Annotated in this window: 45 protein-coding genes and 1 pseudogene (2 of these 46 only partly in view); 28 read left to right on the forward strand and 18 right to left on the reverse strand. The window is 69.8% G+C overall.

Going from position 1 to position 57671, the window contains the following annotated elements; genetic code table 11:
- From CXH06_RS05600 to CXH06_RS05640, 9 genes are all read left to right on the forward strand, one after another.
- Positions 1-273 carry the 3' portion of a sugar-binding domain-containing protein gene (locus CXH06_RS05600; RefSeq protein WP_232820212.1) on the forward strand. It extends 789 nt beyond the left edge of the window, so only the last 273 of its 1062 coding nucleotides appear in the window; its start codon lies off the left edge, out of view; it ends in the stop codon at positions 271-273.
- 109 nt (positions 274-382) lie between these two features.
- Positions 383-1966 (forward strand): mannitol dehydrogenase family protein, encoded by a 1584-nt coding sequence (locus CXH06_RS05605; protein ID WP_114854176.1) that lies wholly within the window; start codon positions 383-385, stop codon positions 1964-1966.
- A gap of 543 nt (positions 1967-2509) precedes the next feature.
- Positions 2510-3877: an aspartate kinase gene (locus CXH06_RS05610; protein WP_114854177.1), complete on the forward strand. Its 1368-nt coding sequence runs from the start codon at positions 2510-2512 to the stop codon at positions 3875-3877.
- Positions 3874-4965: an aspartate-semialdehyde dehydrogenase gene (locus CXH06_RS05615; RefSeq protein ID WP_114854178.1), complete on the forward strand. Its 1092-nt coding sequence runs from the start codon at positions 3874-3876 to the stop codon at positions 4963-4965. Before CXH06_RS05610 ends, CXH06_RS05615 begins: the two co-directional genes overlap by 4 nt.
- A 37-nt stretch (positions 4966-5002) precedes the next feature.
- Entirely contained in the window at positions 5003-5821 is an 819-nt protein-coding gene (locus CXH06_RS05620) for a TetR/AcrR family transcriptional regulator (protein WP_114854179.1), read from the forward strand.
- Positions 5822-6056: 235 nt separating this feature from the next.
- The gene (locus CXH06_RS05625) at positions 6057-6614 is read left to right on the forward strand and encodes a PRC-barrel domain-containing protein (RefSeq protein ID WP_198684015.1); all 558 of its coding nucleotides are present in this window, start codon (positions 6057-6059) and stop codon (positions 6612-6614) included.
- Positions 6611-7897 (forward strand): glycosyltransferase family 4 protein, encoded by a 1287-nt coding sequence (locus CXH06_RS05630; protein WP_114854288.1) that lies wholly within the window; start codon positions 6611-6613, stop codon positions 7895-7897. Before CXH06_RS05625 ends, CXH06_RS05630 begins: the two co-directional genes overlap by 4 nt.
- Positions 7898-8399: 502 nt before the next feature.
- The gene (locus tag CXH06_RS05635; protein WP_114854181.1) at positions 8400-10760 is read left to right on the forward strand and encodes a UvrD-helicase domain-containing protein; all 2361 of its coding nucleotides are present in this window, start codon (positions 8400-8402) and stop codon (positions 10758-10760) included.
- A gap of 448 nt (positions 10761-11208) precedes the next feature.
- A complete protein-coding gene (locus CXH06_RS05640; protein WP_232820213.1) occupies positions 11209-12003 on the forward strand; it encodes a hypothetical protein in 795 nt (264 codons plus the stop codon).
- Between the two features lie 121 nt (positions 12004-12124).
- Here CXH06_RS05640 and add read toward each other — a convergent pair whose 3' ends face one another.
- Positions 12125-13237, reverse strand: a complete 1113-nt coding sequence (add, locus tag CXH06_RS05645; RefSeq protein ID WP_114854182.1) for an adenosine deaminase — start codon at positions 13235-13237, stop codon at positions 12125-12127.
- Between the two features lie 114 nt (positions 13238-13351).
- On the opposite strand from add, the gene rfbA reads away from it, so the two are divergent.
- The 5 genes from rfbA to CXH06_RS05670 all read left to right on the forward strand — a co-directional run bounded on the left by rfbA (position 13352) and on the right by CXH06_RS05670 (position 18627).
- Positions 13352-14230, forward strand: coding sequence for a glucose-1-phosphate thymidylyltransferase RfbA (gene rfbA, locus CXH06_RS05650; RefSeq protein WP_114854183.1), 879 nt, complete (start codon positions 13352-13354; stop codon positions 14228-14230).
- Positions 14231-14420: 190 nt separating this feature from the next.
- Positions 14421-15425 carry a dTDP-glucose 4,6-dehydratase gene (rfbB, locus tag CXH06_RS05655; protein ID WP_114854184.1) on the forward strand — a complete coding sequence of 335 codons (1005 nt, stop codon included), beginning with the start codon at positions 14421-14423 and terminating at the stop codon, positions 15423-15425.
- Positions 15422-16813: a bifunctional dTDP-4-dehydrorhamnose 3,5-epimerase family protein/NAD(P)-dependent oxidoreductase gene (locus CXH06_RS05660; protein WP_114854185.1), complete on the forward strand. Its 1392-nt coding sequence runs from the start codon at positions 15422-15424 to the stop codon at positions 16811-16813. The genes rfbB and CXH06_RS05660 overlap by 4 nt, the downstream gene beginning before the upstream one ends.
- A gap of 41 nt (positions 16814-16854) precedes the next feature.
- Positions 16855-17271: an NAD(+)--rifampin ADP-ribosyltransferase gene (gene arr / locus CXH06_RS05665; protein WP_114854186.1), complete on the forward strand. Its 417-nt coding sequence runs from the start codon at positions 16855-16857 to the stop codon at positions 17269-17271.
- Between the two features lie 126 nt (positions 17272-17397).
- Entirely contained in the window at positions 17398-18627 is a 1230-nt protein-coding gene (locus CXH06_RS05670) for a sugar MFS transporter (protein WP_114854187.1), read from the forward strand.
- Here the strand turns inward: CXH06_RS05670 and CXH06_RS05675 are convergent.
- Both CXH06_RS05675 and CXH06_RS05680 read right to left on the reverse strand, forming a co-directional pair.
- Positions 18615-20243, reverse strand: coding sequence for an amidohydrolase (locus CXH06_RS05675; RefSeq protein WP_114854188.1), 1629 nt, complete (start codon positions 20241-20243; stop codon positions 18615-18617). The two genes, CXH06_RS05670 and CXH06_RS05675, sit on opposite strands and share 13 nt — an antisense overlap.
- A 119-nt stretch (positions 20244-20362) precedes the next feature.
- Positions 20363-21784: a sodium:glutamate symporter gene (locus CXH06_RS05680; protein WP_157975620.1), complete on the reverse strand. Its 1422-nt coding sequence runs from the start codon at positions 21782-21784 to the stop codon at positions 20363-20365.
- Positions 21785-22056: 272 nt separating this feature from the next.
- Here CXH06_RS05680 and CXH06_RS05685 point away from each other — a divergent pair, with 272 nt between their 5' ends.
- From CXH06_RS05685 to CXH06_RS05720, 8 genes are all read left to right on the forward strand, one after another.
- The gene (locus CXH06_RS05685; RefSeq protein ID WP_114854190.1) at positions 22057-22971 is read left to right on the forward strand and encodes an ABC transporter permease; all 915 of its coding nucleotides are present in this window, start codon (positions 22057-22059) and stop codon (positions 22969-22971) included.
- A 5-nt stretch (positions 22972-22976) separates the two neighbouring features.
- Entirely contained in the window at positions 22977-24065 is a 1089-nt protein-coding gene (locus CXH06_RS05690) for a glycine betaine ABC transporter substrate-binding protein (RefSeq protein WP_198684016.1), read from the forward strand.
- Positions 24062-24850, forward strand: coding sequence for an ABC transporter ATP-binding protein (locus tag CXH06_RS05695; RefSeq protein WP_114854191.1), 789 nt, complete (start codon positions 24062-24064; stop codon positions 24848-24850). The genes CXH06_RS05690 and CXH06_RS05695 overlap by 4 nt, the downstream gene beginning before the upstream one ends.
- A 155-nt stretch (positions 24851-25005) precedes the next feature.
- Positions 25006-26532, forward strand: a complete 1527-nt coding sequence (locus tag CXH06_RS05700; protein WP_114854192.1) for a hypothetical protein — start codon at positions 25006-25008, stop codon at positions 26530-26532.
- A 275-nt stretch (positions 26533-26807) separates the two neighbouring features.
- Positions 26808-28367 carry a glycosyltransferase gene (locus CXH06_RS05705; RefSeq protein ID WP_198684017.1) on the forward strand — a complete coding sequence of 520 codons (1560 nt, stop codon included), beginning with the start codon at positions 26808-26810 and terminating at the stop codon, positions 28365-28367.
- Positions 28368-28379: 12 nt separating this feature from the next.
- Positions 28380-29273, forward strand: coding sequence for an ABC transporter permease (locus CXH06_RS05710; RefSeq protein WP_114854193.1), 894 nt, complete (start codon positions 28380-28382; stop codon positions 29271-29273).
- Positions 29257-30300, forward strand: a complete 1044-nt coding sequence (locus tag CXH06_RS05715) for an ABC transporter ATP-binding protein (protein ID WP_114854194.1) — start codon at positions 29257-29259, stop codon at positions 30298-30300. The genes CXH06_RS05710 and CXH06_RS05715 overlap by 17 nt, the downstream gene beginning before the upstream one ends.
- A gap of 83 nt (positions 30301-30383) precedes the next feature.
- Positions 30384-31250, forward strand: a complete 867-nt coding sequence (locus CXH06_RS05720; protein ID WP_114854195.1) for a polysaccharide deacetylase family protein — start codon at positions 30384-30386, stop codon at positions 31248-31250.
- 81 nt (positions 31251-31331) lie between these two features.
- Here CXH06_RS05720 and CXH06_RS05725 read toward each other — a convergent pair whose 3' ends face one another.
- The 8 genes from CXH06_RS05725 to wecC all read right to left on the reverse strand — a co-directional run bounded on the left by CXH06_RS05725 (position 31332) and on the right by wecC (position 42543).
- Positions 31332-32168 (reverse strand): hypothetical protein, encoded by an 837-nt coding sequence (locus CXH06_RS05725; protein WP_114854196.1) that lies wholly within the window; start codon positions 32166-32168, stop codon positions 31332-31334.
- A 2-nt stretch (positions 32169-32170) separates the two neighbouring features.
- Positions 32171-33550 carry a polysaccharide pyruvyl transferase family protein gene (locus CXH06_RS05730; protein WP_157975622.1) on the reverse strand — a complete coding sequence of 460 codons (1380 nt, stop codon included), beginning with the start codon at positions 33548-33550 and terminating at the stop codon, positions 32171-32173.
- A gap of 31 nt (positions 33551-33581) precedes the next feature.
- Entirely contained in the window at positions 33582-36044 is a 2463-nt protein-coding gene (locus CXH06_RS05735) for a glycosyltransferase (RefSeq protein WP_114854198.1), read from the reverse strand.
- 3 nt (positions 36045-36047) lie between these two features.
- The gene (locus CXH06_RS05740) at positions 36048-36908 is read right to left on the reverse strand and encodes a hypothetical protein (protein ID WP_114854199.1); all 861 of its coding nucleotides are present in this window, start codon (positions 36906-36908) and stop codon (positions 36048-36050) included.
- A gap of 4 nt (positions 36909-36912) precedes the next feature.
- Entirely contained in the window at positions 36913-39567 is a 2655-nt protein-coding gene (locus CXH06_RS05745; protein WP_114854200.1) for a glycosyltransferase, read from the reverse strand.
- 15 nt (positions 39568-39582) lie between these two features.
- Complete coding sequence (locus tag CXH06_RS05750) at positions 39583-39939, reverse strand: hypothetical protein (RefSeq protein WP_114854201.1); 357 nt, start codon at positions 39937-39939, stop codon at positions 39583-39585.
- Positions 39940-39964: 25 nt separating this feature from the next.
- The gene (gene wecB, locus CXH06_RS05755) at positions 39965-41137 is read right to left on the reverse strand and encodes a non-hydrolyzing UDP-N-acetylglucosamine 2-epimerase (protein WP_114854202.1); all 1173 of its coding nucleotides are present in this window, start codon (positions 41135-41137) and stop codon (positions 39965-39967) included.
- A gap of 152 nt (positions 41138-41289) precedes the next feature.
- Positions 41290-42543 carry a UDP-N-acetyl-D-mannosamine dehydrogenase gene (gene wecC, locus CXH06_RS05760; protein WP_114854203.1) on the reverse strand — a complete coding sequence of 418 codons (1254 nt, stop codon included), beginning with the start codon at positions 42541-42543 and terminating at the stop codon, positions 41290-41292.
- A 371-nt stretch (positions 42544-42914) separates the two neighbouring features.
- Here wecC and CXH06_RS05765 point away from each other — a divergent pair, with 371 nt between their 5' ends.
- Positions 42915-43949 carry a hypothetical protein gene (locus CXH06_RS05765; protein ID WP_232820214.1) on the forward strand — a complete coding sequence of 345 codons (1035 nt, stop codon included), beginning with the start codon at positions 42915-42917 and terminating at the stop codon, positions 43947-43949.
- Between the two features lie 452 nt (positions 43950-44401).
- On the opposite strand, the gene CXH06_RS05770 is transcribed toward CXH06_RS05765, so the two are convergent.
- From CXH06_RS05770 to CXH06_RS05785, 4 genes are all read right to left on the reverse strand, one after another.
- Positions 44402-45835, reverse strand: a complete 1434-nt coding sequence (locus CXH06_RS05770; RefSeq protein ID WP_114854205.1) for a sulfatase-like hydrolase/transferase — start codon at positions 45833-45835, stop codon at positions 44402-44404.
- A gap of 74 nt (positions 45836-45909) precedes the next feature.
- A complete protein-coding gene (locus CXH06_RS05775) occupies positions 45910-46800 on the reverse strand; it encodes a carbohydrate ABC transporter permease (RefSeq protein ID WP_114854206.1) in 891 nt (296 codons plus the stop codon).
- Positions 46797-47642, reverse strand: a complete 846-nt coding sequence (locus CXH06_RS05780; RefSeq protein WP_232820215.1) for a carbohydrate ABC transporter permease — start codon at positions 47640-47642, stop codon at positions 46797-46799. The genes CXH06_RS05775 and CXH06_RS05780 overlap by 4 nt, the downstream gene beginning before the upstream one ends.
- 147 nt (positions 47643-47789) lie before the next feature.
- A complete protein-coding gene (locus tag CXH06_RS05785) occupies positions 47790-49250 on the reverse strand; it encodes an ABC transporter substrate-binding protein (RefSeq protein ID WP_114854208.1) in 1461 nt (486 codons plus the stop codon).
- 202 nt (positions 49251-49452) lie between these two features.
- Between CXH06_RS05785 and CXH06_RS18790 the strand changes: the two are divergent.
- Positions 49453-49830: pseudogene (locus CXH06_RS18790) on the forward strand (helix-turn-helix domain-containing protein); the annotation flags it as partial.
- A 24-nt stretch (positions 49831-49854) separates the two neighbouring features.
- Positions 49855-51387, forward strand: a complete 1533-nt coding sequence (locus CXH06_RS05790) for a LacI family DNA-binding transcriptional regulator (RefSeq protein ID WP_232820216.1) — start codon at positions 49855-49857, stop codon at positions 51385-51387.
- 76 nt (positions 51388-51463) lie between these two features.
- On the opposite strand, the gene CXH06_RS05795 is transcribed toward CXH06_RS05790, so the two are convergent.
- Positions 51464-53116, reverse strand: a complete 1653-nt coding sequence (locus CXH06_RS05795) for a hypothetical protein (RefSeq protein WP_114854210.1) — start codon at positions 53114-53116, stop codon at positions 51464-51466.
- A gap of 103 nt (positions 53117-53219) precedes the next feature.
- Between CXH06_RS05795 and CXH06_RS05800 the strand changes: the two genes are divergently transcribed.
- Both CXH06_RS05800 and CXH06_RS05805 read left to right on the forward strand, forming a co-directional pair.
- A complete protein-coding gene (locus CXH06_RS05800; protein ID WP_232820217.1) occupies positions 53220-54404 on the forward strand; it encodes an ATP/GTP-binding protein in 1185 nt (394 codons plus the stop codon).
- On the forward strand, positions 54401-54736 hold the full coding sequence (locus tag CXH06_RS05805; protein ID WP_114854212.1) for a hypothetical protein: 336 nt from the start codon (positions 54401-54403) through the stop codon (positions 54734-54736). Before CXH06_RS05800 ends, CXH06_RS05805 begins: the two co-directional genes overlap by 4 nt.
- Positions 54737-54744: 8 nt before the next feature.
- Here CXH06_RS05805 and CXH06_RS05810 read toward each other — a convergent pair whose 3' ends face one another.
- Positions 54745-55821, reverse strand: a complete 1077-nt coding sequence (locus tag CXH06_RS05810) for a Gfo/Idh/MocA family oxidoreductase (protein WP_114854213.1) — start codon at positions 55819-55821, stop codon at positions 54745-54747.
- Positions 55822-55857: 36 nt separating this feature from the next.
- The gene (locus tag CXH06_RS05815; protein WP_114854214.1) at positions 55858-56868 is read right to left on the reverse strand and encodes a LacI family DNA-binding transcriptional regulator; all 1011 of its coding nucleotides are present in this window, start codon (positions 56866-56868) and stop codon (positions 55858-55860) included.
- Between the two features lie 143 nt (positions 56869-57011).
- On the opposite strand from CXH06_RS05815, the gene CXH06_RS05820 reads away from it, so the two are divergent.
- Positions 57012-57671: the 5' portion of a phytanoyl-CoA dioxygenase family protein gene (locus CXH06_RS05820; RefSeq protein WP_198684019.1), read on the forward strand. The gene runs 195 nt beyond the window's last position; only the first 660 of its 855 coding nucleotides appear in the window; it begins with the start codon at positions 57012-57014; its stop codon lies off the right edge, out of view.

A 57671-nucleotide genomic window follows, 5' to 3' on the forward strand; every position in this document is an offset into this window, starting at 1 on the left:
GGGGCGGAGGAGCAGCGCCGCGCCCAGGAGGCCGGGGTAGTCGCCGAGATCTGCGGCATCCTGCTCGACGGCACGGGTGCCGTGTGGCACTCGGCGCTCGAGGATCGGGTGATCGGGGTGCGGCCCGATCAGCTGCGGCGCGCCCGAGTGGTCGCCGCCGCCCCGGCGGCCGGTCGTCCGGAGGCGGTGCTCGCCGCGGCCCGCTCCGGGCTGGTGGACGACCTCGTCCTGCCCCCCGAACTCGCCGAGCAGGTCCTCACACTGCTCGGGTGAGGGGCCCGAGGGAGCACTCAAGGATCACAGATGAGCGCACACCCCTGCTCGTCTGGCGCGAGGTTGTGTATCGTCGACGGCAGCATCACTCGCCGACGAAGGATGAGCCATGACCGCGCTGACCGCCTCCTCCCTGCCCGACCTCGCCGTGAGCGGCCGCGTCGCCGTGCCCGAGTACCCGCTCGACGAGCGGACCGTCGGCATCGTCCACTTCGGCGTGGGCGGCTTCCATCGTGCCCACCAGGCGATGTACCTGGATCGTCTGATGGCCGCGGGCCGGGACCGCGACTGGGCGATCTGCGGGGTGGGGCTGCTGCCCGGCGACGTGCGCATGCGCGACGCCCTCGACGGCCAGGACGGCCTGTACACCCTGGTCACGAAGGCGCCCGACGGCTCGCGCGAGGCGCGGGTGATCGGCTCCCTCGCCTCCTACCTCTTCGCGCCCGACGATCCCGAGGCCGTGCTCGCGCAGATGAGCGACCCGGCCGTGCGCATCGTCTCCCTCACCGTCACCGAGGGCGGCTACAACTACAACCCCTCCACCGGCGAGTTCCAGTACGGGACCGAGGACGTCGCCGCGGACCTGGCCACGCGCTTCGATCCCGAGGGCGCCCAGGCCGCGGGGCTCGCGGGCTCCGACGACGGCGGGGCGAACACCTCCCGGCGCGCCGGACATCCGCGCACCATGTTCGGCTACGTGGTCGAGGCGCTGCGCCGGCGTCGCGCGGCCGGAATCGCGCCGTTCACCGTGATGTCCTGCGACAACGTGCGCGGCAACGGCGACCTCGCCCGCCGCATGATCCTCGCCTACGCGCGCCGGCGCGACGAGGACGGCCTGCACGGCGAGGACCCGATCGCCGACTGGATCGCCGCCGAGGTCGCCTTCCCGAACTCCATGGTGGACCGCATCACCCCGGTCACCGCGCCCGAGGACGTGGCCATGGTCCGCGAGGAGTACGGGATCGAGGACGCCTGGCCGGTGGTGAGCGAGGACTTCGTGCAGTGGGTGCTCGAGGACCGCTTCCCCGCCGGACGCCCCGCCTACGAGCAGGCCGGGGTGCAGGTGGTCGAGGACGTCGAGCCCTACGAGCTCATGAAGCTGCGCCTGCTGAACTGCTCCCACCAGGCCATCGCCTACTTCGGCCTGCTGCTGGGGCTGACCTACGCCGACGAGGCCGCGGTGGACGAGCACCTCGCCCCCTTCACGCGGGTGCTGTACATGGAGCGCGAGGGCGCCCCCACCGTCCCCGCGGTGCCGGGCATGGATCTGGAGGCCTACCAGGACGAGCTCATGGCGCGCTTCGCCAACACCAGCGTCAAGGACACCCTCGCCCGGCTCGCCGCCGAGTCCTCCGACCGCATCCCCACCTGGCTGGTGCCCGTGATCCGGGAGAACCTCGCGGCCGGTCGTGACGTGACCGCCTCCGCCGCGATCGTCGCCTCCTGGGCCCGTTACGCCGAGGGCATCGGCGAGAGGGGCGAGGAGTGGCCGGTGGTGGACCGCCTGCGGGATCGCGTCATGGCCGCGGCCGCCCGGCACGACGAGAACCCCCTGGCCTTCCTCCGCGACGAGGAGCTGTTCGGGGACCTCGCCGCGGTCGAGGCTTTCACCGCGCCGTACCTGCACGCCCTGACGGTGCTGCGGACCGACGGCGCCCGCGCGCTGCTCGCGGAGCTGGTCGCGGAGGCCTGAGGGCGGGGTGCGGGCAGAGGGCGAGGCGCGCGGGCTCGGCGGGGTGGATCGCGCAGGCTCGGCCTTGGCAGGGAGGGGCGCGCAGGCTCGGCAGAGCAGGGCGTGCGAGCTCGGCACGGCGCGGGTCCGGTGGTGCGGAGTGGAGGCGTGACGATCACTGTCGGAATGCGGCCAGGCTGCGCCATATATACGGAGGTTGGCCGTATGTCGACACTGATCGGCATCTCCTCGCCTCGACTCGGTCCTGACACCTCCGCTGACCCGGACGCGCCGCTCCGCCGACCCGGACGCACCGTCCCACCGCCCCGGTCGCCGCAGGCCCGACGCGCGGCGCCGCGCCCGGGCCGATGTTGTGTGGGACACGTCCGGAAATCGCTCTGACCTGGTGTCATGTCTCGTATCGCGGGGCCACGGGCTTCTGGCGAAGGGTCCTCGTAGACTGACTGGCGGTTCTGTGTGCCGCGCCGCGGGGTGCTCTCGCGCCCCGGGTCGGCGGCAGGTCCGACCGACCCGATGCCCGCCAACGCGAAGGAAACCGCCCCCATGAGCCTGGTCGTCCAGAAGTTCGGAGGATCCTCCGTGGCTGACGCCGACTCCATCAAGCGCGTCGCCCGCCGGATCTCCCTCTACGCGAAGGCGGGCCACCAGGTGGTGGTCGTCGTCTCCGCGATGGGGGACACCACCGATGACCTGATCGACCTGGCCGAGCAGGTGAGCGACGACCCGCCCGCGCGTGAGCTGGACATGCTGGTCACGGCCGGCGAGCGGATCTCGATGGCGGTGCTGTCGATGGCGCTGAACGACACCGGGATTCAGGCCCGCGCCTACACCGGTTCGCAGGCGGGCCTGATCACCGACGAGGTGCACGGCCGGGCGCACATCCTGCGCGTCACCCCGGGTCGCATCCAGGAGGCGCTCCAGGAGGGATCGGTGGCGATCGTCGCCGGCTTCCAGGGCGTCTCGCAGACCACGAAGGACATCACGACGCTGGGCCGCGGCGGCTCGGACACCACGGCGGTCGCGCTCGCGGCGGCGCTGAACGCGGACGTGTGCGAGATCTACTCGGACGTCGACGGCGTGTTCACCGCGGACCCGCGGATCGCCCCCGCGGCGCGGCGCGTGCCGCTGATCTCCAGCGAGGAGATGCTGGAGATGGCCGCGAACGGATCGAAGATCCTCATGGCCCGCAGCGTGGAGTACTCCCGCCGCTACGGGGTGCCGCTGCACGTGCGCTCCTCGTACTCGGGCCGGCTCGGCACCATCGTGGCCGACGATGCCGAGCGCGTGATCCCCATCGACCCCGACGTCACCCTCCGCACCGCGGACGTCGTCCGACGCGACGCCGCCGACCCGACCAAGGAGCTCCCCATGGACGACATCGCAGCACCGGGCCTCGAGGCGCCGCTCATCGCGGGCGTCGCGCACGACCGCAGCGAAGGCAAGATCACCGTCGTCGAGGTCCCGGACGTCCCCGGCCGCGCCGCGCTGCTGTTCGACGTCGTGGCCGGCACCGGCGCGAACATCGACATGATCGTGCAGAACTCCTCGACCGTCGACGACACGGTCGCGATCTCCCTGACCCTCCCGGAGTCCGACGCCCCCGCGGCGCTGCGGGCCATCGAGGAGGCGCAGGGGGAGATCGGCTACCGCGAGGTCCGGTACAACGACCAGATCGGCAAGGTCAGCATCGTCGGCGCCGGCATGCGCTCGCACCCGGGCGTCTCCGCGACGCTGTTCCGCTGCCTGGGCGAGGCCGGCATCAATATCGACATGATCTCCACTTCGGAGATCCGCATCTCGGTGGTCACCGAGCAGGGCCGGCTCGACGACGCCGTGCGCGCGATCCACACGGCGTTCGGCCTCGACGCCGAGCAGACCGAGGCCGTGGTCTACGGAGGGACCGGACGATGAGCACCGCGATCGACTTCACCACCACCCCCGGCTACGCGGCCGACGGGCCCGTCATCGGCGTGGTCGGCGCCACCGGCCAGGTGGGCCGCGTGATGCTGGCCCTGCTGGCCGAGCGCGCCGTCGCCCACCGCGCGATCCGTGTCTTCGCCTCCGCGCGCAGCGCCGGCACCACCGTCTCCTACGCCGGTGCGGATCTGACCGTCGAGGACGCCGAGACCGCGGACATCACCTCCGAGGGGTCCGGCGTCGACATCGCGATCTTCTCCGCCGGCGGCTCCACCTCGAAGGCCCTCGCCCCGCGCTTCGCCGCGGCCGGCGCCGTGGTCGTGGACAACTCCTCGGCCTGGCGCCGCGACGACGAGGTGCCGCTGGTGGTCTCCGAGGTGAACCCCGGGGACATCGAGAACACCCCGCGCGGCATCATCGCGAACCCGAACTGCACCACCATGGCCGCCATGCCGGCGCTGAAGGTCCTCCACGACGAGGCGGGCCTGGCCCGGCTGAAGGTCGCGACCTACCAGGCCGTCTCCGGGTCCGGCGTGGCCGGCGTCGCGGAGCTCGCGGACCAGGTCCGCGCCGGCGTCGAGGACATGGAGCAGCTCGCGCTGGACGGCTCCTCGGTGGATCTGGGCGAGCCGTCGGTGTACCAGCTGCCGATCGCCTACAACGTCGTGGCCCTCGCGGGGAACCTCGTGGACGACGGCTCCGGCGAGACCGACGAGGAGCAGAAGCTCCGCAACGAGTCCCGCAAGATCCTCGGGCTGCCGGACCTCCCCGTCGCGGGGACCTGCGTGCGGGTGCCGGTGATGAGCGGGCACGCGCTCGCGATCCACGCGGAGTTCGACCGGCCGCTGACCGTGGAGCGTGCCACCGAGCTGCTCGAGGCCGCCCCCGGGGTCACCGTCGTCGAGGTGCCCAACCCGCTGGAGGCCGCCGGCAAGGACGGAACCTACGTCGGCCGGATCCGCGAGGACCGGTCCGTCCCCGAGGGCAAGGGCCTGGTACTGTTCGCCGCGGCCGACAACCTTCGCAAGGGTGCGGCCCTGAACGCTATCCAGATCGCCGAGCTCATCGCCCAGCAGCGGTGACCACGATTACCGCATAACACTCCCGAGGAGGACGGCGATGGCTCTGGACATCCCGGACGGACTGCACGGCGCAGGGGCGGGACCCTCGCCCCTCTCGACCGTGTTCTCGGATCGCGCGGGCGACGAGTCCTTCGAGCCGCCGATGGAATCGCCGAGCGGCAAGACGATGGTCCGCGCCCTGCGCTCCCTCGACGCCCTCTCCCTCTCGGAGGCGGAGTCGGGCGTGCCGGGGCGCGCCGCCGCCGAGGTCGACAGCTTCCTCGACGGCGCCGAGGCCGCCGTGGCGAAGCCGCGTCGCGAGGAGATCCTCGACGGCGCCTCGGAGCTCTTCGCCGAGCGCGGCTACCACGGCGCGTCCCTCCGGGACATCTCGCGCCGGGTGGGCATCTCGCATCCGGGGATGCTGCATCACTTCGCCTCGAAGCAGGCTCTGCTCGCCGCGGTGGTCGATCGGCTGGAGGCGCACGCGCAGGGGCTCCTGCAGTCGGTGGATTCTCTGACCTCCGCGCCCCGACTGACCGCGGCGCTCGCCGGGCCCTGGGATCCGCGAGAGCACTCGATGGCACTGCTGGCGACGCTCTCGGCCGAGGTCGTGAACCCGGACCATCCGGGCCGCTACCGCATCGCCCGCCTGCGCCTGGTCCACGAGCACGTGCTGGAGCAGGCGCTGTCCGGGATCGGCGAGACCGGTGGCCTGGTCACGGGGGTGGACGCGGCGCACGCCGCACGCTCCCTGTTCTCCCTGCTCCTGAGCGTGACCGTGCGTGAGCACACGGTCCGCGAGCTGCAGAGCTGCCGGAGCGCCGATCCCGTCGACGACGTCCGCGACTTCCTGCGCCTGTGCCTCGTGGACTGATCCGTCCACGGACCCTGGCGGGGCAGTCGCTAGGATGCGTGGACGTGACCACCTCCTGCGGCAGTCGACGAGCCGCTGCTCGACGTCCCCGTCCCCGCTCCGCGGTGTCGTCGGACGATGTCGCCGAACCGCGCGACGGCGCTCGGGCACCGCTGCCGACGGGCGGGGCGCTGACCCGGCGGACGACGCCGAGCGGGGCGACGGTGTGACCACGGGCGACACGTCAGGAGGGCATGTGAAGGACCGCGATTCCTCGCGCGCCGCGGAGGCCGGGAGCGGGGAACCGTCCTCCGACGGCGAGCTGTCCCGGCAGCGACGTGACGCCCGGCTGCGGGCGCTCGCGGGGGCGACCGTGCTGGGCCGGGACGGCGAGCACGTCGGCCTGGTGCGCGACATCTACCAGCACGACGCCTCCGGGGAGCTGGCCGCGATCACCGTGGTGCGCCGACAGCTCAGCTCCCGCAGCGTGCTGATCCCCGCCTCCGCGATCGACGAGCTCCCGCCCGCGAACATCAGCGACGTGATCGAGGCCGCGAGCACCGAGGCCGCGAACACGGGGGAGGTGAGCGCGGGGGCGGAGAGCGCTGAGGCGGCGAGTGAGGCGCCCGCCGGCCGCCGTCCGGGCGAGGAGCACCCGCACCCGCAGGCCGTCCGGCTCCGGGTGGACGCCGAGACCGTCCGCGGCGGGCACCGCCCCCCGGACATCAGCCATGCCACGCCGCAGGACCTGCGCGCGGCCGCCTCCGCGCTGGGGCTCGCGGCGGTGTCGGGCGAGGAGCCGCCGTGCGCATGAGGCTCCTGCTGCTGACGCACTACTACGCCCCGGAGTTCGGGGCACCGCAGCGCCGCTGGTCCGCGCTCGTGCAGCGCTTCGTGGCCGCCGGGCACCGGGTCACGGTCGCCGCACCCGTCCCGCACTACCCCAGCGGCGCGCCCACTACCGCGCAGCGCCGTGCGCACCGCGTGGGCGCGGTCGAGACCGGCCGGCACGGCGAGACCGTGCTGCGCACCGCCTACCTCCCGCACCGCGCGGACATCGGCACCCGCACCGCCGATCACGTCGTCGCGGCGGCCGATGCGCTGCGCCGGCTGCGCCGCCGCTTCTCCCGGCCCGGCACCAGGCCCGACGTCATCATCGCCACCGCCCCCGCGATCCCGACGCTGCTGGTGGGTCGCACCCTGTCGCGGCTGTGGGGCGTGCCGCTGGTGGTCGAGATGCGGGACGCCTGGCCGGACCTGGTCACGCACGTGGGCACCATCGGCGCGCTGCCGCCGGAGACCGCCCACGCTCCGCAGCGCCGCATGGCCCGTCGGACCCTGGACTGGGCGATCGCCCTGGCCAAGGGGGGCGTGCACCAGCAGGTGACGGACTGGCAGAGCGGGGCCCGCGCCGTGGTCACCACCACCTCCCGTTTCGCCAACGTGCTGCGCGAGCGCGGGGTGCGGATCGTCCACGTGGTCCGCAACGGCACGGACCTGCGCCGGGTCCCCGCGCAGCAGGATCACCCGCCCGGTGACCACCCGGCGCTGCGCTGCCTCTACCTGGGCAACATGGGCCGGTCCCAGGGGCTTGACACGGTGATCCGGGCCGCCGCGGCGCTGCGCCGCGAGGGCGTGGACCTCCAGGTGCGCCTGGTGGGCCACGGCGTGGACGCCCCGGCGCTCGCGGCGCTGGCCTACGAGCTCGACGCCCCGGTGCAGGTGCTGCCGCGCATCCCCCACCACCAGGTGGGGGAGCAGTACGCCTGGGCGGACACCGTGATCGTCTCCCTGCGCGACTGGGCCCCCTTCACCTGGACCGTCCCCTCGAAGCTCTACGAGATCCTCGCGACCGGCCGCCACATCACGGCTCTGCTGAACGGCGAGGCGGCCGACGTCGTCCGCGAGGCCGATGCCGGCGACGTGCTGCCCCCGGAGGACCTCCCCGCGCTCGTCGCCCTGTGGCGCGAGCTCGCCGCCGATCGCTCCCGCGCGGCCGTGCGCCCCACCGGCCGCACCTGGGTCGCCGAGCACGCCGACGACGACGCCCTGGCCCGCCGCTACCTGGAGATCCTCCGGCAGGTCATGCCGGGCTGACGTGTGGAACTGGGCGCGTGCCACCGTGGCGTGGTGCATACCGCCCGCGCCCGTGCCCGTGCCCGTGCCCGCGCCTCGCCCCCATCCTCGCCGCGCCCGCATCCGCGCCGCGCCCTCGCCTCACTCGTGCCTCTGAAGCCAGGTGTGCCGTTGAGGGGCGGCATAGCGGCGCATCTGACCTCCACGGTTCGCCCAGGCCGCGGGATCAGCGTCGGAGCCGCCCGTCGGCTGGAGGCGAGGCGGGGGATGAGCGGCGAGGGTCCGCTGTCGCCCGTCGCCCGTCGCCTGTCGCCTGTCGCCTGTCGCCTGTCGCCTGTCGCCTGTCGCCTGTCGCCTGTCGCCCGTCGCCTCCGCCCGCGTGCTGGCACCGCGTCGACCTCTTGTCCTCCGCGCCGCGTCGGCATAGACTCCCGCGTTCCCTCCCCTCACTCCCTGCCCGTCGGCACGCCCGCGCGTGCCAGGAACGCGGCGCGCCCGAGCGCGCCAGGAACGGAGCGCCCCTGTGACCGCAGCAGAGCAGATCGCCGCCGAACAGCACCACCTCGATCGCGCCCATCGGCGGCGCGACGCCGAGCTCGCCGAGCTCGAGCAGCGACGCACCGCGGCCCTCGCCCGGGACGCCCGCAGCGCGACCGACCTCGACGAGCGCGATGCGGAGGTGCGCCGCCTCGGGGCGCGGCTGACCGCCCTGATGCACGCGGAGTCGACGCTGTGCTTCGGCCGGCTGGACCGGGAGGACGGGCTGAGGGTGCACATCGGGCCCGTCGGGCTCCGCGATGGGGACGAGCGCCTGGTCATCGACTGGCGCGCCCCGGCCGCCGCCGCGTTCTACGCGGCCACCGCGCGGTCCCCGCAGGGGCTCCTGCGTCGCCGGCACATCACTCTCGAGGGTCGGCGCGTGATCCGGGTCGACGACGACCTGCTCGGCGGGACCGACGGCTCCGAGCGGCCGGGCGGCGACGCGGCGGCCGGGGCCGGCGAGTCCGAGCTGGTGGGCGAGGGGGCCCTGCTGCGCGCCCTGGGCAGCTCCCGCGACGGGAGGATGCACCAGGCGGTCGCGACCCTCCAGGCGGAGCAGGACGCGATCATCCGCGCTCCGCGGCGCGGCACCCTCGTGGTCCAGGGCGCTCCCGGCACGGGGAAGACCGTCGTCGCCCTGCACCGCGCGGCCTATCTCCTGTACTCCGCGCTCGAGGTGGTGCGCCGGGGCGTGCTCATCATCGGCCCGAACTCCCGCTTCCTGGGCTACATCGGGGACGTGCTGCCGGCGCTGGGCGAGACCAACGTCGTCACCAGCACGATCGAGGGCTTGCTGCCGGACCTCGGCCCCACCCGACCCGCCGACCGCACGCTGCAGCGGCTGCTCGGCGACGAGGCCCTGGCCGGGGCGCTGGACGCCTTCCTCACCGGTCTGCAGGGGGCGAGCGCGGCGACGGGGCACCCTGTGCGCTGGGACGGCGAGGAGCACCTCCTGGACCCGGAGGTGGTCGCGCGCTGCGCCGACCGGGCCCAGAAGCACAGCCGCCACCACAACATCGCCCGCGAGCACTTCCGGGAGCTGATCCTCGAGGAGCTGACCGACCGCGTGGCCGCTGCGGACGCGGCGATGCTGGAGGACGTCGAGGAGGGGTTCGAGGACGTGCTGCGGGGCGTGGACGCCGCGCTGGATCGGGGGTCCGACGCGCTGATGCCCGTCCAGGAGGGCCGTGACGCGGAGGCCGAGCAGGCGCTCGCGCGCCGGCAGCTGCGCACCGAGCTCGAGGCCGACGCCTCCGTGACCGCCGATCTCGAGGAGCTGTGGCCGCACCTCTCGCCCGAGGAGGCCGTCACCCGCTTCCTCCGGGAGGGCCTCGACCGGGACGCCCCGCCCCGACCGGGGACCGCGGAGCCGACGGCGCCCCGGTGGAGCGCCGACGAGCGCGCACAGCTGGCGGCGAGCGTGGAGGCGGGCTGGACCGACGCCCACGTGCCGCTGCTGGACGAGGCCGCCGAGCTGCTGGGCCTGGACGAGTCCGAGGAGCGCGAGGCGGCGGCGCGGGCGCAGAGCCGCGAGATCGCCCACGCGCAGCGGGTCATCGCCGCCACGCCGGGGCTCGCCGGGCTGGTCAGCGCCGAGGATCTCGCCGAACGCAGCGCCGCTACGGACTCCCGCGACCTCGCCACCCGCGCCCTCGCGGACCGCAGCTGGACCTACGGGCACATCATCGTCGACGAGGCCCAGGAGCTCACGCCGATGCAGTGGCGCATGCTCGCCCGCCGCTGCCCGACCCGATCGCTGACCGTGGTCGGCGACATCGCCCAGACCGCGGCGCCCCTGGAGACGGCCACCTGGGCGGATCGCCTCTCCGCGCTGCGCACCGAGCCGCGCCTGACCGAGCTGACCATCTGCTACCGGTCCCCGCGGGAGCTGGTGGAGGCCGTCGCACCGCTGCTGCACGAGCTGCGCCCCGACGCCCGGGAGATCGACGCCGTGCGCAGCACCGGGAGGCCCGCCCACCTGGTCGACGGCGCGATCGACGAGGAGGAGCAGGTGATCTCCTGGGCCCGCTCCGCGCTCGGCGCCGGGCAGCGCGCGATCATCACCCCGGAGCCGTCGTGGGTGCTCGAGGCGCTCGCGGGGCAGGGCATCGCCGCCTCGGACGACGACCTGCGCGAGAGCCTCGTGGTGCTGCCGGTGCCGGCCGCGAAGGGACTCGAGTTCGACCACGTCCTGGTCCACGCCCCGGACCGGATCGAGGCGGAGCACGGCACCGCGATGCTGTACGTCGCCCTCACGCGCGCGACCAGCACCCTGGTCGCCGTGCAGCAGGGGAGCGTGCAGCGGGACCTCGGGCCTGGGTGGGAGCGGGGGCCGCTGGCCTGAGCGGCGGAGCGGCCTCCGTATCGCCGAGCTGGTGATCTGGTCCGGAATGGGCGCTCATACCCGACCGGATCACCAGCTCGATCTGCGGGGCGCTCCGGGGTCGGTGCTCGGAACGGTGAGGGCGGGCGCTGGGGCGGACTGGGACGGGCCTCCCGTCCGAGTGGGGGCGTAGGTCGCGCTGACCTGGGCGTTGTGGGCAACTCTGATCGGCACTCGGCGACTCGTCCATCCTGTGGCGATGCCGAGACGACCGGATCCGCTTCCCGAGGGGTTCACGTCGCGCGTGTTCACGCGGAAGGAGGCGGTCGAGGCCGGGATCGCGCCCCGGCGGCTGCTTCGCTCGGACCTCGAGCGGATTCGTGTCGGCCTGTACAGGCGGACGTCGACGGAGATCACCGAACTGGACGTGGCGTCCGCGTACTGCCGCAGCAACGCGAGGGTCGCGGTGATGGGTCTGTCCGCAGCGCGGCTGCTGCACGTGCCGCTGCCCAGAAGGCTCGAGACCTGGACTTCGGGGACGCCGGTGCATCTGGCTGTCCCCGGTGGGTACAAGGGGTCGGACACCACGGTGCGCTGGCACAACATCACCCTCGCCCCCGCGGACCTCCGATCGGTGGTCATCGTGCACCCGGGGTCCCTGGCCATCGTCAATGGGTCGGAGAATGCCTCGATCCGCGATCTCGAGAAGCTGCCGGTGCGGATCACCTCGTACTCTCGGACCTGGCGGGACCTCGCCGGGCATCTGAGCCACGACGCCCTCGTGGCGGTAGGAGATCACCTGGTCAGGACGCCGCGCCCCCGCTTTGAGAGCGGGCGCAGGGCGCCGCGATGCACGGTGGAGGAGCTGGCTGCTCAGTGCACGGGACGTCACGCATCGGCCCTGCGGAGCGCCCTGGCCGATGTGCGAGTCGGTGCCGACTCACCGCGCGAGACCTTCGCCCGCCTGGCCTTCCTCCGCGCCGGCCTGCCGGAGCCGCAGATCAACGTCCCCCTGATCGGTGAGGACGGCGTGGCGCGGCACGCCCCGGACTTCCAATGGGCTCGCTACCGTGTCGCGGCCGAGTACGACGGTCGGACCCACAGCGACGACGACCAGGTGGCACGGGATATCGCGCGCGCTCGGCGGGTCCGGGAGGCGGGGTGGACCGAGGTGCGCCTCCATGCCGCAGATGCGCGGAACTCCTTTGCGCGCGCTGTCCAGCTCGTGAGGGCAGAGCTCCGTGCGCAGGGGTGGACGCCCTGACCTCGTCACGGGGCGACCGGTGAGGCATCTGGCGAGCTGGTGATGTGGTCGCGTATGAAGGCCTATACCCGACCACATCACCAGGTCGATGGGGCAGGTCGTGGCGCCCACCCGGGCCCCGTCAGGCTCCCCGGGCGGCGCGGAAGGCGGGGAGGACGACCTCGTCGCGCAGCGCGGTGCGCTCGGCCTCCGGGATGAAGCTCGCGGCGAGCCCGGTGAGGACAACGGCCTCGACCTCCTCGAGGGTCCAGCCGCCCGCCTCCGCGGCGAGAGCGAGCTCGCGCGAGGTGGAGGTGCGGCTCATGAGGCGGTTGTCCGAGCTGATGGCCAGGGGGAGGCCCAGCTCCTGCAGACGCAGCACCGGATGGCCGGCCAGGAGGGCCGCCGACGGGGAGTGCTCCGCATCCGTGCCGGTCGAGGTCGCCCCCGCCGCCGCCCCAGTCTGCAGGTTCGAGCTGGGGCACACCTCGAGGCACGCCTGCTCGCGCAGCACGCGGGCCGCGACGGGCCCCAACTCCTGGCCACGGACGTCCTCGAGCAGGCGCACCCCGTGCCCGATCCGCTCGGCCCCGCAGTCCAGGGCGGAGGCGATGGAGGAGGGGCCGTCGGCCTCCCCGGCGTGGATCGTGACGTGCAGACCCTCGGCGCGGGCCCGCTCGAACTGCGCCCGGAAGCGCTCCGCCGGGAAGCCGGCCTCGGGTCCGGCCAGGTCCAGGCCCACCACCCCGGTGCCGCGGCGGGCCAGCGCGATCTCGACCAGGTCGTCCGTCGGCTCGAGGTGGCGGAGGTGGCACAGCAGCTGGCCCACGACGATCGGCGCGCCCGCCTCGCGCGCGGCGGCCACCCCCTCGTCGAGGCCGTCCTGAACGGCCTGCACGGCCTGGTCGAGGGTGAGTCCGCCGGCGGTGTGCTGGTGGGGAGCCCAGCGGGTCTCGGCGCAGACGACGCCGTCGGCCACCATGTCCTCGACGAACTCGCGGGCGACGCGGCGCAGCGCGGGAGCGGTCTGCAGCAGCGCGACCGTGCGCTCGAAGGTCTCCAGGTAGGCGGGCAGGGAGCCGGAGTCCGCGGCGTCGTGGAACCAGCGGGCGACCTCCTCCGCGCTGCTCCCGGGCGGGGTGAGGCCCTGCTCGCGGGAGAGCTCTAGCACCGTGGCCGGGCGCAGCCCGCCGTCGAGGTGGTCGTGCAGGGCGACGGTCGGCAGCGAGCGCAGGACGGCGGGGGAGAGGCTCATGGCGCCAGGGTACGCCGCCGCGCCACCCGATGAACTCCGCGATGACCTGCGGAGGTGCCGCCACGAACCGGCGCTCCCACCCGCCGCGCCGTGAGACCTGAGAAACTGCGGAGCATGCGTGGCATCATTCTGGCCGGCGGCACGGGGTCGCGGCTGCATCCCCTGACGCACGGCGTCTCCAAGCAGCTCATGCCGGTCTACGACAAGCCGATGATCTACTACCCGCTGAGCACCCTGATGCTCGCCGGGATCCAGGACATCCTGGTCATCACCACCCCGGAGGATCAGGCGGCGTTCCAGCGCCTGCTGGGCGACGGCAGCCGCTTCGGCATCACGCTGCGCTACACCGCCCAGCCCTCCCCGGACGGCCTCGCGCAGGCCCTCACCCTGGGCGAGGACTTCCTGGACGGCGGCCGCTGCGCGCTGATCCTGGGCGACAACCTGTTCCACGGGCCGGGCATGGGCACGCAGCTGCGCCGCTACCGGGAGCTGGAGGGGGCGGCGGTCTTCGGATACCGGGTGCGGGACCCCAGCGCCTACGGCGTGGTGGAGATGGGGGAGGGCGGACGGGCGCTGTCCCTCGAGGAGAAGCCGGCCGCGCCCCGCTCGAACCTCGCCGTGCCGGGCCTGTACTTCTACGACGAGACGGCGGTGGAGCGGGCGCGGGCGCTGCGGCCCTCGGCCCGCGGGGAGCTCGAGATCACCGATCTGCACCGCAGCTATCTCGAGGACGGGATGCTGAGCGTGGAGGTGCTGCCGCGCGGCACCGCGTGGCTGGACACCGGGACGGTCGACGACCTGGCGGCCGCCGCGGAGTTCGTCCGCACCGTGCAGTCGCGGCAGGGCCTGTCCATCGGCGCGCCCGAGGAGGTGGCATGGCGGATGGGTCTGCTCAGCGACGAGGAGCTGCGCCGACGGGCGGAGCCGCTGCTCGCCTCCGGGTACGGGCGGTACCTGCTGGACGTGCTGGACCGATCCGACGGGCCGCGGTGAGGCCCGTCCGCCCCGGCGCCGCACCCTCCATGGCCACCCCGTCGGCCGCGTCGGCGCACCCGCCACATCGGCCCCGCCGGCCCGTCGTCCACAACCGGCCCCGCCCCGCCTCCTGCGGTGTCGCCGCCGCGGTAGCCTTCCCGCGTCCGAGCCCCTCGGCCGCCCCTCGCCTCGTCAGGAGAATCTCGCTGTGACCTCTCGCCATCTCGTGGTCACCGGCGGTGCCGGATTCATCGGCTCCGCCCTCGTCCACCACATCATCGAGCACACGGACGACATCGTCACCGTGGTCGACTCCCTCACCTATGCCGGGAACCGTGCCTCGCTCGAGGGCCTGCCCCGCACCCGGGTCCGGCTCGAGGTCCAGGACATCACCGATGCGCTCGAGATGGACGACATCATCCGCGACGCCGATGCGGTGATCCACTGCGCCGCGGAGTCCCACAACGACAACTCCCTGGCGGACCCGTCCCCGTTCGTGCAGACCAACCTGGTGGGCACGTACACGCTGCTGGAGTCGGTACGGCGCCACGGGGTGCGCCTCCACCACGTCTCGACCGACGAGGTGTTCGGCGACCTCGCGCTCGACGACCCGCAGCGCTTCACGGAGACCACCCCGTACCACCCCTCGAGCCCGTACTCGGCCACCAAGGCCGGCAGCGACCTGCTGGTGGGGGCGTGGGTGCGCTCCTTCGGGGTCCGGGCCACGCTGTCGATCTGCTCGAACAACTACGGGCCGCGCCAGCACGTGGAGAAGTTCATCCCGCGCCAGATCACGAACCTCCTGGACGGGGTGCGCCCGCGCCTCTACGGCACCGGCGCCAACGTGCGCGACTGGATCCACGCCGACGACCACGCCGCGGCGGTGCTGCGGATCTTGGACGCGGGGGAGATCGGGGAGACCTACCTGGTGGGGGCCGACGGGGAGCGCAGCAATCGCGAGGTGGTCCGCGCGATCCTGCGCCACATGGGCCGGGCGGAGGACGACTACGAGCTGGTCGCCGACCGTCCCGGGCACGACCTGCGCTACGCCATCGACGCCTCCCGCCTGTGCGACGAGCTGGGCTGGACGCCGCGCTACGGGGACTTCGAGGCAGGGCTGGAGGACACGATCCGGTGGTACCGCGAGAACGAGGACCGGTGGCGGCCGCAGAAGGCGGCGACCGAGGCGATGTACCGGGCGGCGGGCCAGTGAGCGGGCCGCGCGTCCGCCCCACGCCGATCCCCGGTCTGCTGGTGGTGGAGCTGCCGCTGCCCGGGGACGCGCGCGGCTGGTTCAAGGAGAACTGGCAGCGGGAGAAGCTGGTCGAGGCCGGGCTGCCGGACTTCGGCCCGGTGCAGAACAACATCTCCTCCAACCAGGCCACGGGCGTCACCCGCGGCCTGCACGCCGAACCCTGGGACAAGTACGTCTCGGTCGCGAGCGGTCGGGTGTTCGGGGCCTGGGTGGATCTGCGCGAGGGGCCCACCTTCGGCACCGCCCACTGGCTCGAGATCACCCCCGAGGTGGCGGTGTTCGTGCCCCGCGGGGTGGCCAACGGCTTCCAGACCCTCGAGGCCCCGGCCGCCTACACCTACCTGGTCAACGAGCACTGGTCGCCGGAGGCGGAGTACACCTTCGTCCACCTCGCCGACGAGACCGCCGCGATCCCCTGGCCGATCCCGCTGGCGCAGGCGGAGCTGTCCGCGAAGGACCGCGCCCATCCGCGCCTGGACGAGGTCACCCCCGTGCCGCCGCGGCGCACCCTGGTGCTGGGCGGGAACGGGCAGCTGGGGCGCGCGCTCGCGGCGCGCTGGGAGGATCGGGCCGACGTCGACGTGATGAGCCGCGACCAGGTGGATCTCGCGGACCCCGCGAGCCTCGCGGCGCTGGACCTCTCCGGGTACGGCACGATCGTCAACGCCGCCGCGTACACCGCGGTCGACGCCGCGGAGACCCCGGAGGGCCGGCGCGCCGCCTGGGCCGTGAACGTCACCGGCGTGGCGCACCTGGTGGAGCAGGCCCGCGCGCACCGGGCGACCCTCGTGCAGGTCTCGAGCGACTACGTCTTCGACGGCCTCGCCGCGGTGCACGACGAGGACGAGCCGGTGAGCCCGCTGGGCGTGTACGGGCAGACCAAGGCCGCTGGTGATCAGCTGGTGGCGACCCTGCCCGATCACTACATCGTGCGCACCAGCTGGGTGCTCGGGGCGGGGAGCAACTTCGTGGACACCATGGCGGGCCTCGCCGCGCGCGGCGTGGACCCGTCGGTGGTCGCGGACCAGATCGGCCGGCTCACCGCGGCCGACGATCTCGCCGCCGCCATCGAGCACCTGCTGACCGCCCGCCCGGCCGCCGGGATCTACAACGTCACCGGCGACGGGGAGCCGCTGAGCTGGGCGCAGATCGCCGCCGAGGTGTTCGCCCTCACCGGCCACGACCCGGCCCGGGTGCGCCCTGTGAGCACTGCCGAGTACATGGCGGGACGGGAGCACGTCGCGCCCCGGCCCCGGCACTCCACGCTGGACCTGACCAGGATCCGCGCGACGGGCTTCGCGCCGCGGGACCATCGGGAGACGCTGCGAGAGCGGCTGGAGAGCTGACCAGGGCGGACGGGAGCCGTCCGCGGGAAGGAGAGATCGCCATGACCGAACCTGTCCCCTTCGAGGTCTTCGCGGAGGGCGTCTACCTCCACGGCACGAAGGCCGAGCTCGCCCCGGGGGAGCTGCTGCGGCCGGCGCAGCCCTCCAACTATCGCGAGGACCTGGCGATGCGCCACGTCTACCTCACGCAGACCCTGGCTGCCGCCGCCTGGGGAGCCCAGCTCGCCCGCGGCGCGGGGGAGCCGCGGATCTACGTCGTGGAGCCGACGGGCGCGCTCGAGGACGATCCGAACGTCACCGACCAGCGCTTCCCCGGGAATCCCACCCGCTCGTATCGCACCCTGGAGCCGGTGCGGGTGGTCCGCGAGCTGGAGGACTGGCCCCGCCACAGCCCGGAGAGCGTCCGGGCCATGCAGGAGGGGATCGCCGGGACGGAGCCGGGGCAGATCATCGACTGAGATGCCGGGAGGCAGCAGCCTCCCGGACGCGCAGGGAACGACTCCCCGGGCTCTGTAGGATCTCCCGGTCCCTGCGGCCCGTGGTCGCTGCGCCGTCCGTCGTCCCAGAGAGTGTCGTTCGCACCCGTGTACTCCCTCCTCCTCGCGATCATCTATGTCGCCTTCATCAGCCTCGGCCTCCCGGATTCCCTCGTGGGCGCCGGCTGGCCGGCCATGCATGAGGACCTCGGGGTCCCCGTCGCCTTCGCCGGCTTCATCACGATGATCATCGCGAGCGGCACCATCGTCTCGAGCCTGGCCTCGGAGCGGGTGACCCGTCGCTTCGGCGCCGGTACGGTCACGGCCGTCAGCGTCGGGATCACCGCGACCGCCCTGCTGGGCTTCTCCGTCTCCGACTCCTTCTGGATGCTGTGCCTGTGGGCCGTCCCGTACGGGCTGGGGGCGGGAGCCGTCGATGCGGCGCTGAACAACTACGTGGCCCTCCACTACGCGGCGCGGCACATGAACTGGCTGCATTCCTTCTGGGGCGTGGGCGCCTCGATCAGCCCGTTCATCATGAGCTACGCGCTCACCTCCGGCCTGGAGTGGACCGGTGCGTACCGGATCGTCGGCCTCGTCCAGGTCGTGCTGACGGCCGCGCTGCTGTTCAGCATCCCGCTGTGGGGGAAGGTCGACCGTGTCGGTGCGCGCCGCAGCGTCCCCGGGGCGAGCACCGAGCAGGAGACCGGGGCCGGCGCCACCGGGGAGGAGACCGGCCACGTCCCGCTCGGGAAGGTGCTCCGCCTGCCCGGCGTCGTGCTCATCCTGGCCGCCTTCTGCGCCTACTGCGCGCTCGAGAGCACCGCGATCCTGTGGTCCGCGACCTACCTGGTCACCGACCGCGGGGTCGCCGCCGGGACGGCCGCGGCCTTCGCCTCGCTCTTCCTGCTGGGCATCACCGCCGGGCGGTTCCTGGCCGGGTTCGTCGCCGACCGGTTCGGGGACCGGCACCTGATCCGCGGTGGCTTCGCGGCCGTGGGCCTCGGCGCCGTGCTGATGGCGCTGCCGCTGGAGACGACGACCCTCGCGCTGGCCGGGCTCGTGATCGCGGGGCTCGGCTCGGCCCCGATCTATCCGGCCATCATCCACTCCACGCCGGGGAACTTCGGCGCCCGCAACTCCCAGGCCATTATCGGCATCCAGATGGCCGCGGCATACACGGGCTCGACCCTGGCGCCGCCGCTGTTCGGCGCGCTCTCCGCGGCCGTGGGGATGTGGATCCTCCCGGTCTTCCTCCTCGCCCTCGTCGCCCTGGGACTGGTCAGCTCCGAGCGGCTCAACCGGCTCATCCCGCACCCGGGAGCTCAGGCCTCGTAGGCGACCTCGCCGTCCTTGATCGTGGCCAGCACCTCGATGTCGCGCAGGTCCTGCGGGGCGGTGGCCAGGGGGTCCGCGGAGATGATCACGAGATCCGCCCGCATCCCCTCGCGCAGCTGCCCCTTGGAGTCCTCCTCGCCGTACTGGTAGGCCGCCTCGGTGGTGACCGCACGCAGCGCCTCCCAGGTGGAGATCCGCTCCTCGAGGCCCACGGGCGCGCCGCTGCGGCTGACGCGGTTCACGGCGGCCCACAGGGTCAGGATCATGTCCGGCGGCGTGACCGGGGAGTCCTGGTGCAGGGTGACGCGCACGCCGCGGTCCAGGGCGGAGCGGGCCGGGCTGACGCGCCGGCCGCGCACCGGGCCGAAGTTGCGCAGGTGCACATCGCCCCAGAACCAGGTGTGGACGGAGAAGATCGAGGCGATCATCCCGAGCTGCGCCATGCGGTCCAGCTGGTCGTCGCGCACGGTCTGGGCGTGGATCATGACGGGGCGCCGTTCGAGCAGGGCGGGCAGCTCGGCGCCCACGCGCTGGGCGGTGTCGATCCACAGCTCGGCGGCGGCGTCGCCGTTGCAGTGCACGATGAGCTGGCGGCCCTCCTCGGCGATGGCCCGCACGAAGCCCTCGACCTCCTCGGGGGAGTGGATCGGGTAGGCGCAACCGGGGCAGCCGTCGCCCTCGATCGGCTCGTAGGGGGCGCTCATCCAGGCCGAGCGGGCCTGCGGGGAGCCGTCGAGGATGAGCTTGTACCCGCCCAGACGCATCCGGCCCCGGTAGTCGCCCGCGAACTCCGCGTGCGTCGTGTACGCGCCGGTGTTCAGGTGGCCCACGGGGTAGACCACCACGTCCAGGCCCAGCGCGCCCGCGTCCGCCGCGGCGGCGAGGCCGGCGATGGTGGCGGGGTCCGCGGCGCCCTCCTGCGCGGTGGTGATGCCGTGGCGCAGGTAGTCCTCCGCCGCGAGGCGGACGGCACGGGCGGGGTCGGGGGAGGAGCCGGGCAGGAGGCCGCCGGCCCCCTCGGGGTCCAGCAGGGAGGCGAAGACGAACATCGCCGGGTGCTCCTCGACGTAGCCGTCCGGGGTGCCGTCCTCGGCGCGACCGAAGCGCCCGCCCTCGGGGTCCGGGGTCTGCGCGGTGAGGCCGGCGCCCTCGACGAGGAAGGAGTTGCCCACGGCGACGTGCATGCTGCGGTGCAGGGCGAACACGGGCAGCTCGGCGGAGACCCGGTCGAGGTCGTCGCGCGTGGGGTGGCGGCCCTCGGCGAGGAGGTCCGGATCGTACTTCGCGCCGATCAGGGCGCTGCGGTCGTCGGGATCGCGCTGTGCGAGGCGGGTGCGGAAGGCCTCGACGACCTCGTCGATGCTGCGGGCGTGCTCGAGGTCCACCAGGGCCGCGAGCGCCCCGTGGTGCATGAGGTGGCCGTGGGAGTCGATGAAGGAGGGCATGAGGGTGCGCCCCTCGAGGTCCACCTCGGTGATGGGGGCGTCGGCGGCCGCGCGCACCTCCTCGAGGCCGCCGACGGCCGCGATCAGCCCCTGCCGCACCAGCACCGCCTCGGGCGCATCGTCCTGGTCGACCATCGTGAGGATGCGGCCGGAGTGGTAGATCGTGTCCATGGGGGAAGCTCCTGGGGTTCTCGGATCGGGGGTCGGGGCAGGGCGCACAGTGGGGTGGCCGACGGGCGCGCGCGGGCCGGGCGTGGCGCCGGTCCGCGCCGTGCAGCGGCCCGCGCGGCTCAGCGGGTCGCGGCGGGCTCGGGGTCGGGGTCGGCGCCGGCCGAGGCACGGACGGGCCCGCGCAGCGACCAGGTGCGCGCCCCGAAGCAGCGGGTGACCAGCATGATCACGAAGTAGCCGGCGGTCAGCGCGGCCATGATGCCCACGGCGGGCAGCAGGCCCAGCTCCCCGGCGAAGGCCGCGGAGATCGCGAGCATCGCGGGGATGTAGAACATCTCGGGCAGGTTCATCAAGCCCATCTCCGCCATGGTGGAGGTGCGCATCCGCGGGTCCAGGATCCGCACCAGGGCCAGGCCCGTGGGGGTGGTGCCGGTGAGGGTGCCGAACATGCCCAGGGAGCGCTCGAAGTCGTGGTCGCTGCCGTAGCGCTGGCCGATGGCGAGGACCACCACCGCCGTGACCGCGGCCGCGACCAGAGCGGTGACCAGCAGCGGCACCAGCCAGGCGGCGACCACGGCGACCTGGACGGCCATGAAGGATGCCACCACCACGTAGTCGGTGGTCACGCCCGTGATGCGGGCCTGCATCTGACGGTCCAGCAGGTGCTCCACCGCCATCTTCCGCATCACCCAGCGCAGGAAGTACGCGGCCAGCAGGCCGTTCATGAACATCATGCCGCTGATGGTCTCGCCGACGAAGCCGGGGATGTGCCCGAAGACCCAGGCCAGCACATGGGCGAGGAGGTAGGCCAGGCCCATCATGGCGGCGTGGACGGTGAGGGTGTCGATGCTGCCGGAGAAGGTGGTCTCGCTGCCCATCGGCGCGGAGTCCTCGTCGTCGCGGAAGTAGCCCTTGCCCACGGAGTCGGTGATCTCCATCGAATGGGTGGCCAGGCCGCGGCTCATGCCCCACTTCGCCAGCGGCACGCCCACCAGGAACGCGGCGGCGAAGCCGACGGAGGTGAAGGCGAGGCCGACGTCGACCGCATTGGCCCAGCCCTGCGCCTCGAAGATGCCGGCGAAGGTGACGGCCTGGCCGGGGCCCTGGGCGAAGGCGAAGGGCAGCATGAACCCGTAGATCGGGTCCATCCCGCCCAGGCTCCCGGTCGCGGCGACCAGGCCCACTCCCATCAGCGCCTGCAGGCCGAACACGAAGGTCCAGGTCAATCCCATCGCCCAGGCGCCGCGCAGCAGCACCTTCTGGGTCCTGCCGCCGGCGTCCCGGGTGCCGGGCGGCGGGGGCGTGAGGCCGATGGAGATGAAGGAGAGGGTGAACAGCTGGGCGGTGAGCATCGTGAACAGCTCGCTGTCCACCCCCTCGAGAACGCCGGAGAAGCCCAGGTTCATGACGATCGCGCCGAGGAATCCGGCGATCACGAAGGCAGGGACCATCGCGCTGCGGAAACCGGGGATCCACCGGCGCAGCAGCATGCCGAGCAGGCAGAACAGGCCGATGAGGGACAGGCCGAACAGGACGGACACGTCGGGCTCCTCGTCGCGGCCGCTCCGGTGCATCGGGCAGCACCGGCACATCGCCGCGTCATGGTGGTCGTGGATCGGGAGGGTATCGTGACCGGGCGACACGGAGATGCGTGGGTCACACTGTGGAGCCGACGCCCCTGGTCGCGATCGGGGAGCACGCCGTGGACAGCGGTGCCTCCCCGGCAGTTCCGGGGAGCGCACCGGGCGGCTCGCCGCCGTCACCGTGTCGCCGCGACGATGACCACCGAGAGCCCGAAGGGAACCGCCCACCCATGAGCGATGGAGCGAGCACGGCCGCCACGGCGCCGTCGGCCGCCGCCGGCCCGGGGTCCGACGACGGATCACAGCAGGTCGCGCGCGCCGCGCGGCGCGGACGATCCCGGCGTCGTCGCCGGAACCGGCTGCTGCAGGCCGGGGTGCTGGTGGCGGTGCTGGCCCTGTGGTGGCTGATCACCGCGCTGAAGCTGGTGGACCCGCTGTACCTGCCCAGCCCGCAGGCGGTGCTGACCTCGTTCATCGACGCGAACCGCTGCCTGGTGGTGGACGAGTCCACCGGCCGCACCGTCTGCGGCGTCCAGAACTACTACCTGTGGGAGCACCTGATCGCCTCGCTGCAGCGGATCGCGGTGGGCGTCTCCCTCGCGGCGCTCGCCGGCATCGCGCTGGGCTTCCTCATGAGCATGTGGGAGCCGGCGAACACGGCCCTGGCCCCGTACCTGAACTTCCTGCGGGCGCTGCCGCCGCTGGGCTACATCGGCCTGATCATCGTGTGGGTGGGCATCGGCGACCTCTCGAAGTACCTGCTGCTGTTCCTGGCGGCCTTCCCGCCGATCGTCATCGCCACCGTCGAGGGGGTGCGCGGGGTGCGCGAGGACTACGTCTCCGCGGCGCGGAGCATGGGGGCGGGGTCCACCCAGGTGGCCCGCTTCGTGGTGCTCCCGGCGGCGACCGCCTCGATCTTCTCCGGCCTGCGCCTGGCGATCGGCTTCGCGTGGACCACCGTGGTGGCGGCGGAGCTGAACAACGGCATCCCCGGCATCGGCGGTCTCGCCTACATCTCCGGCACGCAGCTGAACACCTCGCTGACCATCGCGTGCATCATCGTGATCGGCCTGGTCGCGGTCTCGCTCGATGCCATCATCCGGATCATCGGCGACCGGCTCGTCCCCTGGCACGGAAAGGTCTGAACCCCGTGAGCATCCCGACCCCGGCGCGCCCCCGCGGCGCCGCCCTGCGACTGGCCGCCGCCGCCCTGGCGGGGGCGCTGGCCCTGGGCGGCTGCGTCCAGTCCGGCCGCACCAGCCACCCCGACAACTCCGCCGGCGAGATGGCCTGCCCCGTCGAGCCCGACCCCTCGATCACCACCAGCGCACGGATCGCCTGGCAGGCGATCCCCAACGGGGACCTCGTGATCAAGGACCTCCAGCTGCTGGAGCAGTGCATGCCGAACGCGGACATCTCCTGGCTGAAGATGAACTCCGGCGGCGACGTCATCCAGGCCTTCGGCTCCAACTCCCTGGACATCGCGCAGGTGGGCTCGAGCCCGGTCACCAAGGCCGCCTCCCCGCCGCTGAGCCGGGACGTCAAGGTCATCTGGATCTCCGACGTGATCGGCGCCGCCGAGTCCCTCGTGGTCAAGGACCCGGAGGTGGAGACGCTGGCGGACATGTCCGGGATGACCATCGGGGTGCCCTTCGGCTCCACCGCCCACTACTCCCTGCTCACCGCGCTGGGGGAGGAGGGGCTGACCGGCGAGGTGCGGGTCATCAACCTCGCGCCCGACGCGATCCTCGCCGCCTGGCAGCGGGACGAGATCGACGCCGCCTGGATCTGGGAGCCGACGCTCACCGAGCTGCTGGCGGAGGAGGGCCACACGATCCTCTCCAGCGAGGACAGCGCCGGTCTCGGGGCGCCGACGTTCGACCTGGTGGCCGGGACCGGCGCCTTCCTCACCGAGAACCCCGAGTTCCTGCGCATGTGGACGCTCGTGCAGGCCGAGGGCTCCCGGCTGCTGACCGAGGAGCCCGAGAGCGCGGCCACCTCGATCGCCGTGCAGCTGGGCATCGAGACCGAGGAGGCTCAGAAGCTCCTGGACGGGTACATCTACCCCAGCCTCGAGGAGCAGGCCGGGCCCGAGTACTTCGGCGGGGAGGGCCTGCCGGAGGCGCTCGCCGGCACCGCGGAGTTCCTCGAGGAGCAGGGCGAGATCGACGCCCTCGCCGAGGACGGCGTGTACCAGGAGATGCCCTACGGCGTCGCGATCGAGGAGGTCACCGAATGACCGAGACCGTCCAGCAGGCCCCCGTCGTCGACCTCGACGGCGTCTCCCAGCGCTTCGTCACCGACTCCGGTGACGTCGTCCACGCGCTCGCCGAGACCAGCATCCAGATCCCCCAGGGGCAGTTCGTGTGCGTGGTGGGCCCCTCCGGCTGCGGGAAGACCACGCTGCTGAAGATCATCGCCGGCTTCCTCGACCCCACCGGCGGCGCGGCCCGCTACCGGGGTGAGCAGATCACCGGTCCCGGCGCGGCGCGCGGCGTCGTCTTCCAGCAGCCGAACCTCTACCCCTGGTACTCGGTGCGGGACAACGTGGCCCTGGGAATGCGGATGCGCAAGGTGGGTAAGGCCGAGCGTGCCCGGAAGGCGCAGGAGCACCTGGAGCTGGTGGGGCTGGGCGAGTTCGGGGACGCCAAGCCCTACGAGCTCTCCGGAGGCATGCAGCAGCGCGCCCAGATCGCGCGCGTGCTCGCCAACGAGACCGACGTGATCCTCATGGACGAGCCGTTCGGGGCGCTGGACGCGATCACCCGCGCCCGCCTGCAGGCGGATCTGCTGGCCCTGCAGCGGGCCCAGCACCGGACGGTCTTCTTCATCACCCACGACGTGGACGAGGCGGTGTTCCTCGGTGATCGGGTGCTGGTGATGAGCGCCCGGCCCGGCCGCGTGGTGCTGGACCAGGAGGTGACGCTGTCCCAGCAGGCCGGGCACCAGCTGGGCGAGGAGATGCGGCGCACCGCGGAGTTCATCGAGCTGCGGGAGCGGATCGCGGGGGCGATCGAGCACTGAGGGGCGGGGCGGAGGCCGACATCCCGGACACGCCCCGCATGGCCGATGACTGAAGGGAAAGAGTAGTGTGCACCCTTCTGAAGGGCGAGGCATACTAGTGCAGATCGGGTGCATCTCCAATGCGCCCTCGAGAATGACTATGTCAAGGAGGGCTCGTGGCGAGCAATATCGTCGAGGTGTCCGATAAGCTGTCCGGTCCGATGCTCTATCCTCGGGGCTACTATTTCGGCCCGGATGCCCAGGACGAGCTCGATCAGCTCTCTTATTTCGTGCGACGAGAACTTCCTGGATTCGTGATCCAGCACGATGAAGTCCTCGAGTGTGACGCTCACATCTCGGGGGCGGACTTCGTTGTCGTCCTCGGTAAAGCGTTTCCTCTGTCGACGGGCGAGATCCCCTCAGTCGTGCCGTCTGTCGCCGAGGCGCTGTGGACTCAGTTCGAGGCGGGCGGCTTGGATGCCGTCGAGCGGGCGCTCTATGATCTGGCCGGCCGCTACGCCGTCATTTTGCATGCTGATCGTCGTACTGCGGCCTACAATGATGCTGCCGGGACCCGCTCTGTTTTCTACGATGCGTCGCGGCGTCGCATCTCCTCGCACTACGACATTCTTGTCCGAGATGCTGATCCGGCGCTCGCCGACCATCGCTTGCCTGCTGCAATCGGACCCCAAGTCCGGTGGACCAGCACCGCGCACAAGTCTATCCGGGCCCTCATCGCGAATCAGCGGCTGGAGCTCGAGACCGGTTCGCAGCGTCGCTTCTTCCCGATCTCGGAGAATCGTGCCGCGACTCTGGATCATGAGGAACGCGTCGATCTCCTGGAGCGCTTGTGGGAGGAGCAGCTGGACTGGCTCGAGTCCTTGAACGTCCCGCTGGCGATGTCGATCACCGGAGGCATGGACTCACGATTCATGCTGGCGATGGCAGAAGGGCGTGCCGACGCGTTCCGGGCATTGACCTACACGACCCCGGAGGCCCTGCGAGGCGAGGCTCCGAAAGACCGCTGGTCTGAGGTGATGTACGGGGATCAGGAGATCGTCAAGAAGCTCTCTCCTTTCCTTCCTGAGGACCACAGCTTCATCTGCCGGACGAAGGATGCGGCCTGGGTCAGGGCAGGGAAGGGGGTCATGGACCGCAACTCCGTCTCCCCGCACGGGCGGTGGATCCTCCCGGGCTATCTCACTCTCTTCCCCCAGCGCGACGCCGTGCACTACCGAGGCAACCTCCTGGAGATCGGCCGCTATTACCAGGGCCAGCTGGGGAGCACGATCAGTGGCGCCGAGCGCCTCGAGAGACTGACTCAGGCATCCGCCAAGAAGTACGGCCCCGACGTCGTGGAGTCGGCGATGGCGCATCTGAGAGATGGGATGCGGCAGCTCTCCTATGACGCCGTGCACGAGAGCTATGAGTATCCGGACCTGTACTACTGGGAGAACCGGCACTCGCGCTGGTACGGCCAGGTGCTCAACGAGACCGACGTCGCCTTCGATACGATTACCCCGTTCAATGTGCGTCGTATCATAGATCTCTTTCTCGCCTATGACGTCAGGGATCGCAAGGCAGGGTTCCTGCAGCGGGAGATGATCTACCGCAAGAACCCCCTGCTTACTTTCTACGGGTTCAATGAGTCCAGCGACCTCTACCGTGCGCACGTCTCGAACGGGAAGCCGGTCGGCGGCTGATCCGGGGGAGGAGGTGCCTCGCACTCGGTACACTCCCCGAGCATCCTCCCGCCCCCGACGATCGGAGCCCCGTGTCGAGCCCACGCCCTGTGGGACGCAATGTGCGTCTCCTCTTGCAGGCGGGCCTGTACCACTTCAGTGATGATCCGGCGCTGTTGGCAGTTCAGGCGAGCCGGAGGCTCCCGATGGCCTTGAGGGTGGGTGCTGGGCGTGCTCTGCGAGGCCTGGACAGGTGGACGCCGTGGTGGCGAGGAGTGGCGTCCCTGGGCTCTGTCATGGTCGGTGACATCGAGGGAGCGGAGCGGCGGCTCGACGCGCAGGAGCCGGGGTCGCGACTCGGTGACGAGGTGGCAGTGATGGTAGGCCGCGAAGACCTCATCGATCCGGACGCCTCTCCGGTCGTCCGGGCTCGCAGTGCCTGGTCCCGTGGCGACCTCCACGCGTCGGTGGAGATACTGGAGAACGCCGGCCGCGCGAGCAGTTTGTATGCGCAGAGGCTGCGCAGCGATCTGCGCCTGCTCTCCCCGGGGTATCGCCTGCCGGTCACGCCCCACCCTGTCGACGAGACCCGCGGTCCGGGCCCGGAAGAGCATTTGCGCGTACTCCACCTGGTGACGAACTCTCTCCCGCACACACAATCGGGCTACTCGCTGCGCACGCATCGCATCCTGAGAGCCCTGCGGGATGAGGGCGTCGAGTCCCTAGCCCTCACCCGCACCGGGTATCCGGTGATGGTCGGGTTGGCCTGGGCCCGAAGCGAGGACGTCGTGGATGGCATCCGTTATGCCCGCACGCTTCCGAGATCTCTCCCGCGTACCCCACAGGAACGTCTCATCGCAGAGGTGGAGCATGCGCTCCAGCTGGTCGACGAGTTCCGTCCGCATGTCATACACGCGACGACGAACTATATGAATGCCCTCGTCGCGCAGGCGGTCTCCGAGGCCACCGGCCTGCCCTGGGTGCTCGAAGTACGTGGCCTCATGGAGCAGACTTGGATCGCCTCGCGTCGAACGGAACAGGACCGAACCGAAGCTGCTGCATCGGAGAAGGTCGCCCTGGTGGCAGCCCGAGAGGGCGAGCTCGCACGAGAGGCGGACGCCGTGGTGACTCTCAGCGAGGCCATGGCCGGCGAACTGCAGCGTCGGGGCGTGGCGCGCGAGGCGATCACCCTCGTGCCCAATGGAGTGGAGGCCGACCTGTTCGACGACGATCTGTCCCCCGCTGAGGCGAGGGAGCGAGTGGGCCTCGACGTGCCATCGGGTGCTGTGCTCGTCGGGGCCGTGAGCGCCCTGGTCGAGTACGAGGGTTTCGAGACGCTGCTCCGTGCGGCGGCGCGCATCATTCACGGCGATGAGCCCCTCGGTGAACGGCTCCACGTGCTGCTCGCCGGGGATGGCGTGGCCGCGCCGGGCCTCACAGCGCTCGCCGATGATCTCGGAATCGCCGGCCGGCTGCATATGCCCGGCCGTGTACCTCGCGAGGACTCGGCGCGCTGGGTACAGGCGCTCGACATCGTGACCGTACCTCGTCTCGACCGTGAGGTCTCCCGATCTGTCACCCCGCAGAAGCCGGTCGAAGCCCTTGCTCTGGGGAGGCCGGTAGTCGTCAGTGATCTGCCGGCCCTCCGGGAGACTGTGGTCGATCGTGAAGGGACCATCCAAGGGGTCCTCGTCCCGGCAGGTGACGTTGACGCTCTGGCGAACGCGCTGCGCGACCTCGATCTTGGGCATGCAGCCAAGTCTGCTGCCGCTGGACGTGACCTCGTCCGTGAGCGCTCGTGGCCTGCGTTGGTGGGACGATACAAGCAACTGTACGACCGTGCAGTGGGGAGTTGAGGACGTAGCGTCATGGCGAATGACCTGATGACGAACCGGCAGATCGTCGAGGCGCTCGAAGCGCGCGGCGAGACGGTGGGAGCGTTGAGCCCTGTCGGGGTCCGACCCCCGCTGGGGGAATACATCCGGCGGCTCTGGGAGCGCCGGCACTTCATCTGGATGGATGCCGGTCATCGGGTCACCAATCAGAACAATCGGAACCGTCTCGGGAACGTCTGGCTGGTCCTGAAGCCCTTCCTCGATGCCTTCATGTACTGGGTGATCTTCGCGCTCATCCTCGGCATCGACCGCGGAATGGAGAATTATACGGCCTATCTCATCATCGGAATATTGATGTTCCGGTCCACGATGAGCAGCATCTCGTCGGGACCCGGGATCCTCAGTAGCGGGCGTGCGATGATACGCGCATTCTCGTTCCCTCGCGCATCCCTCGTGGTCTCTGCAGAGATGCGCTCCATGTTCCAGATGTTCTACTCGATCCCGGTGATGCTCGTCGCGATCATCGTGCTGCCGAACCATGAGACCCCGGAGTGGACCTGGTTGATTCTCCCGGCCGTGTTCGTCTTGCACCAGATCCTCAATCTGGGAATCGCGTTCTTCATGGCGCGGATCGGCCATATCGTTCCTGATGCGTCTCAGGTCATGAGCTTCTCGGCCAGGTTCCTGATGTATGGATCCGGCGTGATCTTCCCTGTGGACCGGTTCCTCGATAATCAGGTCGTCAGCGTCCTGATCCAGTTGAATCCCATCTATCACATGCTGGCGCTCTATCGCGGACTCCTGATGGACGGCGTGGTCCCCCCGCTCGGTCACTGGTTGTACCTCGCGGGCTGGGGGATCGGCCTGACGGTTCTCGGGTTCGTGTTCTTCTGGCGAGGGGAGGCCACCTATGGCGGCGACGAGTGAGTCGACGATCGTGGACGGCGGTGCGGGGGCCGACGAGCGCTGGACGGCACCCGCTGAATCTCCGGTCACGGTCGTAGCCCACGACCTGCGGATGCGGTACCAGGTGCTGAGGACTGACCGCGAGCGCCGCAAGGGGTGGGCGGGAAAGGTCGCCCGAAAGCAGAAGGTTTCCGTCTCCGCGCTGCGAGGGGTGTCGCTGACCGTGCGCTCGGGCGAGTTCGTCGGTGTCATCGGGCGCAACGGGTCGGGGAAGTCGACGTTGCTGCGGACGTTGGCAGGGCTCGAGACCCCGAGCTCCGGTTCCGTTCTGACGTCCGCCAGGCCCGTGCTGCTCGGGGTCAGCGCGGCGCTCATCCCGGACCTGACCGGCGCGCAGAACGTGAAACTGGGCGCCCTTGCGATGGGCCTGACCCCCAATCGGGCTGATGAGGTCTTCGAGAGCGTCGTGGAGCTCTCTGCGCTCGGCGACTCCATCGACCTGCCGATGAAGACCTACTCCTCAGGCATGGCAGCACGCCTGAAGTTCGCCATATCCCTCGCATCCGACCCGTCGATCCTCATGATCGACGAGGCGCTCTCCACCGGTGATGCGACGTTCGCCGAGCGCTCGACCCGTGCGATGGATTCGCTCCTCGAGAACGCCGGGACGGTCTTCCTCGTCAATCACGCGGCGCAGACGATCGAGAACATGTGCTCCCGAGCTGTCTGGATGGAGAGGGGCCAGGTAGTTCTTGACGGCGATGCCGTGGACGTCGCTCGCAAGTATCGGTGGTTCGCCCACAACCTGGCACAGGGCAACGAGGAGAAGGCCGCAGTCCTCCTGCGGGACGCGATGGAGGAGGGTGAGCCGCAGCGAGGCGCTGCGCAACTGGCGAAGCCCGCGGTGCTCGACGTGGAGCGCTCGGTCGACCGAGGTGAGCAGGCCCCTGAGTTCGAGCCGGATCCGTTCACCCGTGTCTACGACCGGGAGTTCTCACCGCCGAAGAAGAGTTTTCCCGGGATGTCGAGCTCCGATGAGGAGGCGTAGTCTGGCCTTGCTTCCCCAGCGAGACTCGATCGCATCATCGGTCGGATTGTGGTCCGTGTGAAACCCAGACGAACGGAGTTGCTGTGCGCGACAAGGTAAATGAATCGGGCGTGCCGGATCCTGTTCGTCGTGCAGCTGCGGACGTGGGCAGCGAGGTCCTGGAGTCCGAGGGTCTGGCCGGTGAACGCGAGGCGCGCATCCGTCGTTACGTGGATGATTATCCATTGGTGTCGACGGGTGGCAAAGGCGCCGTGGTCTTCCGCTATGACCACGGCTTGAACAATTTTCGAGATGTTCTCCTGCCTCTCCACGGCCAGTATGGGTTGCCGTCCTACGTCGCCATGAACTCACGGAACTGGGAGTTTGCTCAGAGCGATCTCGTCACACCTGCGGAGGCTTCGACGTGGGAGGGCGTCGAGTGGGGTAATCACACGACGGACCACCAAGATAAGACGGGCCGTGACGCGATCTGGGAGAGCGTCGTGGACGGTCGCACCGAGCTCGAGGGCCAGCTGGGGAGAACTGTTCACGGGTTCACGGTGCCCGGAGTGTCGGGGTTGCAGCGGTTCGACGGCTTCGGCAGCGGCAGCGCCCATGGTTACTCCAGGACCTTCGCCGGGGCCGTGATCTTGGCCCATCATGCGATCGCGTCGGGGTCAATCGGAGACGAACTGCGGCCCTTGGACGGGGCGATCCGGGTCGGAGGGAAGCACTGGGCATGGGAGGCGAAACCCTGGCCCGAGATCAAGGAGAAGATCGACGCGGCGGTGGAGAGCCGATGCGCGCTGACCTTGATGTGCCACCCATCCCGTATGGAGGCCAGCCGCTCCTTCTGGAACGAAGATCTTGCCAGGAAGGTGATCGCATACGTCCGTGCACAGATCGACGCCGGAAGCCTGGCCGACATCTCCTACTATCAGTCCCATCACGCAACGGTCGACGCCATCTGACCGGCACCGAGGTCGCGCGCTTTCATGGCCGACCGGGGGTGCTCGCCGACTGCACCTCGTGACCGCGCGGCTCCTTCGACCTCAGCGCGTCGCGGGAACCGATCCGGTGGGTCCGTGAGCGAGAAACTCCGTCGCAGATTCCGTGAGCAGCGCCTTCAGCTGGGCCTTCGGCGGGGGAACGTGTCCGTCCCCGACGTCCACGAGCACAGGTTCGACATGATGGCCTGCCGGAAGCGCCTCCATGAAGGGTTCGAAGTGGTTGCTCATGTGGGAGCTGTCGCCCGTGTTCTGGATGTAGCGGACGGAGGTATCGACGCCGGCGGCGTAGGCATCAGCGAGATCATGCGTGACCGGGATCCTGTCGAGGGCCTCCCCCTGCCAAGCGAGCTTGAGATAGCGCTCCACAATGATCTGGTTATACTTCGCGAGGCTCGTCTGCGGGTTGACCGGTACTGCCAGCGCACGGGGCAGGCGGCTGGCGTAGTAGAGGGACGCGAAGCCGCCGCCGGAAGCCCCGAAGCAGATCGTTCGGCCGGTCTCGCTGCTGAGACCACGGATGATGTTCGTGATGTCCTTCTGCAGGGTGGGTTGCCGGGAACTGCCCGCGAACCACGCGAGGGAGAGGTTGGCACTGATGTACAGGGAAGGGTCGCAGAGGAAGAGTCGATTCACGGGAAGATGCTCCGAGATGGAGACCCCTGTGAAGACGGGGAGCGTGAACTTCGCGGGGCTCATCGCAGCATGAAACGAGACGAGAGTGTCGTCGTACCCTCGGTTCTCGAACTTCACATCGACGGGATGTCCATTGCTCATGATCGTGTGGACACCGGAGGCAGCCCGCTCTGGACTCGCCAGGAATGCGTTGACGCTCGCGTGGTGGAAGGCGCCTTCCGGCAGATTTCGTTTGATCACGGCCACGGTCACTCCTCGGTCATCAGTCGGGTGAGTTTCTGCACCGAGCGGCGGAGATCCGCGATGTCGCGCTCGGCGGCGAGCTCGGTGCCGGTGCGCGTCAGCGCGGCCAGAGCGCTGAGCCGAAGATCCACGGCGGTGGCTCCGATTCGCGCCGGGGCGCGGAGCGCCTTGCCGAACCATGCCGCCGTCGTGTCCTGCAGCGCGTCGATCCGGTCGTACACGGCGTCCGCGGCGTCAAGGGCGTCCGCTGCCGCCGCCATCACCTCGTCCGCTGTCAGATCGGGCAGACGATCGTCGAGACGGACCGCGGTCGTCGGCTTTCCCAGGACTCCCATCAGGCCCGGCATCTTGTGACCGTGAGCCCCTGAGTAGATCCCGACCGAGGGGACGCCTCGCGTCTCACCCAGGATGACGGTGTGGAAGCGGGAGGTGATGAGCAGGTCCACCTCGCTGATGGCCGCCAGGTACTCCTCGTAGGAGGAGGGGTCATTCAGCGTGATGCTGTCGGGGCCGAACTCTTGCTGGAGGGAGTCATGGAGGGCAGCGGTGATCTCGCGGTCCGCCCGGGTCTGGATCGTGAGCGACACCTGACGGCCGTCTCGGAGGATCCGAGCTGCGACCTCGCGGAACAGGCGGAACGCCTGGGACTCTACGAATCCCGACGCACGGTTCTTCGCCTGCACGTAGCTGCTGCGGCGCGATCCGCTGCGCAGACCGGCGTCCTCGAGTCGCAGCACCAGACCGACGCGCTCCGCGACGTCGACGTGCCGAGGGCCGGACCGCTCGCCAGCGGCGAAGAAGCCCGGGTCCAGCAACAGGGGAGCGTCGGAGTCCCACTGGGTGCCGGTCATCCGCTGCGACTCTGCATCGCGGAACGCCGAGGCGGAGAGAGATGAGTCGAGAAAGCGGTCGATCTCCCTGCCCAGCCCCGTGAGGAAGGGGCCGATCGTCGAGGGCAGAAGGATGACAGGACGCCCGACATGGACAGCGGCGATGGCAGGCAGGAGCCGCCAGAGCAGGTCGGTCAGGTTTCCTCCGTGAGCCGCCTCGAAGAGGTGCTCGCCGGCGTTCAGCAGGACCACGTCGTGGTCCAGGATCCCGATGTCCTCGGCGAACCGACGCGGGTTCTCGAGTGCGTCCGCGAGCTGCGCGTACTCCTCTGCGCCACCCTTGGGCACTCCGGCGAGGGGGAGATCGTGGACCCGCAGACCAGGCGCGGAGAGCGAGGCGAGACGAGAATACGCCTCGCCAGGCCTCATACGCACTATCGACGAGTTCTCGACGTCGGCGCCCGCGCGCCGCAGCAGCTCCTCGGCTCCGGTGTTGATCGCGAGGTCGCCCCAGTTCGAGGCGACGTGCTCGTAGAACAGAATCGCAGTGACCATGGAAGGCTCCAGGGGGATCGGGGGAACGCTGTCAGTGCAGCAGCGACGTGATGAGGGCGGTGAACGAGTCGCCGACAGCATCCCAGCTGCGCTCGCGACGCACCCACCCCTGAGCAGCGGATCGGGTAGCGGCCGTCGCCTCGAGGTCGGTGATGACTGCTTCAAGAGCATCAGCCAGTGCGCTCGAAGAACCATTGGCCACCATGCGGCCCCGTTCCCCGTGATTCACGATCTCGGCGAGGGCGGGGACGTCGGAGACGATCACTGGCTTACCGGCAGCCATCGCCTCGAACGGCTTCAGTGGGGAGACCGCCTCGGTAGCGGGTGTCAGGAGCCGCGGGTAGGCGAAGACATCGACGATCGCGGCGTACCTGGCCACCTGCTCGTGCGGAACCCGTCCGGTGAACGTCAGATGCTCGGGACCGAGGTCTAGCGATGACGCCAATGAGTACAGCGCCGACGCGGCGGCGCCGTCACCGACGAACAGTCCGTGGAAAGCGATGCCGCGCGTCCGCAGCTCGGCCAAGGCACGCAGATAGACGTCCAATCCCTCATAGCCGACGAAGCTGCCGATATAACCGAGGACGGGTACGTCATCGCCCCAGCCGAGGGATTGCAGAAGCGCCGGATCACGGTAGGCCTCCGCGAAAACCTCGACGTCCACAGCATTGGGAACGATCTGGACAGGGGCCTTGGTGGTGACTCGACCCGCAATGATGCGTGCCATCGCCTCGGTGATGGTCGCCACCGTGTCCGCTTGGGCGAGAACTGCGTTCTCGAGCCGTACAGTCTGCGCGCGGAGCACTTCCTTGCGCGGGGAATGATCGGCCTCATAGACCAGCTCCCACATCCCGGAGACCTCGTAAATGGTCGGGATCCCGAAGTGCTTGGCGGCGATCAGCCCAGGGAGGGCCGAGACATAGGTCGAGCGCAGATGCACGACCGATGGGCGCTCCTGGCGGATCACGTTGCAATAGTGCTCGAGCGATTCGAGCATGTACTGGAACTGGCCGGCCTTCCGAGCGTGCTGTGTGCCCAGGCGTCGGTAGCGCACACCCTCGAAATCGACCTCGGCGATCTCGCCCGGTGCCAGCGAGTTGCTCTCTTCAGGGAACCCGGGACGCGTGTACGCCACATGATCGTCCACGGACGAGACGAGATGGCGCAGCAGGCTCTGGGCACGGACGGCGTAGCCGCCGCTCTGCTCGGGCGCACTGGCATGAAGGATCGTGAGAACCTTGCCGGGCCGAAGCTCCACGGATTCCTTCGGTCCAGCACTCACCTCATCCAACGCGTCGAGGAGCGCGGCCGCGGCGGTGGCTTCCTGCGTGATGCGGTCTGACGCAGCGAAACCGGCAGCCTCCGCGAAGTTCCCGACTGCGAACTGGGCTCGCTGCATACGTGCTCGGTAGTACTTGCCCTCGAATCTTGCGGGGATGTCATGGAGCAGGGCGAGTGCCTCGGCGGCGAACCCCGCCTCGAGCAGATGGCCGGCGAGTGACTCCCTCAGGTCAGCGGCGTCCCGGCCGGCGGCCTGGAAGTGCGCCAGCCGTGTGAATCCGCGAGTGTCGCTGTACAGCGGGAGCTGAGGACGGTGCTCCTTGCGGAGCGCCTCGAGGATCATTCCGCGAAAACTCCGCAGGACCGGATCACACAGCAGGTCCAGAGCACCCTGGAAGACAGCCAGGATGACGAGTTCCTCCTCAGAACCAACGCAGAGGTCGTCGATCGGGATGACGTCCAGGAGAGCGGCTCCGCCCGCATCGATGACCTGGTAGTTCCCCTCGTCGGAACGTACCGCGTGCAGTGAACGCGAAGGGAGGCTCGAGGAGATCGTCGCGCTGATGGCCGTGGAGCACTGGTCTGTGGACGAAAAAATCGTCGCCGCCGTCACTGGGAGGATCTGGCAGGCGGTGAGTACAGCGGTGACGATGTCGTCCGGCGCATCGGCGTCGACGTCCACCAGGAGGACATCGCGGTGCATTCCGAGGGGGCGCTCGCTCAGGGAGTCGACGAACTCCTCGAGCCACGTGGCCGAATCGACGGCTGTGCCGACGGCATCATCCGAACCGGCTGGGTCCCGAAGGCGCGCCTCGTCGAGCACGCCCTCCGCGGTGACGCGGATGGAGTGGACGAGCCGCTCCCCGAGAATGGCGGGAAGAGAATGCTGCTCCGCCAGCAGAGCCTCCAGCCGCCTCTTCTGCCAGGCCTTGGCGGCTGACGGCAGCGCGTTCTGAGCCAGAAGAAATGCGAGCCAGCGAGCACCCTCCCCGGTCAGCACCTCGGCCGCGAAACGGCAGCGCCCGGCGCTGCCATCCGCCAGGGCGAGGTGGAACATCATCCGCTGCACGAGTGGAGAGGAAGAGAAGGGGCGCAGCAAGGAGCTCAACCGAGCGCTCTTGGCCGCCGGCGGCCCGGGGGTGGAGAGCTGCTCCACGGAGAGCCGGACGGCATCCCTCAAGGATTCCGGTGCGATCGACGCATCAGGGGACATCGGTCAGTGCACCATCCCATCGAGCTGGGCATTGATCTCCTGCAGTGTGCGCAGCTTCGGGATCGGCATGTGACCGGACTTCTCGTCGTAGTACGTGGCGACGTCGATCCGGGGAAGCGCGCTCAACGAGGCGATGGACTTCATACCGCGTAGCAGAGCGTCCATCTGACGCGTGACGTCGTTCTTGCTCGCTGTGTTCAGAAGATAGCGCACGGGAGGCACGTACCCGGTCTCGGCGAAGGCCTTCACGGCATGGGTCCTGGCGGGGAACTGAGCGCTGACCTCGGCGGAATCCGCGGTTCCGTACGAGTGCCGACAGATCGACCGGACGTTCGCCTCCATGTACCGAGTCCAGTCGATCTGCGGATTGTTGACCAGACTGCGGCTGTGCTCATCACGCGCCGCGAGCTGCATGGCTTGGAATCCGCCCGCGCTGCTTCCGTAGTAGAGCCGCCTCGAGGAGGGGACATCCAGGTGCCGGGCGACATACTGGGCCGTCTGCGCCATCGCGGGAAGTGCGAAGCCCCGGGGCGCCCCCTGCCCCCACGCGATAGCGAGGGAGTTGTCCGGACGGATGGTCGGATCCGAGAGGAACAGCGCGGAGCCTCGGAAGTCCTCGACCCAGGTACGGCGCTGGAACACCTCCCGCGGGTCGATGCCGGGCTTCCGCGCGACCGCCCCATTGGTCGCGATCACCAGACGGTCGGGGAACGACTCGTTGATCCAGAGGAGCGCATTCACGCGGACTGTTCCGATCAACAGGTCGAAGCGGTTGAAGGACCCCGGGACGGGGGCGAGTTCAGAGCCCAGATGCAAGGTGCCCAGCGCGGCGAACTCGGATCGGCCAGCGACGGTCGTCGTCATGCGATCACCTGGCCGGGACCGCGTGGGAGAAGAACTCCACCAGCTCCGGGTCATCCCATTCCGTCTTCTCGTAGAACGCGACCAGTCGATGAATCAGTTCGGTCGCGTACTCACGGTCCTCGGGAGCGACCAGGGCCAGCTTCTTCACGTACCAGCCCTTGACGAACTTCTCGAGCCGACGATGGTTGTAGTCCTCGAGCAGTCCGACGGACTTGAGCCACGCGGCGCGGTCCTCTTCGAGCGGGAGGTACTTCTCGTAGAAGCGCGGACTGATCGAGTTCACCGTGGAGCCGGAGATCGCCGCGTAGTACGTGTGGATCGCGAGCGGATAGATCCCGACCTTGGACGCGTGGTACAGCATCTGCTGGAAGAAGTACGAGTCCTGGCCCACGGCGCCCAGCGGCTGATAGATCCCGAGTCCGCGGAGCCAGTCGGTGCGAGCGACGAGGGCCTGGATGCTCATCGGCTGGTAGTTCGCCGAGGAGAGAGCGTTCTCCTGGACCTCACCAGACTCCCTGTCGACCACATGGCGCAGGACGCCGAAGTTGTTGACCGGTGCGCGACGGCTCTTGAACCGCACGATGTTGCCGATCGCGAAATGCAGGTCGCGCTGCTTCACCTTGTCCAGGAGGAAGGCGAAACCGTCGTTCGTCTGCTCGTTGTCAGGATCGAGATAGGTGATGTACGGCGTGCGCGCGAGCTCGAGCCCCTTGTTGCGCGGACGCGAGGCGCTGCCCGAACCGCCCACCGGGAACTGGAACAGGCGGACATTCGAATAGCGCCGCTCGAGGTCGTGCAGGATCCATTGGGTTTCTGGGTCACTGGATCCGTCGTCGACGAGAAGGATCTCCGAGCGCTCGAAGCTGGTGGAGCGTCGAAGGGACTCGAAGCACTTGAACTTCAGATGGGGGCCGTTGTTGTACACCGGCACCACGACCGTGAGCTCGGGCTCCTCGGCGATCTCGACGACCGGTGTGCTCTCCGATCGCAGCTCGCCGACGACGGTAACCGAGGTCGACGCCTCGGCGCGGGCCTGTTCGAGGGTGCGTCCCTCGGCGACCCACACGGCAGTCACGGGTGCGCCGGCCAGAGAATCCACGCCGCCGTACTCGAACAGCTCGGCGCCGGTGTCGATCGGACGCAGGGCGGAACAGTCGGCATCGCTGAAGCGGAAGGCGTTCACGGCGTCCTGAATGATGTGCGGGCCGTATTCGTAACCGGCCTCCGCGTGGAGGTGCAGATCGCCGTCGCGCCCGCCCCTGACCTCGGTGCCCTCACTGACCCGGACGACACGGGAGAGGAGCTCCTCGGAGAGCGTTGAGCTCTCGAGCAGAGCGGACACAGCCGCGTCGTCGCCCGTGATGTACACACGGTGGTCCGGCCGGTGGGAGGGCAGTCCGACAGCTTCGATGATCGTGTCGACGCGATCGAACGCCGTCGCCTCCGTGAAGGCGGCACGGATGCCAGCGGTCTGAGCCTCGCGGATGCTGTGCTCGGTCATCGCAGAATAGGACTGCTCGGCGTCGACCCGACTGTCCGGCATAGTGACCTGTGGATAGAGCGAGTTCACCCCAGCGCTGTAGTTCGAGATCAGCGCCGTTCCCATCGCCTGCAGCTCGATCACGCGATTGGCGAACATGGTCTGGCTTCCGGTGACTGAGTTCAGATTGATCGCAGTCGGCAGGAGGCGCTGCAACGCAAGCAGGTTGTCGTGCTCGATCGGCTTGTGAAGGTACGGCAGATACCGCTCCGGGTAGAGGTACTTGTCCGCGCCGGGGAACTTCTCCGGATCGAGTTCGAGGTTGCGGTCGACGAGGATCAAGTCAGCGTCTGCATCGAGCAGACCGTCGAAGATCTTCTGGGCGGCCTGGCGACGGTCGTGGTACTTGTGCTCGAACCAAGAGCCGGCGAACAGGATCTCGTGGCCCCGGTGGCGCATGCACCCCATCGGATTGTGATGGGTGTGGTTCACAGCGAACGGAAGCACAGCGACAGGCCGGTCCTCGCCGAACTTCTTGTGATAACCGGAGACGGACTCGGCAGCCGTGGTGAAGATGTAGTCCGCTTGGCGCCCCAGGTTCGAGAAACGATCGAAGTTGGGCGGGTCTTCTTTCGAGTAGAAGACCACCGGGATGCCGAGCTCCTTTGCTCGGGGGATGATCGACTCGTCCAGGATCCTGCCCGCGGCCGTCTTCCCGTTGGCGACACCGGCCCACTCCCCGTCCAGTCCGCGCCAGGCGGAGGTGATGAGCAGGATGTCGAGCGACTCCATGTGCTCGCCGTAGTTGCGCGGCGACAGCGGCACGAAATGCGCGGCGTCCTTGAGGCTGTCGTACAGGAACTGATCGGCGATGATGCCGATCCTCACGTCCCGTCGCCTGTCCCAGAGAGGCTGGCTGACCTCCGGGAGGTCCTGTGCCTCCGCCATCAGCGCGGAGACCGTCTCGGCGACGGGCTCACCGAGCGCCCGCTGACGCTCGAGGTACGTCTCGCGGTCCTTCGACGGCATGAGGTAGGGATGCTTCCCCTCGAGCGCGTCCTGGAAGTACTGGGAGCGCACGTGTCCGGACAGCTTCTTGTGGACGGTGCGTGAGGCGTTGAGCGCTTCCTTGCGCGCCGCGATCTTCTCGAGGCGCTTTTCGATGTCTGCCTGTTTCATGTCCTCGGAACCTGCTTATCGTGCGTTCGGACGGCGGATCGAGCGCGTGGCACGCCAATAGGCGCGCTGCAACTGGAGGCCCTTGGTCTGCTCGAGCCGATTGAGTCGCTCCTCGACGTCTGCGAGTCGCTTCTCAGCGGCTGCGAGCTTCTCCTCAGCGGCTTTGCGCCTGGTTTTCTCGGCGGACAACTGCTCGGTGATCGCGGAGATCTTCTCTTCACGCTTCGTGATGCCGCCCAGGAGCCGCTCCTCGCGCTCGTACTGGGACAGCAGCTCCTTGGCGACGGAGTCGTACTCGCTCGCGACGCTGTCGATGAATCGTGCAGTGTTATCGCGGACTGTCGACCCGTGGTCGCTCGTCGCGGTTGTCATGGAGCCCTCTTCGATGGTGTCGGGGTCAGGAGACGTCGGTGCCGAAGTCGGCCGGCTTCTCGCCGCCGGAGAACTTCCACTTGATGGCTGCGATCGTGCGCTCAGCGGCCTTGCCATCGCCGTAGGGGTTCACAGCGTTGGCCATGCCCTTGTAAGCCTCCTCGGAGTCCAGCAGCAGGGAGACCTCGTCGATGATTCGTTGACGCTTGGTGCCGATCAGCTTCACCGTCCCGGCCACGACAGCCTCGGGGCGCTCGGTGTTCTCTCGCATGACGAGTACCGGCTTGCCCAGGGAGGGGGCTTCCTCCTGCACGCCGCCGGAGTCGGTGAGCACGATGTCGGCCAAGGAGAGCGCGCGTGTGAACTCGGCATAGGCCAGCGGCTCGATGAGCAGGACGTTCTCGAGGTCGGCGACGGCGGGCATGATGGACTCGCGCACCTTCGGATTCCGGTGGATCGGGAACACGACGGTGAGATCCGGGTAGCGGCGCGCGAGCTCGGCCACGCCCGCACCGATATCGGCCATTCCTTCGCCGATGTTCTCCCGTCGATGTGCCGTGACCAGGAGGATCCGCCCTCCGGAACCGGCCTTCTTGGCCTGCTGCAGCGCCTCCAGACGCTCGTCGCCGAAGTGCACCTCGAGAGTCCTCGTCGCGAACATGAGCGTGTCGATCACGCTGTTGCCCGTGATGACGATGTCGTTCTCGCTGATGTCCTCGCGGGTCAGATTGTCCTTGGAGGTGGAGGTGGGTGCGAGATGCAGGGCCGTGATCTGGCTCGTGAGTTTGCGGTTCGCTTCCTCCGGGAACGGCGAGTCGATGTGTCCGGAGCGGAGCCCCGCCTCGAGGTGCACCACGGGGATCTGGCGGTTGAACGTCGCGATGGCCGCACCCATCACTGTCGTGGTGTCGCCCTGGACGATCACGACGTCGGGCTTCTCCTCGGCGAGGATCTCGTCCAGACCGGCAATGACCTTTGCGGCGACGCCGTTGAGCGTCTGGCCAGCGGCCATGATGTTCATGTCGTGGTCAGGCTCGATTCCGAACATGGTGTTCACCTGGTCGAGCATCTCTCGGTGCTGACCTGTGACGACGGTGGTCGACTCGAGCTCCGGATCGGCTTCGATCGCGGTGATGATGGGGGCGACTTTGATCGCCTCGGGGCGCGTTCCGTAAACAGTCATGATGCGCAGGGACATGGTGGGCCTCCTATGAGGAAGGGGTGGGGGAGGGTGTGTCTCTGCGTGAACGTGATCGCGAGACGTGGAGGAATGGTGCGGTGGGACGACTTATCCCGGCTCGGCGCGGGAGCGTGCCGAGCCGGGATGTGGAGCGCGCCGTCCGTGGGAAATCAGCGCCACAGCCCCTTGGTGTCGATGACGATCTTCTCCTGGAGCAGTTCGCGGTTCACAGTCTTGAAGGGGTCATGGTCGACCATGAGCAGCACGATGTCCGCGCGCTCGAGCGCGGACTCGAGCTCGGCGAGCTCCACGTTCGCGCGCTCCTCGAGCTCGGAGGGGAGCTCGTCGACGTTGGGCTCGACCACCAGGACGGTGCCGTCGGTGAGCTGATCGGCGAGGGAGCCGGCGATGTTCCGGCTGGGGGACTCGCGCAGGTCGTCGATATTGGCCTTGAAGGCGATGCCGAGGGCGGCGACGGTGGGGTCCTTGAACCGGTCGGCGCGCTCGAGGACCTTCTGGATCACGAGCTCCGGCTTGGAGTCGTTGACCTCGCGCGCGGTGCGGATGAGGTTCGAGTACTCCCGGTCCGCCGAGACGATGAACCAGGGATCCACGGCGATGCAGTGGCCGCCCACGCCGGGGCCGGGCTGGAGGATGTTCACGCGCGGGTGGTGGTTGGCGAGCTCGATGAGCTCCCACACGTCGATGCCCTGGCGGTCGGCGATGATCGAGAGCTCGTTGGCGAAGGCGATGTTCACGTCGCGGAAAGCGTTCTCGGTCAGCTTCGCCATCTCGGCGGTACGCGCGTCGGTGAGCAGCAGCTCGCCCTTGCAGAAGCTCGCATAGAGGTCGCGGTTCAGTGCGGCGGCCTCCGGCGTCATGCCGCCGATGATGCGGTCGTTGTCGACCATCTCGATCATGATGCGGCCCGGCAGCACACGCTCCGGGGCGTGCGAGAAGTACAGCGAGTTGGGGAGGTTGGGCTCCTTGGTGAACTCCGGACGCGCCTCGAGGATCACCTCGGCCATCCGCTCCGTCGCGCCGGGAGGAGCGGTCGACTCCAGGACGATGAGCTCACCGCCGGAGAGCTTGGGCGCGATGCCGCCGGCGGCGGCCTCGATGTAGGAGAGGTCGGCGTCGTGGTCGCCCTTGAACGGGGTGGGAACGGAGACGATGTACGCATCGGCCTCCGGGGTCTCCAGCTGTGCGGAGAGCTTGCCCTGGGCGACGCAGCCGGCCACGACGGATTCGAGGCCCTCCTCGACGAACGGCACGGTGCCTGCATTGATCGCATCGACGTTGCTCTGCTTGACGTCGACGCCGATCACGTTCTTGCCGGCCTGGGCGAGAACGGCAGCGGTCGGCAGGCCGATGTAGCCGAGACCGATCACGCTGACGGTGTCGAGGGGGACGTTCGGGCTCATCTGATCTCCTGGCGATCGGGGTAGGGAGAAACGCCCGGGTGACCCGAGCCGCCCCACACTGTAGCGGCTGGGCCCTCCCTGGGAAACGTGGCGTCCACGCTGGAGCTCTTGCAACAGGCCAGGGTCACGGAATCGTAAAGTATGCACCAGGACGAAGCCTGCGCACACATGGAACCTGTTGATGCAGGGAGCGTGTCGGCGCTGAGTCGAGTCCGCTAGCGGCGCATACTGCGTTGATTTCATCACCCAGACATCATTCGTTCATCGGGGGAGTGGTGTATCTGGCGAAGGTACGCTCGGTGGTGACCCTCACCGTGCGCCCAAGGAGCAGGATGCCAGGACGACTCGCCCCCTTCTCCCGCCTTGGGCAGATGGCCACCGTTGCAGTCTGCATCCTTCTCGTCCTCGTGACCGGCCTCGTCATGAGGCAGATGTGGTTGGGCGATGTGCAAGTGCGCAGTGAGAGCGGCGTCAGCGAGAGCTCGGACGGAGGTGGTGAGGCATCGCCGCAGCCCGAAAGTCCCGCCCGGGAATCGCAGGCGCCGCAGCACGTCGTGGATGCGACAGGGGTAGGTTCGCTGACTCTGCCGGAGTACGTCTACATGGCGAAAGAGAGTTTCTCTGTCGAAGCGGGTCGTTCATATTTGCTGAGTTTCGAGCTCGACACGGTGAAGCCGGAAGGCGAGCCAGGTCGCATAATGTACCTAGGTGTGACTCTCAGCTGTACTGGTGCGGCGTCGGGCAGTGTCGGGGGAACCGAGAATCTGATTCCTGAAGAGCCCGTCACCTATGCAAACCAGATGCTCCTCACGCCGTCGGAGGACGGGGTCGTGACCTGTCAGGTGCTGGCGAGCTCTCCCATTGAGGAGGTGGCGGCGCGGGGCACGACGATCGAGCTGGAGGCGGAGTGGAGCGCTGTTCGACTCGGAGGGTACGCGGTCGAGACTCCGGCGGGGGAGGAGCTTCCCATGACCGTTCCTGCGGGCGAGCGAAGCTCGGCGTTCAGCCAGGTGGTGCCTCTCCACTCTGTCCCCAGCCGCCGTCTCGACGTTCTCTCCACCCTTCACGTGACCACGTGCACCGGCACGGGCGGTTCGCGAGAGAACGGAAAAGTGTGGTGCGCCAGAAAGGATCTCGACGGTGACGGCAGCGAGTTCGATCTCGAGCTCACGGTCGATGTCATCAATGCCGACGGGTCTGTGTGCGAGTCGTTGCGAAGGGTTGTGAGCTCTCAGCACGTCGATGTGGACCAGCATCACGCGCTGTTCCAGCTCTACGACTCCGCCATCGTTCCTGAGTCCGCCTGTGGCAGCGCACTGCGCGTCAGCGTGGTGGTGATCAACTCCGGACCTGCATCCCTCGTCGTCCACGAGTCCAACTCCTCGCTGATCGCGGCGGAGATGTAGCGGAGGGCATCGCAGGCGCCGCAACTCCGTCCCTCACTTCACATACTCGGCGCTCCCGTCGCCGGACGTGCCGCCCGCCGTCGCCGCCATGAACACCAGTACCGTCACGGTCCTCTCGTCACGCTCAGCGAGCGTTCGGCCCGGGGTGAGCGCGATCGAGTTCACGTGCGACGGGCGCGAGGGCGACTACGGTGTCTTCCCGGGCCTCGAGGGGTGCGCTCGTCAGCAGCGCGCCCCGGGTCATCTTCCAACCGTTCGGGATGAAGAGGGCGACCGACTTCGGCACGGCACCTCGACTGGCCAGGACGAGTACAGATCGTCGGTCACGCAACCTGACAACCCGACCCGTCCCAGATCCCGCCCGAGTACCTCCCCATCTCCGTCGCCGCCCATCGCCGCGGTCCAGACACCCCCGATACTTCCACCACCCCGCCGTCCGCGATCGCGTCACCTCAGAACGGCGCAAGGCGCTTGCGAGAGCGCTCCTCGGTGGCGACAAGGACGTCCAGGAGGAAGTTCAGCATGTCCACGCGCTGCTCCTGCTGCTCGGGTACATCCCAGAGATTGTGTAACTCCTGCGGGTCCGCCGCGAGATCGTACAGCTCGCCGGTGCGGGCGCGGTCGGTCGCCGGGCGGCCATGGTGGGCCACGATCTTCCAGCTGCCGCGCCGCACCATGGTAGTGAACACCGGCGGGTCGTAAGCCCAGCAGCCGTCGCGGTACTCCGAGAGCACCCAGCCGCGGTCTTCCCAGTCCTCGCCGCGCCACAGCGGCGCCAGGTCCCGGCCCTGGGCGCGGGAGAGCCCTTGCGAACCTCCCGCGGCGAGGAACGTGCTGGTGAGGTCGATCCACTCCACTAGCTCCTCGCGCACATGGCCAGCGGGCACATGGCCGGGGTGGCGCACGATCAGCGGCACCCTCACCGAGCAGTCGAACATCATCGGCCCCTTGAGGAGCATCCGGTGATCACCCAGCATCTCGCCGTGGTCGCTGGTGAACACCACGATCGTGTCCTCGGCGAGCCCTTCGCGGTCCACGGCCTCGAGAATCCGGCCCACCTCCTCGTCCACCAGGGAGACCATCGCGTAGTACTGGGCGATGATCTCCTGTACCTCCTCGGCGGTGTAGTCGTCGAAGCCCGGCATGTGCCCGGCGTACGACTTCGCCGATTCCTGCCGGTAGATCGGCGGCTTCGTGGCGAGCTCATCCTCGATCGTGACCGGGCGGGGCAGCGACTCCGCGTCGTACATCGCGCGGAAGCGCTCGGGAGCCTCGAAGCCGTGATGGGGATCGAAGAAGTTCGCGATGAAGCAGAACGGTTTGTCCCGATCGCGGGTGTGCGCGAGGAACTCGATGGTCTCCTCGGCGATCCAGCGACTGTAGTGGGCCTCCTGAGGGAGCGCGTCGATGGAGCGCTCGCGGTCCACGACCGCTTCGCGGTACAGCGCCGGGTGGGTGCGCCGCAGCCAGTTGTGGTACTCGTTCGCGGGGGAGCGCACGTACGGGTCATGCGCCCAGCGAAAAATGCGGAAGCCGTCGTCCAGCCTCGGCTCGATCCTCCCGGCGAAAGCGGAGCCGAGGTGGAACTTCCCGGCCAGACCACAGTCGTAGCCCTCATCAGTCAGGACCTTTGTGAACAACTCCTGGCGCGGGTCCATGTCCACGCCGTTGGCCCACAGGCCGTGGTGGCGCGGGTACTGCCCCGTCATGAGGCTGCCGCGGGAGGGAGCGCAGACCGAGGACTGCGTGTAGCAGTTCGAGAATCGGGTTCCCTGGGCGGCCAGGCGGTCCAGATGCGGGGTGTAAATATGGGGGTTGCCGGCGGCACCGAGAGCGTCGTAGCGCTGCTGGTCCGTGCTGATCAGAAGGATGTTCGGGCGGGACATGGGTTCTCACTTCCGGACTGGCGGGGAATGCGCGCAGTGTCGCGCACGGTGACTGCTGGAGGCGGGACCAGCGCTCAGCTCTTCACGGCACCGGCGATCCCTTCGACGAAGTGGCGCTGGAGCAGCAGGAACAGCACGAGGATGGGGATCAGGGAGATCGAGGCCGCCGCGGCCAGCCCCGCCCAGTCCGTGGAGTTGGTCCCCTGGAAGGCGAGCATGCCCACGGCCAGGGTGCGGTTCTCGGGCGTGGAGAAGGTGAACACCAGGGGCAGAAAGAAGTTGTTCCAGGTGCCCAGGAAGGTCAGAACCACCACGGTGGCGGTGACCGGCCCCGACAGCGGCAGCATCACCCGGAAGAACGTGCGCAGGAAGCCGGCGCCGTCGATCACCGCGGCCTCCTCCAGCTCCTTCGGGATCCGGGAGAAGAAGCCCATGTACAGCAGCACCGCGGCGACGTTGCCGCCGCCGGCCATGGCGAGCACCAGGCCGGTGCGGGTGTTCAGCAGCCCCATCAGGTCGCTGAGCTCCACGACCGGCACGATGAACAGGCCGGTGGGGATGAACATGGTCGCCACCAGGACCGCCACGATGACCCGGCGTCCCCGGAAGTGGAAGCGGGCCAGCACGTAGCCCGCCGTGGCGCAGCGCACCACGACCAGCACAATGCTCGCCGTTGTGATCACCACGGAGTTGAGCATGTACTGGGAGAAACCGGCCTCGGACCAGGCGACCGCATAGTTTTCCGGGTGCCAGGTCTCGGGGACCAGGTTCAGGCCGCTGGCGAAGATCTCCAGGGAGTCCTTGAACGAGGCGGAGAGCACCCAGAGGAGCGGATACAGCCAGATCAGGCCGATTGCGGCCAGCACGATGGTCTGGATCCAGCGCAGGATGCGGCGGGGGATGCGCCGGCTCTTTACCGCAGCGGGACGCTCGCCGGCGGCGCGAGCGGGGGCGGCGGCGGTCATTGGTGGCCCTCCTGTCGCCGCCGGGCCAGGGACATCAGGCCGGTCAGCAGGGCGATGAGCAGGACGGTGATCACCCCGAAGGCGACGCCGATCGCCGAGGCGTACCCGAGGTCCGGGCGGCCCTCGCCGAAGGCGGTGTCGTAGATGTAGACCTCGGTGACCATCGTCGAGAAGTAGGGTCCGCCTCCGGTCATCGTGACCACCAGATCGAAGATCTGCATCGTCTCCACCACCGTCAGCACGGTGATGATGATGGTGAAGGGCGTGAGCAGCGGCAGGGTGACGTGCCGCAGCCGCTGCCAGGAGCTCGCTCCGTCGATCTCCGCGGCCTCCAGCAGCTCGCGGGGCACGGTCTGCAGAGCGGCCAGCCAGTAGATCAGGGTCACGCCCAGCCACTTCCACACGTGCACCGCCATGACGCTGCCGAGCGCGGTGTCGGAGCTGCCCAGGAAGTCGATGGGGGCGAGCCCCACGAGCTCCCGCAGAGCATTGACCGGCCCGCTGGAGGGATCGAGCACGAACCCCATGAGGATCCCCACGATCGCGGTGGTCGCCACCACGGGGACGAAGAACGCCGTGCGCAACAGGCCGGCGAAGGGCAGACGCGGGTCGTTGAGCATGATGGCGAGCAGGAGTGAGGCGCCCACACGGATCGGCACCGTGACCACGATGATGAGCAGGGTGATGCCGAGCGAGGCCCAGAACAGGTCATCGGTCAGCAGCCGAGCGAAGTTTGCCAGGCCGGTGAAGCTGCGGTCCTGCCCCAGGCCGCGCCACTCGAGCATCGAGTAGTACAGGCTCGACAGGCTCGGCCAGACCGTGTACAGCGTGAATAGGATCAACGTGGGCGCCAGGAACAGGGCGATCCATAGCGTGGAGCGGCGGCCTCCCGGACGACGGCCCCCGGGACGGCTCCTGGGCACCGGAGGCGGGGCGGACCGCTCCGGTGCCGGCGTGCTCGCGAGAGCCTCCGTCATCTCGGTTCCTCCTCAGTACTTCGTCGCGTCGTAGTCGTCGCCCAGGCGGTAGTCCTCGAAAACCCAGTCCGCGAGGGAGACCTCGGTGCCCTCGGCAGCGACGGCGTCGATCGCGTTCTGCCGCTCCTCGGTGAGGGCGTCCGAGTAGGTCTTCAGCGCAGAACGGGCATCGTCGAGGTCGCCCCCCAGATAGCCCTGGGCGATCTCTCCCAGGTTCGGCCGCACCTCGTCCATCCGGGCGATGACGGTGCCCACGGCCGCGTTGCGGGCCACCGGGCTGGGAGCGAGGAAGCAGTTCTCGCGGAAGATGTCGATCGCCGTCGCGTAGGAATCCGCGACGTCAGCGGAGCTCACGGCATCGAGATCGGCAGGAGGCTGGTCCATGTTCGCTGCGAGCGCCGCGCTGAAGTCCGGGCGTGTGAGCAGGGAGAACAGTTCGCCGACGGCATCGGCCTGGTCGGAGGCGGCGTTCCACCAGAACTGACCCTCGGCCGGTCCCCGGGCGGTCACGCCCTCACCATCGGGTGAGGGCAGGTTCGCCACCGCGAGATTCGGCAGGAAGTCCTCGAACTGGCCGGCGACGACCCCGGCGTTCCACGGGCCGTCCAGGAAGATCGCGGCGTCCCCTGATGCCCAGCGCACACGCGCCTCCCGCGCGTCCAGAGAGGTGGAGGCAGGAAGCATGTAGCCGTCGGAGATCAGGGACTTCAAGAACTCCAGGGAGTCGACGAAGGCATCGGCATGGAAGACGTAGTCGCCGGTGGCGGGATCGGTGGCGCCGGAGATGCCGGCGCTGTACACCAGCGCCTGACCGGCGGCCTGGGCCAGGTCCGTCAGATGCTCGCCCATGCGGTCGGAGAAGGCGAGGTTCGTGACCCACGGGAGCGCCGTCCCGGACGAGGCCAGATCGGCGCAGAGGGAGCGGAACTCGTCCCAGCTCAGCGCCCTGACATCCGGGTCATGGCCTGCGGCCTCGACCATCTCGCGGTTCATCCAGGTCAGCGTCGAATGCTGCTGGTGGCTGAATATCGGGACGGAATGCACCTTCCCGTCGAAGAGGTGGATCCCTTCGAACAGCACGTCGGCGACGGCCTGCTGCGCCTCGTCGTCCAGCTCGACGGGGCCGACGGTCCCGTCAGCCACCAAAGAGGTGGACGGAACCCCGAAGAGATTGGTGAACACGTCCGGCAGCTGGCTGCTGGTCTGGGCGAGCTGGAGCGCCTGGCCCATGTCGTTGGGGTTGTAGACGGTCCGCTCGACCGCCGCTCCGCCCTCCGCGGCGAAGGCGTCGAACAGACCCGTCAGAGCGTTCTCCAGCGGATCGAAGTGATCCCACCAGGTCACCCCCGCGGTCCCGGAGTCACCCCCGCCGGTCTCGGGCGCCGAGGAGCGGGAGCAGGCGGCGGCGGTCGCTGCTGTGGTGGGGGCGAGGACGGCGAGGGCGAGCAATCGGCGGCGGTCGATGGTGGCCATGAGGAGCTCCTGAGGTCGCGGTACGACGTTGTACTGCGCGTGACGCTAGACCTCTCATGCGAGGGTGTCAACGCCTGACGGAACAACAAATCTGCACGTCAAGGTCCCGTTTGAGTCACTTCTTCCACTGGAAGGTCCCGATAGATCGCGACAGAAGAAGTGATACGTTAGGTGCCGCCCGACGAGGACGGAAGGGGATGTCATGGGGAGATCACCTGCGGCTCCGCTGAGACTGCGCGCGGGGGACCGGGAGGTGCTTGAAGCGGTCGCCGAGGGTGCCGACCCGGCGGCTGCACGACGGGCGCAGATCCTCCTCGCCGCAGCCGAAGGCCTCTCTAACACCGAGATCGCCGAGCGCCTCGGAGCCTCGCGACAGAGCGTTCTGCGATGGCGTGGGCGCTACGGCGCGGAGGGCGTCGACGGGCTCCGCGGCCATGCGCGTCCGGGCCGGCCCCCTGTGCAGAGCCCGGCGGAGATCGTGGCCCGCGCCCTGCGAGCGCCGACCCCGGCGGAGGCGCCGAGCGGGCGGTGGAGCACGCGCACGCTCGCGGCGGCACTGGAGATCAGCTCTGCGACGGTGGCGCGAGCTTGGACTCGATATGCCGTGGCTCCTGCAGAGGCCGGTGCGCTCGAGCTCGGCACCCGGCCGGCGACGATCCTCCGCCCGGGGCGCGTGGTGGGACTGCTCCTTGCCCCGCCCATCGGGCTCGCGGCCTTCGTCGAGGCGGAGCGCGGGACGGGCGGGCAGGCGTCGGCGCAGACGGTCACCCGTCAGGGACGCGGACGCTCCGGGATGGAGGCCGCGCGCGAGGTCGCCGTTGAACTCGCGTCAGTTGTCGGCCCTTCCGGACGCACCCGGGGCCCCCGTCCGAGCACCGAGGACCTCGAAGGCTTCCTCGAGCGGGCTCGTGAGCGCGGGGCGCTCGTGATCGCCACTGGAGCCGGCCATCCCCAGCTCGAGGGCGTGGCCACGGTGGACACCTTCTCCGCCTGGACGCGGATGGTCGAGGCGCTCGCGGTGGCCGCAGCGGTCGCCGGCGATGCCGAGGGGCTGCGCGGCGTTCGTGATGCCCTGCGGGCCCCGGCGCCCTCCCGGGAGCCTGTCACCTGGTACGACGGGACCATGCCCCTTGCAGGGGCCTCCCGCGTGACCATGCGGGACGTCGCTGTGACGTCCGGAGTGTCGGTGAAGACCGTCTCCAATGCGCTCACCGGCGCCAAGCCCGTCGCCCCGGAGACGCGGCACCGTATCGACCAGGCCGTCCAGGACCTGGGCTACCAGGTGAACACCGCCGCCCGCCAGCTGCGCACAGGGCGCCACGGCGCGGTGGTGCTCGCGGTCCCGGAGCTTCGCCTGAGCTACTACGCGGAACTGGCCGAGCAGATTATCGACGAGGCCGAGCGGCATCAGCTCAGCGTGCTCGTGCAGACCACACGGGGCGACCTGGAGCGGGAGATGCGCGTCATCGACAGCGCACGGCGCCGGGCGGACGGGTTGATCATCGCGGCCCAAGCGCTGAGCCACGACACCCTGAGCCGCCTGACGACCACCGGCCCCCTCGTGGTCCTCGGCGAGGCGGTCCACGACATAGGCGCCGATCAGATCACGATCGACAACACCGCGGCCTCGACCACCGCTATGGACCACCTACTCGACATCGGCCGTCGCCGCGTGGTTCTGCTGGGCATCGCACCGCGCGCGGTGGCCGAGGCGCGGATCCGCGGCTGCCGCGCCTCGGCCGACGGTCACGGGGTGGACCTCGACCCGGCGCTGATGCTCCCGACCGCGATATGGCGCCGGGACGAAGGAGTGCGGGCCGTGCTCGAGCTGCTGGATCGCGGCGCAGCATTCGATGCCGTCATCGGCTTCAACGACGAACTCGCACTCGGTGCGCAGCACGCCCTGCTGGCACGCGGCGTCAGGATCCCCGAGGACGTCGCCGTCCTCGGGTTCGACAACTCCGCCGACGCCGCGTACTCCACCCCGGGCCTCACCTCGATCGCTCCGGCCTTCGACGTCATCGCCCGCACAGCGGTCTCCCTGGTCACCGACCATCCGGAACGAGGCAGTGCCGGCAGGTCGCCGACGGAGACCATCGCTCCCCACCGGCTGGTGGTACGCGGCTCCACCACCTGAGGACCTCCGCAGGACTCGAGGTCACCGATGGCGTCGGAGCAGGTCGAGCTCGGGGCTGAGGCCGCCAGGTGGCTCGCTACCTGGCGCTGGTTCCACCGCCCCCGTCGGACGCCCCGCCCTCCGTCGCCGCGAGCTCGAGCACCGTCACGGTCCCCGGATCGCTCGTGAGGGTCAGCGGCTCCTCGAGCGCGAGCCGAGCGCCGGCGAGCTCACCTGCGACGGGAGCGAGGCCGGCCGCGGAGCTCTCCTGGGCCTCGAGCGATGCGCCCGTCAGCTGGGCGCCTCGGCTCAGCTCCCAGCCGTCGGCCGCGACGGCGCCCAGTGCCTCCGGCGCGGTGACCTCGACCGGCCGGGCTGCCGCCTCGCCATCCGCCGGATCGCGCAGATCCACGAGCACCAGGGTCAATGCGCCGTCCTCGGCCAGCACGGCGTGGACGGAGGTGGTGCCGTCGCCGCTGACCTCCGTGGAGAGGATGCGGCCGGCGGGAACCTCGTCCAGCAGCATCAGCGCCAGGAAGCTGGAGCGGCCCCGGATGATCTGTCCCGGCTCCGCGTGCGGTCCGGTGGCGCAGATCGGGCTCATCGGGGCGCCGCCGCGGCAGGCGTGCAGCGTGGAGTGGAAGGCGGTGCGCGTGACGCCCAGCTCCGCGAGGGTCATCGTGTAGTCCACGGTCCACAGGGCCTGGGCGTGGGTGCGGGAGGTGTCGTTCGTGCCGGGGCAGGAGGTGGGGCCGGTCTCCTCCATCCACAGCGGCAGCTCGTGCCGGTCGGCGACCCCGGCGCCGCGGCCCACGATCGCCGCGGCCCGCTCCCGCTGGACGGGGGAGGTGAGGTCCTCGATGGAGGGATTCGCGTCCGAGGTGTCCGGTCCCTGGCACTCCCACAGCGGATACCAGTGCAGGCTCAGCGCCTCCTGATGCGGGATGTCGGAGGTGGCGAAGGCCCGCCACCACTGCGCGTCGTACGCGCCGGGGCCGGCGACCGGGATCCCCGGCGCGGCCTGCTCGAGCGCCGCGGAGTACTCCCGCAGCGAGCGCTGGTACTCCTGCGGGGTCCAGCTCTCGTCCCGCACCGCGAGCTGGGGCTGGTTGTCGTGGAAGAAGCCGTTGGGCTCATTGCCGATCGCGACCGCGAGCAACTGGTCCCCGAAGGCCTCCTGCGCGTGGGCGGCCATGTCCGCGGCGCGCTCGGGGTCGTCGTGCCCGAGGTCCAGATCGATCGTGACCTGCGCATCGACCTGCTCGGCGACGGAGGCCACCCGCTGCAGGTCCTCCGGCGTGAGCGTCACCTCCGCCCAGTCCGGCGCGGGCTCCTCGGCCGAGGTCCACCACACCGAACGGTCGATGCCGTTGCCGCCGAAGCGCAGCGCCGGCTCCTCGAGCGCGTCGAGGGTCAGGGCGAGGTTCGAGTCCGACGAGCTCCACATCGGATTGTCGAGATCGCGGGCATCGAAGCTCAGCCCCACCACGTGCTCCCGGTGCGCGGCGCCCTCGGGCAGCGCGAGGTCCACCGTGATCGCCGGGCCCTCCGCCTCGGTGACCGGGGTCATCGTGAAGTCACCGGGGGAGTCGTCGTAACCGGGCAGGAACAGTCGCTCCGCATCCGGGATCGGGGGAGCGGCGCGGTCCGGATCCTGCCCGTCCGGCCGCAGGGCGAGGATCCCGACGGTCACCAGGAGCGCCAGCACGAGGGCCCCGGCTCCCGCCATCAGCCAGCGACGCTGCGTCATCGGACCCTCCCTTCCCGTGCAGACCCCGTGAGGATCCCACAGGTGGGGCGGGGTGCGGAGCCGGGTTCGGAAGGCCCAGGACCCGCGTCGCTACACTCCGGACATGGCGAACATCAGGAAGCTCGAGCAGCACATCGCCGTGTTCGGGCAGAGCGGCAGCGGGAAGACCGTGCTGCTGTCCTCGTTCTACGGCGGGCTCCAGGGAGCCTTCGACGGCAGTGAGCTCTACGACGTGGTCGCCGATGACACCGGCCAGGGCGACCGGCTGCTGAAGAACTACTACCGCATGGCGAAGGCCCACGAGGTTCCCTCGGCCACGCGGTTCGCGGCGGAGACCTTCCGGTTCTCCCTCAACCCGAAGGGCTACCTGGACCCCGCGACGCAGAAGAAGGCGCCCTTCGACGCCATCCGAATCGTCTGGCACGACTACCCCGGGGAGTGGTTCGAGGCGTCGGTCAGCGGCGCCGAGGAGGAGCGCCGACGCGTCCAGGCGTTCCAGGACCTCCTGGTCTCCGACGTCGCGCTGATCATGGTCGACGGGGAGAAGGTGGCCGCCAACGCCGGGCAGGAGGAGCGCTACCTCAAGGAGCTCTTCCACTCCCTGCGCCACGGCCTGCTTCGGCTGCGCGGCGACCTCCTCGAGGGCGGCAAGCCGCTGGTCCAGTTCCCGCGGATCTGGATCGTGGCGCTCTCCAAGGCCGACGTCCTGCTCGAGATGACCGTGGAGGACCTGAAGTCGATGGTCCTCGAGAAGTCCGCCGAGGAGCTGGGGCAGCTGCGGGAGACGATTCAGGGCATGGTCCAGGGCGGGGCCGCGCTCTCGGTGGGCGAGGACTTCATGCTGCTCTCCTCCGCCACCTTCGAACCGCAGACGATCGACCTGCAGCGGCGCATCGGGGTGGACCTCATGCTGCCGATCGCTGCCGTGATGCCCTTCGAGCGGCACGTGGCCTGGGCGAAGAAGAAGGAGATCCCCACGAAGGTCGCCCAGAAGATCCTGGAGAACTCCGCGGCCATCGGCGCCGGGGCCATGGCGCTCGCACTGCTGGGGAAGAAGGTGAAGCTGCCGGGGGTGCTCGCCCTGGTGCCGGTGGCGATCGCCGGGCTGCAGGCCGTCGTCCCCCGGAAGACGATCGACGCCGCCGCCACCACCGTCGGCGAGGAGCTGGCCAAGTTGCACGCCAAGGCCGTCGCGAACAAGGAGTACCTCGCGGCGATCCTCACCGGATTCAGGATGCAGCTCGAGAAGGGCGAGCGGGACCACGTCCTGCTGAGGAGCAGGAAGTGAGCTTCCTCTGGGCCACGCGAGGCCGCACCTGGGGATTCCGCTTCCTCCGCCGCGGCGAGGGCGGCGACCCGCTGCTCACCTACGACGCGGCCTTCCGCGGCCACGAGGACGAGCGCGAAGGCTGCTGGTCCTCCGCCGGCCGCGTGGCCCTGCGGTTCCCGGATCCCGAAGGCCGGCGCGACGAGGCCGGGCGCGTGATCCCCCACGAGTTCGTGCTGCTGGGCCCGCTGGCCGCGGGGGTGGACTCGCTGCAGGCGGGGAAGGACCGGATCTGGCCCGTCGTCGCCGAGGAGTACGCGGCGGTCTGGGACGCGGAGGATCCGCAGGGGTAGACGGCCCCTCAGGCGGTCCGGGCGTCGCGGTGCGCGACCTCGATGAGCCGCAGCACCTCGACGCTGTCCTGCGGATCCACGGGCACGGTGCCGCCGGTGCGCAGGGCCACGGCGAGTTCGCGGTAGAAGCGGCCGTAGTCGCCGGTGCCGGGCGGCGTGGCCGTGACACCCTCGCCGCGGCTCAGCTCCCCGGCCTGCTCCACGCTCTCCCGGCCGAAGCCGGGAGCGTCCGGGCGGGTGCCCGCGCGCAGCGCCGCCTCCTGCGGGTCCTTGCCCGCGGTGCGCCAGGCGCCCTCGGTGCCCAGGGCCAGGAAGCGCGGCCCCTCGAGGGCGGACAGGCTCGACATCGTCAGGCGCGACTCGACGCCCGAGGCGTGGGTGAGCAGGAGGTGGGCGGTGTTCTCCGGGGCCTGCGGGTCGTCGGCCGGAGCGTCATCTGCCAGGGAGATCCGACGCAGCGAGGCGGTGCAGGAGGTGACCGGACCCAGCAGCTGGATCGCCTGGTCGATGAGGTGCGGTCCCAGGTCGTAGAGGATGCCACCGCCGGCGTCGACCGGGGTGGCGGCCTTCCAGGCGCGCTCGCCGGCGGGCTTCCACCACTCGAAGCGGGATTCCAGGGTGTGCACCCGCCCCAGCTCTCCGCCGTCGATCAGCTGCTTCAGGGTCAGGAAGTCCGCGTCGTAGCGGCGGTTCTGGAACACCGTGAGGCGCCGGCCCCGGGATGCGGCCTCCGCGATCAGCGCGGCGCCCTCGGCGCTGCTGGGGGCGAAGGGCTTGTCCACCACCACGTCCAGCCCCGCGCGCAGCGCGCTCTGGGCGAGCTCGACGTGGGAGGCGGGCGGGGTGGCCACGACGACGAGGTCGAGGTCCTCGGCGTGCTCGGCGATCTTCTGCGGGTCCTCGAGGATCTGCACCCCGGGATGCTCCGCGCGGGCCTGCGCGGCGCGCTCCGGATTCGCGGTCGCGATCAGCGTGACCTCGTAGTCCGGGTCGACGCCGAGGAACGCCCCGTGGAAGTAGCGGCCCGCGACGCCGTAGCCGAGGATCGCGGTGCGCAGCGGGGACGGGCGAGTGGACTGGTTCATGGGGCGCTCCTTCGATGAGTGGTGGATCGGTGCGGTTCAGGCGCTGCCGCGCCGCACCAGTGCGTGGGGGATCACGAGGTCCTGCGGGGGGACGGAGTTGCCGGGGCTGTAGATCCGGTCGGCGAGGCACTGCAGCGCGCGGTCGGCGATCTGCTGCTTGTCGGGGGCGATCGTCGTGAGGCCGGGACCGGAGAAGGCGCCGTCCTCGATATCGTCGATCCCCATCACCAGGAGGTCCTCCGGGATGCGCAGTCCGCGCTCGCGGGCGGTGCTCATCGCCCCGAGGGCGAGCTCGTCGCTGAAGGCGAAGACGGCGTCCGGGGCGGGGGAGCGGTCCAGGAGCTCGGACATGGCCTGGGCGCCGTCCCGGCGGTGGAGCTCGGTCACGGGGATCTGGGCGGACTCCTGCGGGGTCAGTCCGGCGCGGTGCAGGGCCCGGCGGTATCCCTCGGTCCGCAGCTGGGCGGTCCTGTTCTCGAGGTGGGGCTGGAGGCCGATCACAGCGACCCGGCGGGCTCCGCGAGCCAGGAGGTGGGTGACGGCATCGTCCGCTGCGGCGACGTTGTCGATGGCCACCCGGTCCATGCGGTCGTCGGGGCTGCGCTCCCCGAGCAGCACGAGGGGGACGGGCCGGGCGCTGGAGGAGCTCGCGGCCAGCTCGGAGGGCGCCAGGGCCCAGGGGCTGATGATGAGTCCGTCCACCACCCGCTCGCCGCCGCGGAGGAGGCGGCGCTCGGCCTCGGGGTCCCCGTGGGTCTGCTCGATGACCACGGTCCAGCCGCGGCGCCGGGCGCCCTCGACCAGCAGCGCCGCGATCTCGGCGAAGTAGGGGGAGGTGAGCTCGGGGATCGCCAGGCCGATCATCCCGGTGTGGCCGGCGCGCAGGCTGCGGGCGGCGAGGTTCGGGCGGTACCCCAGCTCGGCGATGGCGGCCTCGACGCGCTGCCGGGTCGCCTGCGCGACGGCGGCGGATCCGCTCACGACGTTGGAGACCGTGCGCGGGGAGACCCCGGCGCGATCCGCCACGTCCTTCATCCGTACGCCCATCGGGCCATCTTCGCACGGTCTGCCTGGGGTGATCCGTCTCCTCCCACTCGGGTTGCCACGTGGCATTCCGCGATGCAATAGTGGGCCGCGCCACAGGCCGGCGCACGGCCGGCCTGCCGCCCGCACATCTCGCGAAGGAGCACATGATGACTGCGCATGCCTACCCCGGCATCACCCCGAACGCCCTGGACGTCGACGTCACGGACGACGTCGATCGTCTCTACACCGACGGGATCACCGCCCGGAAGGGCGCCTTCACCACCGCATGGGCCGATGAGATGCGGGAGGACATCGAGACCGCCTTCGAGGAGGCCCGGTCCCGTCAGGACGGCGCCGTGGGCCGCGGCCCGAACCGCTACTACGTCGAGATCCACCCCGAGCAGATGCGCGGCTTCGTCGACCTGGTCGACCACCCCTGGGTCCGATCGGTGGCGACCGCCGTCCTGGGCCCCGAGTACAAGATCGTCGAGCTCGGCTTCGACATCCCCTTCGCCGGCGCTGTCAACCAGCCCTGGCACCGGGACTTCCCGAGCCCCGAGGAGACCCGCACCGAGAAGCGCCTGACCTCCCTCGCCTTCAACCTCACCGGCGTCGACACCGGCGAGGACATGGGCCCCTTCGAGGTCGCCCTCGGCACCCAGTTCGAGACCGGCGAGGACTTCAAGCACGAGATGTTCCCGGCACGGGAGACCTTCGGCCGCTACGAGGAGCGGGCGGTGCGCAAGTATCCCCAGCGCGGCGACATCTCCGCCCGCTCGGCCCTGACGATCCATCGGGGGACGATCAACCACTCGCAGGCCTCC

This window comes from Brachybacterium sp. YJGR34 (assembly GCF_003347015.1).
In the GTDB taxonomy this organism is placed as follows: Bacteria; Actinomycetota; Actinomycetes; order Actinomycetales; family Dermabacteraceae; genus Brachybacterium.

Excerpts from the sequence above, each read along its gene's own strand:
- CXH06_RS05605 (WP_114854176.1), top strand. The coding sequence starts at position 383 with ATGACCGCGCTGACCGCCTCCTCCCTGCCCGACCTCGCCGTGAGCGGC.
- CXH06_RS05610 (WP_114854177.1), top strand. The coding sequence starts at position 2,510 with ATGAGCCTGGTCGTCCAGAAGTTCGGAGGATCCTCCGTGGCTGACGCC.
- CXH06_RS05615 (WP_114854178.1), top strand. The coding sequence starts at position 3,874 with ATGAGCACCGCGATCGACTTCACCACCACCCCCGGCTACGCGGCCGAC.
- CXH06_RS05620 (WP_114854179.1), top strand. The coding sequence starts at position 5,003 with ATGGCTCTGGACATCCCGGACGGACTGCACGGCGCAGGGGCGGGACCC.
- CXH06_RS05630 (WP_114854288.1), top strand. The coding sequence starts at position 6,611 with ATGAGGCTCCTGCTGCTGACGCACTACTACGCCCCGGAGTTCGGGGCA.
- CXH06_RS05640 (WP_232820213.1), top strand. The coding sequence starts at position 11,209 with ATGGGTCTGTCCGCAGCGCGGCTGCTGCACGTGCCGCTGCCCAGAAGG.
- add (WP_114854182.1), bottom strand. The coding sequence starts at position 13,237 with ATGAGCCTCTCCCCCGCCGTCCTGCGCTCGCTGCCGACCGTCGCCCTG.
- rfbA (WP_114854183.1), top strand. The coding sequence starts at position 13,352 with ATGCGTGGCATCATTCTGGCCGGCGGCACGGGGTCGCGGCTGCATCCC.
- arr (WP_114854186.1), top strand. The coding sequence starts at position 16,855 with ATGACCGAACCTGTCCCCTTCGAGGTCTTCGCGGAGGGCGTCTACCTC.
- CXH06_RS05675 (WP_114854188.1), bottom strand. The coding sequence starts at position 20,243 with ATGGACACGATCTACCACTCCGGCCGCATCCTCACGATGGTCGACCAG.
- CXH06_RS05685 (WP_114854190.1), top strand. The coding sequence starts at position 22,057 with ATGAGCGATGGAGCGAGCACGGCCGCCACGGCGCCGTCGGCCGCCGCC.
- CXH06_RS05695 (WP_114854191.1), top strand. The coding sequence starts at position 24,062 with ATGACCGAGACCGTCCAGCAGGCCCCCGTCGTCGACCTCGACGGCGTC.
- CXH06_RS05705 (WP_198684017.1), top strand. The coding sequence starts at position 26,808 with ATGGTCGGTGACATCGAGGGAGCGGAGCGGCGGCTCGACGCGCAGGAG.
- CXH06_RS05710 (WP_114854193.1), top strand. The coding sequence starts at position 28,380 with ATGGCGAATGACCTGATGACGAACCGGCAGATCGTCGAGGCGCTCGAA.
- CXH06_RS05715 (WP_114854194.1), top strand. The coding sequence starts at position 29,257 with ATGGCGGCGACGAGTGAGTCGACGATCGTGGACGGCGGTGCGGGGGCC.
- CXH06_RS05730 (WP_157975622.1), bottom strand. The coding sequence starts at position 33,550 with ATGGTCACTGCGATTCTGTTCTACGAGCACGTCGCCTCGAACTGGGGC.
- CXH06_RS05735 (WP_114854198.1), bottom strand. The coding sequence starts at position 36,044 with ATGTCCCCTGATGCGTCGATCGCACCGGAATCCTTGAGGGATGCCGTC.
- CXH06_RS05740 (WP_114854199.1), bottom strand. The coding sequence starts at position 36,908 with ATGACGACGACCGTCGCTGGCCGATCCGAGTTCGCCGCGCTGGGCACC.
- CXH06_RS05745 (WP_114854200.1), bottom strand. The coding sequence starts at position 39,567 with ATGAAACAGGCAGACATCGAAAAGCGCCTCGAGAAGATCGCGGCGCGC.
- CXH06_RS05750 (WP_114854201.1), bottom strand. The coding sequence starts at position 39,939 with ATGACAACCGCGACGAGCGACCACGGGTCGACAGTCCGCGATAACACT.
- wecB (WP_114854202.1), bottom strand. The coding sequence starts at position 41,137 with ATGTCCCTGCGCATCATGACTGTTTACGGAACGCGCCCCGAGGCGATC.
- wecC (WP_114854203.1), bottom strand. The coding sequence starts at position 42,543 with ATGAGCCCGAACGTCCCCCTCGACACCGTCAGCGTGATCGGTCTCGGC.
- CXH06_RS05765 (WP_232820214.1), top strand. The coding sequence starts at position 42,915 with ATGGCCACCGTTGCAGTCTGCATCCTTCTCGTCCTCGTGACCGGCCTC.
- CXH06_RS05770 (WP_114854205.1), bottom strand. The coding sequence starts at position 45,835 with ATGTCCCGCCCGAACATCCTTCTGATCAGCACGGACCAGCAGCGCTAC.
- CXH06_RS05775 (WP_114854206.1), bottom strand. The coding sequence starts at position 46,800 with ATGACCGCCGCCGCCCCCGCTCGCGCCGCCGGCGAGCGTCCCGCTGCG.
- CXH06_RS05785 (WP_114854208.1), bottom strand. The coding sequence starts at position 49,250 with ATGGCCACCATCGACCGCCGCCGATTGCTCGCCCTCGCCGTCCTCGCC.
- CXH06_RS05795 (WP_114854210.1), bottom strand. The coding sequence starts at position 53,116 with ATGACGCAGCGTCGCTGGCTGATGGCGGGAGCCGGGGCCCTCGTGCTG.
- CXH06_RS05800 (WP_232820217.1), top strand. The coding sequence starts at position 53,220 with ATGGCGAACATCAGGAAGCTCGAGCAGCACATCGCCGTGTTCGGGCAG.
- CXH06_RS05810 (WP_114854213.1), bottom strand. The coding sequence starts at position 55,821 with ATGAACCAGTCCACTCGCCCGTCCCCGCTGCGCACCGCGATCCTCGGC.
- CXH06_RS05815 (WP_114854214.1), bottom strand. The coding sequence starts at position 56,868 with ATGGGCGTACGGATGAAGGACGTGGCGGATCGCGCCGGGGTCTCCCCG.